The 47,053-nt window shown below is 62.3% G+C and carries 53 protein-coding genes and 2 pseudogenes; 12 read left to right on the top strand and 43 right to left on the bottom strand.

Annotated features, from left to right (window positions below):
• Positions 1-121 precede the first annotated feature (121 nt).
• The 4 genes and pseudogenes from X743_RS140635 to X743_RS1000000171480 form a co-directional block, all read right to left on the bottom strand.
• Entirely contained in the window at positions 122-592 is a 471-nt protein-coding gene (locus tag X743_RS140635; RefSeq protein WP_023768842.1) for a MaoC family dehydratase, read from the bottom strand.
• On the bottom strand, positions 589-1,062 hold the full coding sequence (locus X743_RS140640) for a MaoC family dehydratase (RefSeq protein WP_023768841.1): 474 nt from the start codon (positions 1,060-1,062) through the stop codon (positions 589-591). Before X743_RS140640 ends, X743_RS140635 begins: the two co-directional genes overlap by 4 nt.
• A 126-nt stretch (positions 1,063-1,188) precedes the next feature.
• The gene (corA, locus tag X743_RS140645; protein ID WP_013893477.1) at positions 1,189-2,163 is read right to left on the bottom strand and encodes a magnesium/cobalt transporter CorA; all 975 of its coding nucleotides are present in this window, start codon (positions 2,161-2,163) and stop codon (positions 1,189-1,191) included.
• Positions 2,164-2,368: 205 nt separating this feature from the next.
• A pseudogene (locus X743_RS1000000171480) lies at positions 2,369-2,512 on the bottom strand (DUF933 domain-containing protein); the annotation flags it as partial.
• Between the two features lie 173 nt (positions 2,513-2,685).
• On the opposite strand from X743_RS1000000171480, the gene X743_RS1000000171475 reads away from it, so the two are divergent.
• Positions 2,686-3,603: a three-Cys-motif partner protein TcmP gene (locus X743_RS1000000171475; protein WP_245264334.1), complete on the top strand. Its 918-nt coding sequence runs from the start codon at positions 2,686-2,688 to the stop codon at positions 3,601-3,603.
• On the opposite strand, the gene X743_RS140655 is transcribed toward X743_RS1000000171475, so the two are convergent.
• The 8 genes from X743_RS140655 to X743_RS140685 form a co-directional block, all read right to left on the bottom strand.
• Complete coding sequence (locus X743_RS140655) at positions 3,558-4,310, bottom strand: DUF5131 family protein (protein ID WP_013893480.1); 753 nt, start codon at positions 4,308-4,310, stop codon at positions 3,558-3,560. The genes X743_RS1000000171475 and X743_RS140655 overlap by 46 nt on opposite strands.
• A gap of 210 nt (positions 4,311-4,520) precedes the next feature.
• The gene (ychF, locus tag X743_RS140660; RefSeq protein WP_023768837.1) at positions 4,521-5,636 is read right to left on the bottom strand and encodes a redox-regulated ATPase YchF; all 1,116 of its coding nucleotides are present in this window, start codon (positions 5,634-5,636) and stop codon (positions 4,521-4,523) included.
• Positions 5,637-5,793: 157 nt separating this feature from the next.
• Entirely contained in the window at positions 5,794-6,090 is a 297-nt protein-coding gene (locus X743_RS140665) for a protease inhibitor I42 family protein (RefSeq protein ID WP_023768836.1), read from the bottom strand.
• Between the two features lie 131 nt (positions 6,091-6,221).
• A complete protein-coding gene (locus tag X743_RS1000000171465) occupies positions 6,222-8,003 on the bottom strand; it encodes a C1 family peptidase (protein ID WP_198028510.1) in 1,782 nt (593 codons plus the stop codon).
• A 421-nt stretch (positions 8,004-8,424) separates the two neighbouring features.
• Complete coding sequence (gene pth, locus X743_RS140670; RefSeq protein WP_023768834.1) at positions 8,425-9,183, bottom strand: aminoacyl-tRNA hydrolase; 759 nt, start codon at positions 9,181-9,183, stop codon at positions 8,425-8,427.
• A 23-nt stretch (positions 9,184-9,206) separates the two neighbouring features.
• Positions 9,207-9,845, bottom strand: coding sequence for a 50S ribosomal protein L25/general stress protein Ctc (locus X743_RS140675; protein ID WP_023768833.1), 639 nt, complete (start codon positions 9,843-9,845; stop codon positions 9,207-9,209).
• Between the two features lie 354 nt (positions 9,846-10,199).
• A complete protein-coding gene (locus tag X743_RS140680) occupies positions 10,200-11,177 on the bottom strand; it encodes a hypothetical protein (RefSeq protein WP_245264333.1) in 978 nt (325 codons plus the stop codon).
• Between the two features lie 477 nt (positions 11,178-11,654).
• A complete protein-coding gene (locus X743_RS140685; RefSeq protein ID WP_031258641.1) occupies positions 11,655-12,080 on the bottom strand; it encodes a MarR family transcriptional regulator in 426 nt (141 codons plus the stop codon).
• Positions 12,081-12,228: 148 nt separating this feature from the next.
• On the opposite strand from X743_RS140685, the gene X743_RS140690 reads away from it, so the two are divergent.
• Entirely contained in the window at positions 12,229-13,086 is an 858-nt protein-coding gene (locus X743_RS140690) for an alpha/beta hydrolase (RefSeq protein ID WP_023768830.1), read from the top strand.
• Between the two features lie 70 nt (positions 13,087-13,156).
• On the opposite strand, the gene X743_RS140695 is transcribed toward X743_RS140690, so the two are convergent.
• The gene (locus tag X743_RS140695; RefSeq protein ID WP_031250357.1) at positions 13,157-14,392 is read right to left on the bottom strand and encodes an MFS transporter; all 1,236 of its coding nucleotides are present in this window, start codon (positions 14,390-14,392) and stop codon (positions 13,157-13,159) included.
• Between the two features lie 150 nt (positions 14,393-14,542).
• On the opposite strand from X743_RS140695, the gene X743_RS140700 reads away from it, so the two are divergent.
• The gene (locus X743_RS140700; protein ID WP_023768827.1) at positions 14,543-15,427 is read left to right on the top strand and encodes a helix-turn-helix transcriptional regulator; all 885 of its coding nucleotides are present in this window, start codon (positions 14,543-14,545) and stop codon (positions 15,425-15,427) included.
• A gap of 62 nt (positions 15,428-15,489) precedes the next feature.
• Here X743_RS140700 and X743_RS140705 read toward each other — a convergent pair whose 3' ends face one another.
• From X743_RS140705 to X743_RS140735, 7 genes and pseudogenes are all read right to left on the bottom strand, one after another.
• The gene (locus X743_RS140705) at positions 15,490-16,425 is read right to left on the bottom strand and encodes a ribose-phosphate pyrophosphokinase (RefSeq protein ID WP_023768826.1); all 936 of its coding nucleotides are present in this window, start codon (positions 16,423-16,425) and stop codon (positions 15,490-15,492) included.
• Between the two features lie 156 nt (positions 16,426-16,581).
• Positions 16,582-17,214 carry a hypothetical protein gene (locus X743_RS140710; protein WP_023768825.1) on the bottom strand — a complete coding sequence of 211 codons (633 nt, stop codon included), beginning with the start codon at positions 17,212-17,214 and terminating at the stop codon, positions 16,582-16,584.
• Between the two features lie 43 nt (positions 17,215-17,257).
• A complete protein-coding gene (locus X743_RS140715) occupies positions 17,258-18,409 on the bottom strand; it encodes a Xaa-Pro peptidase family protein (protein WP_023768824.1) in 1,152 nt (383 codons plus the stop codon).
• Positions 18,409-19,203 carry a peptidoglycan editing factor PgeF gene (gene pgeF / locus X743_RS140720; RefSeq protein WP_023768823.1) on the bottom strand — a complete coding sequence of 265 codons (795 nt, stop codon included), beginning with the start codon at positions 19,201-19,203 and terminating at the stop codon, positions 18,409-18,411. The genes X743_RS140715 and pgeF overlap by 1 nt, the downstream gene beginning before the upstream one ends.
• A gap of 103 nt (positions 19,204-19,306) precedes the next feature.
• Positions 19,307-20,395: a class I SAM-dependent methyltransferase gene (locus X743_RS140725; protein WP_031258640.1), complete on the bottom strand. Its 1,089-nt coding sequence runs from the start codon at positions 20,393-20,395 to the stop codon at positions 19,307-19,309.
• A gap of 131 nt (positions 20,396-20,526) precedes the next feature.
• Positions 20,527-20,712 (bottom strand): annotated as a pseudogene (locus X743_RS140730) (prolipoprotein diacylglyceryl transferase family protein); the annotation flags it as partial.
• 136 nt (positions 20,713-20,848) lie between these two features.
• A complete protein-coding gene (locus X743_RS140735) occupies positions 20,849-21,088 on the bottom strand; it encodes a BrnA antitoxin family protein (RefSeq protein WP_031258639.1) in 240 nt (79 codons plus the stop codon).
• Positions 21,089-21,304: 216 nt separating this feature from the next.
• On the opposite strand from X743_RS140735, the gene X743_RS0137330 reads away from it, so the two are divergent.
• The 3 genes from X743_RS0137330 to X743_RS140745 all read left to right on the top strand — a co-directional run bounded on the left by X743_RS0137330 (position 21,305) and on the right by X743_RS140745 (position 22,837).
• Positions 21,305-21,607 (top strand): accessory factor UbiK family protein, encoded by a 303-nt coding sequence (locus X743_RS0137330; protein ID WP_013893498.1) that lies wholly within the window; start codon positions 21,305-21,307, stop codon positions 21,605-21,607.
• A 344-nt stretch (positions 21,608-21,951) separates the two neighbouring features.
• The gene (locus X743_RS140740) at positions 21,952-22,452 is read left to right on the top strand and encodes a YbjN domain-containing protein (RefSeq protein ID WP_013893499.1); all 501 of its coding nucleotides are present in this window, start codon (positions 21,952-21,954) and stop codon (positions 22,450-22,452) included.
• 25 nt (positions 22,453-22,477) lie between these two features.
• The gene (locus tag X743_RS140745) at positions 22,478-22,837 is read left to right on the top strand and encodes a tRNA-binding protein (protein WP_023768818.1); all 360 of its coding nucleotides are present in this window, start codon (positions 22,478-22,480) and stop codon (positions 22,835-22,837) included.
• Here X743_RS140745 and X743_RS01000000169575 read toward each other — a convergent pair.
• From X743_RS01000000169575 to X743_RS140770, 6 genes are all read right to left on the bottom strand, one after another.
• Positions 22,834-23,232, bottom strand: coding sequence for a GFA family protein (locus X743_RS01000000169575; RefSeq protein ID WP_031258638.1), 399 nt, complete (start codon positions 23,230-23,232; stop codon positions 22,834-22,836). The two genes, X743_RS140745 and X743_RS01000000169575, sit on opposite strands and share 4 nt — an antisense overlap.
• A gap of 144 nt (positions 23,233-23,376) precedes the next feature.
• Positions 23,377-24,297 carry a hypothetical protein gene (locus X743_RS140750; protein ID WP_023768815.1) on the bottom strand — a complete coding sequence of 307 codons (921 nt, stop codon included), beginning with the start codon at positions 24,295-24,297 and terminating at the stop codon, positions 23,377-23,379.
• Between the two features lie 123 nt (positions 24,298-24,420).
• Positions 24,421-25,443, bottom strand: a complete 1,023-nt coding sequence (locus tag X743_RS140755; protein WP_023768814.1) for a glycosyltransferase family 1 protein — start codon at positions 25,441-25,443, stop codon at positions 24,421-24,423.
• A gap of 278 nt (positions 25,444-25,721) precedes the next feature.
• Positions 25,722-27,137, bottom strand: a complete 1,416-nt coding sequence (locus X743_RS140760) for an ATP-binding protein (protein ID WP_023768813.1) — start codon at positions 27,135-27,137, stop codon at positions 25,722-25,724.
• 46 nt (positions 27,138-27,183) lie between these two features.
• The gene (locus X743_RS140765) at positions 27,184-27,903 is read right to left on the bottom strand and encodes a response regulator transcription factor (RefSeq protein WP_023768812.1); all 720 of its coding nucleotides are present in this window, start codon (positions 27,901-27,903) and stop codon (positions 27,184-27,186) included.
• Positions 27,890-28,420, bottom strand: a complete 531-nt coding sequence (locus X743_RS140770) for a MarR family transcriptional regulator (RefSeq protein ID WP_031258637.1) — start codon at positions 28,418-28,420, stop codon at positions 27,890-27,892. Before X743_RS140770 ends, X743_RS140765 begins: the two co-directional genes overlap by 14 nt.
• A gap of 261 nt (positions 28,421-28,681) precedes the next feature.
• On the opposite strand from X743_RS140770, the gene X743_RS140775 reads away from it, so the two are divergent.
• The 3 genes from X743_RS140775 to X743_RS140785 all read left to right on the top strand — a co-directional run bounded on the left by X743_RS140775 (position 28,682) and on the right by X743_RS140785 (position 30,853).
• A complete protein-coding gene (locus X743_RS140775; protein WP_023768810.1) occupies positions 28,682-29,575 on the top strand; it encodes a branched-chain amino acid aminotransferase in 894 nt (297 codons plus the stop codon).
• Between the two features lie 145 nt (positions 29,576-29,720).
• A complete protein-coding gene (locus X743_RS140780) occupies positions 29,721-30,035 on the top strand; it encodes a hypothetical protein (protein WP_013893507.1) in 315 nt (104 codons plus the stop codon).
• Positions 30,036-30,214: 179 nt separating this feature from the next.
• On the top strand, positions 30,215-30,853 hold the full coding sequence (locus tag X743_RS140785) for an MBL fold metallo-hydrolase (RefSeq protein ID WP_023768809.1): 639 nt from the start codon (positions 30,215-30,217) through the stop codon (positions 30,851-30,853).
• Positions 30,854-31,041: 188 nt separating this feature from the next.
• Here X743_RS140785 and X743_RS140790 read toward each other — a convergent pair whose 3' ends face one another.
• The 3 genes from X743_RS140790 to X743_RS140800 form a co-directional block, all read right to left on the bottom strand.
• Positions 31,042-31,467, bottom strand: a complete 426-nt coding sequence (locus tag X743_RS140790; protein ID WP_031250362.1) for a BA14K family protein — start codon at positions 31,465-31,467, stop codon at positions 31,042-31,044.
• A 188-nt stretch (positions 31,468-31,655) separates the two neighbouring features.
• A complete protein-coding gene (locus tag X743_RS140795) occupies positions 31,656-31,868 on the bottom strand; it encodes a cold-shock protein (protein WP_008877668.1) in 213 nt (70 codons plus the stop codon).
• A 300-nt stretch (positions 31,869-32,168) separates the two neighbouring features.
• A complete protein-coding gene (locus X743_RS140800; RefSeq protein WP_006202520.1) occupies positions 32,169-32,381 on the bottom strand; it encodes a cold-shock protein in 213 nt (70 codons plus the stop codon).
• A 499-nt stretch (positions 32,382-32,880) separates the two neighbouring features.
• On the opposite strand from X743_RS140800, the gene X743_RS140805 reads away from it, so the two are divergent.
• Positions 32,881-33,339, top strand: coding sequence for a Kazal-type serine protease inhibitor (locus X743_RS140805; RefSeq protein ID WP_031258636.1), 459 nt, complete (start codon positions 32,881-32,883; stop codon positions 33,337-33,339).
• A 68-nt stretch (positions 33,340-33,407) separates the two neighbouring features.
• Here X743_RS140805 and X743_RS140810 read toward each other — a convergent pair whose 3' ends face one another.
• The 6 genes from X743_RS140810 to X743_RS140830 form a co-directional block, all read right to left on the bottom strand.
• Positions 33,408-34,973 (bottom strand): EAL domain-containing protein, encoded by a 1,566-nt coding sequence (locus X743_RS140810; protein WP_023768806.1) that lies wholly within the window; start codon positions 34,971-34,973, stop codon positions 33,408-33,410.
• Positions 34,974-35,108: 135 nt separating this feature from the next.
• A complete protein-coding gene (locus X743_RS140815; protein ID WP_023768805.1) occupies positions 35,109-35,327 on the bottom strand; it encodes a hypothetical protein in 219 nt (72 codons plus the stop codon).
• 92 nt (positions 35,328-35,419) lie between these two features.
• Positions 35,420-35,557: a hypothetical protein gene (locus X743_RS1000000173030; RefSeq protein ID WP_023768804.1), complete on the bottom strand. Its 138-nt coding sequence runs from the start codon at positions 35,555-35,557 to the stop codon at positions 35,420-35,422.
• A 44-nt stretch (positions 35,558-35,601) separates the two neighbouring features.
• Positions 35,602-35,868: a hypothetical protein gene (locus X743_RS140820; RefSeq protein ID WP_013893514.1), complete on the bottom strand. Its 267-nt coding sequence runs from the start codon at positions 35,866-35,868 to the stop codon at positions 35,602-35,604.
• Positions 35,865-36,134 (bottom strand): hypothetical protein, encoded by a 270-nt coding sequence (locus X743_RS140825; protein ID WP_023768803.1) that lies wholly within the window; start codon positions 36,132-36,134, stop codon positions 35,865-35,867. The genes X743_RS140820 and X743_RS140825 overlap by 4 nt, the downstream gene beginning before the upstream one ends.
• 183 nt (positions 36,135-36,317) lie before the next feature.
• The gene (locus tag X743_RS140830) at positions 36,318-36,524 is read right to left on the bottom strand and encodes a cold-shock protein (protein WP_013893516.1); all 207 of its coding nucleotides are present in this window, start codon (positions 36,522-36,524) and stop codon (positions 36,318-36,320) included.
• A gap of 328 nt (positions 36,525-36,852) precedes the next feature.
• Between X743_RS140830 and X743_RS140835 the strand changes: the two genes are divergently transcribed.
• Together X743_RS140835 and X743_RS140840 are read left to right on the top strand one after the other, a co-directional pair.
• On the top strand, positions 36,853-37,068 hold the full coding sequence (locus X743_RS140835) for a hypothetical protein (RefSeq protein WP_023768802.1): 216 nt from the start codon (positions 36,853-36,855) through the stop codon (positions 37,066-37,068).
• Between the two features lie 184 nt (positions 37,069-37,252).
• Complete coding sequence (locus X743_RS140840) at positions 37,253-38,890, top strand: sulfotransferase (RefSeq protein WP_023768801.1); 1,638 nt, start codon at positions 37,253-37,255, stop codon at positions 38,888-38,890.
• Positions 38,891-38,925: 35 nt separating this feature from the next.
• Here the strand turns inward: X743_RS140840 and X743_RS140845 are convergent, their stop codons facing one another.
• The 8 genes from X743_RS140845 to uvrB all read right to left on the bottom strand — a co-directional run.
• Positions 38,926-39,279 carry a DUF1428 domain-containing protein gene (locus X743_RS140845; RefSeq protein WP_023768800.1) on the bottom strand — a complete coding sequence of 118 codons (354 nt, stop codon included), beginning with the start codon at positions 39,277-39,279 and terminating at the stop codon, positions 38,926-38,928.
• 196 nt (positions 39,280-39,475) lie between these two features.
• On the bottom strand, positions 39,476-39,898 hold the full coding sequence (locus tag X743_RS140850; protein ID WP_023768799.1) for a glyoxalase/bleomycin resistance/extradiol dioxygenase family protein: 423 nt from the start codon (positions 39,896-39,898) through the stop codon (positions 39,476-39,478).
• Positions 39,899-40,058: 160 nt separating this feature from the next.
• Positions 40,059-40,241 (bottom strand): hypothetical protein, encoded by a 183-nt coding sequence (locus tag X743_RS140855; protein WP_032923502.1) that lies wholly within the window; start codon positions 40,239-40,241, stop codon positions 40,059-40,061.
• 133 nt (positions 40,242-40,374) lie between these two features.
• Positions 40,375-40,674 (bottom strand): HigA family addiction module antitoxin, encoded by a 300-nt coding sequence (locus X743_RS140860; RefSeq protein ID WP_023768797.1) that lies wholly within the window; start codon positions 40,672-40,674, stop codon positions 40,375-40,377.
• 14 nt (positions 40,675-40,688) lie between these two features.
• Positions 40,689-40,970, bottom strand: coding sequence for a type II toxin-antitoxin system RelE/ParE family toxin (locus X743_RS140865; RefSeq protein WP_023768796.1), 282 nt, complete (start codon positions 40,968-40,970; stop codon positions 40,689-40,691).
• A gap of 117 nt (positions 40,971-41,087) precedes the next feature.
• Positions 41,088-42,614, bottom strand: coding sequence for an ABC-F family ATP-binding cassette domain-containing protein (locus tag X743_RS140870; RefSeq protein ID WP_031258635.1), 1,527 nt, complete (start codon positions 42,612-42,614; stop codon positions 41,088-41,090).
• A gap of 373 nt (positions 42,615-42,987) precedes the next feature.
• Positions 42,988-43,893 (bottom strand): DMT family transporter, encoded by a 906-nt coding sequence (locus X743_RS140875; RefSeq protein WP_023768794.1) that lies wholly within the window; start codon positions 43,891-43,893, stop codon positions 42,988-42,990.
• 309 nt (positions 43,894-44,202) lie between these two features.
• Positions 44,203-47,053: excinuclease ABC subunit UvrB (uvrB, locus tag X743_RS140880; RefSeq protein ID WP_023768793.1), on the bottom strand; the 2,851-nt coding region annotated here is incomplete at its 5' end.

The raw sequence follows: 47,053 nt of genomic DNA, 5'->3' as shown, positions 1-47,053 counted from the left end.
ACGGCCTCAGACGCTTCAACGCCATCGTAGACGGCTTCGTTCTCGCCTCACAAAAATGAGCCCGAAGCAAATGTGTGCCCACGCTAGCCCGCAAGGGGAGAAGGAAGAGCGCCCAGCGCCGCTACTCCACCTTCACCAGCACGGCGCTCTCGAACTCCAGCACCTTGTCGCCGGCCGAGGCGAAGGCCTCGCAACGCAGCGTCAGCAGGCGCCAGCCGGGGCGCGAGGCGATCGGGCGGTGGGAAAGGGCGGTGCGCGTGAAGGTGACGGTCTCGCCGGCGTAGACCGGCTTCAGCCATTTCAGGTTCTTGAAGCCGGGCGAGGGGCCGAATTCGGGGACCAAGCCGAGGCCGCTCCAGGCAGCGCCCCCGGTGTCCATGCCGGCTTCGAGATTGAGTTTCATCCAGGTGGCGGCCGTATGCCAGCCGGACGCGCAGAGGCCGCCGAGCACGCTCTTCCTGGCGGCTTCCTCGTCGATATGGAAGATCTGCGGGTCGTATTTGCGGGCGAAGGCCTTGATCGCCTCGGGCTCGAATGTGTGCGAGCCCAGCGTCACGGTGGCACCGATGCGGAAGAATTCGTCCAGGGTCATGCCAGGCTCCCCGCGGCCTCACGCGTGAGGAACATGACCGAATTCTCAAGCTCGAAAACGTTTTCGCCGCGCTGGTTGAACAGTTCGCTGCGCATGGTGACGAAGCCCAGTTGCGGCTTCGATTTCGACAGGCGCTTGGCGACAACCACGAGGCTGCCGGTGAGCTGGTCGCCGGCCAGGACCGGCTTCTTCCATTTGACCTGGTCCACGCCGGGCGCGCCCTGGCAGGTGGAGTCCAGCAGGAAGGCATCGCACAGCATGCGCATGAACATGGCGCAGGTGTGCCAGCCCGAGGCCGCCAGCCCNCCGCCAAGGATGCTGGCCTTGCCGGCCTCCTCGTCGAGATGCATCGGCTGGGCGTCGAACTCCCGCGCGAATTCGATGATCTCGGCGGCACTTACCAGCTTGGTGCCGAGGTCGAGCGAGGTGCCCTCGACGAAGTCCTCATAGGCCCAGGTTTTTGCAGTCATGGTCTGAAATCCGGCTCAGGAATCCGCGATCCGCAGGGATCGGGCATCCCGGATGCAGGCAGGGCGCGGTTTGGTCAAGTTATTTCTGGTGCGCCAGCAACAGGCAGTCCGCCCGTGGCGACCCGATCAAAGCCAGCCACGGCGGCGGAAATACCAGAAGGGCAGGATCGCCGACAGGATCATCAGGCCGATGGCGAAGGGATAGCCAAGCTGCCATTTCAGCTCGGGAATGACGTCGAAATTCATGCCGTAGATGGAGGCGACCAGCGTTGGCGGCAGGAAGATGACAGCGGCGACCGAGAAGATCTTGATGATGGCGTTCTGCTCGATCGAGATCATGCCGAGCGTGGCGTCGAGCAGGAAGGAGATCTTCTGCGACAGGAAGGTGGCGTGGTCGGCAAGCGACAGCACGTCGCGCGACAAGGTCTTGATGCGGGCGCGGATATCCTTGCTCATCCTGGTCTGGGTGGCGACATGGGCGAGGAAACCGGCGAGGCGCTGCAGCGAGATCAGGCTGTCGCGCACGGAAGAGGCGATGTCCTCCTTGCGGCCGATGGCTTTCAGCAGCTCCTGGAAGTCGCGGTTGCGCTTCGACGCCTTGGTCGAGGTCGCCTGGAAGATGTCACGCGAGATCACTTCCACGTCGCGGCCGGCGCGCTCGAGAATGTCGGCAAGGCGATCGACGATCGCTTCCAGCAGGCCGATCAGGATGGTGTCGCCGCTGGTGCACCCGGTCGCCGCCTTCTCGGCGCGCAGCGGAAAGGTCTTGAACGCCTTCGGTTCGTGGTAGCGCACCGTGATCAGCCTGTTGCCCGCAAGCGCGAACGTGACCGGTGACATCAGGGGATCGTCGACCTCGGTCTGGGCGGGCAGGGTGGCGGTCATGAAGTAGGCGCCGTCCTCGATGTAGAGGCGGCTGGAAATCTCGATCTCCTCCATCTCCTCGCGGGTCGGGATGGCGATGCCGAGCCAGCTTTCGATGGTGGCCTCTTCCTCCTTGGTCGGATTGACGAGATCGGCCCAGACCACCTTGTCGCCATTGGCCTGGAGGTCGTCGGTGAGGCGCAGGCGATCATTGTCGACGACGAAGGCCTTGATCATCGCCAGATCTCCCCTGCTGGATCAAAGGGCGGTTGGATTGATGTCGGATTGCACGGCTCTTCGTCGCATGCGCCGAGCGTGTGCCCGCCGCTTAGACCCGTGCCATGACAAAATCAAGACAAGTGGCCATTGGACGGGATGGCACCAGAGCTCGGAGATACGCCGATAGTGCATCGCCGCAGGATCGCGACGATGCTTTGGATGCCTACCGTGCGAGCAACGTGTTGAACTTGAACAGCATGATGTCGCCGTCCTGGACGACATATTCCTTGCCTTCANCTTCATCGCGTGCCTTGCCGGCTTCCTTGGCCGCCACTTCGCCGCCCAGCGTGACGAAGTCGTTATAGGCCCTTATGGATGGTTCATGCGCGGGTTTCAGCTTGTTGCATTTGCTTTAGATACTTTGTTGAAGAGATAAGGGGTACTTTTCGGGACTACATTGTTCGTTCCTCGAACGCCAAATTGGCTAGACACTTGCCCATTTTCGAGGTTGGATAGTGCGCTTGGGCGGGGATATTAAATTTGGCAAAACATGTCTTTGGGGGACCTGACACGTCGAGAAAATTGAAATGTCTGCAAGAGTATTTGCAGGCGTTTTCGATTGCGCTTCGAAATCAGGATTTTGCTTGCATCTACATCGACGCATTTGCTGGTTCTGGCACTCGCACCGAAGTGCGCCCCGGTTTGCCGCTATTCGGGCCGGATTTTGCTGAGCCAGAGGAAATCACGACACCAGGGTCGGCCCGAATCGCGATCGAAATCGATCCACCAATGCACTCGATTGTTCTCATTGAACAAGACACGTCCCGGTTCTCAGAACTTCAAACTCTGGTTGAGGAGTATCCAGATCGCAAAATCATCGTGCGCAATGGGGACGCCAATAAACTCGTGCAGCGTCTATGCACGAATACCCCTTGGCGAGGTTCCGAAATTGTCGGCCGTGGAATACGTGGGGTTATTTTTCTAGATCCGTACGGCATGGAGGTGTCTTGGGAGACGGTGGAGGCAATTGCCAAGACCGAGGCACTGGATTGTTGGTACTTCTTTCCGCTGTCCGGCCTCTACAGGAATGCTCCGCACGATCCGGCAAAGCTCGATCTTGGCAAGCAAGCAAGTCTAGATAGGGTTCTAGGCGCCAGCGACTGGCGGTCTCGTTGGTATAATCATGAAATTGCGCGTGAAGACATTTTCGAAACGCAAGGGCTGGCGGCGCGCCGAGCTGATGTAAACGCGATTGAAGCCTATGTGAAAGAACGCCTTGAAACCGCCTTCAAAGGTGCCGTGCTTGATCCGGTTCGGCTTCACCACAGGAACGGTGCGCCGCTTGCATCGCTTTTCTTTGCGGTTTCGAATACTAGCTCGGCAGCCGTGAAGCTGGCGACCAAGATGGCATCTCACATTCTCAATTCTGGTAGGTCATCCCACAAGCGCTCACGATAGGTTCGACCTGTTGCCTTCTTGTTCTTCCCGCCCCACTGTTTGAAAAAGAATGCGGCATCGGCATCGGTGCATTGGTCGAAGATTTCGTCGATCCACTTCGGGTCCATTGGACGTGCGTTGGGGCCGCTTTCTCCACCGACTATGGCCCAGTGAATGCCTGCTAGGCTTGCGCCCGCCACTGAGCCTATCAGCGGTTCATAGGAGACAAACCTTATGGCCGCTGGAACAGCTCGAAGCTCATCCAATCTGTGAAGCACCCGGCTATCCTCAACGCTTGTTCCAAGCCATACGTTCGACAGAACTTCAAATGCTTTCGTTGATAGAATTTCTGCCATCCTATCTGGCCGCTTGGTGAGGATTTGATAAGTGTGGCGCGGGGTGGCGCCCATAACGCGCCAAACGTCGCGGATGAAGTCCACCGGTACATCCGCGTGGAAAAGATCGGACATCGAGTTGACGAAAACACGGCGCGGTTTCTTCCAAGACGCAGGAATGTCGAGAGAGCCGCTATCGAGCCTTATTTTGCCTGTCCACTTTGCCCTTCCACCGCTTTCCCGTGTCAATCCCACGTACTTCTCGACTCCCATCGCTTCGAGGCGGGCAGCCATCCGCATGGCGTAGCAGTTGGTGCATCCTGCCGTAAGGATCGTGCATCCGGCAACAGGGTTCCACGTCGCGTCAGTCCATTCGATTGATGTCTCGGCCATTTTCCGCTCTTCTCTTCGTCTGCTTTAAAACTGCCCGAAGATCGTAAATACCCCGATAAGTCTATTGTAGGAATTTCTTCATATCAAGAATGTTGTCAGACAGCAGTTCGAGACGCTCTTTCCCGAAGCATCACGTGTTGAACTTGAACAGCATGATGTCGCCGTCCTGGACGACATATTCCTTGCCTTCATCGCGTGCCTTGCCGGNGCCTACCGTGCGAGCAACGTGTTGAACTTGAACAGCATGATGTCGCCGTCCTGGACGACATATTCCTTGCCTTCATCGCGTGCCTTGCCGGCTTCCTTGGCCGCCACTTCGCCGCCCAGCGTGACGAAGTCGTTATAGGCGATGGTCTGGGCGCGGATGAAGCCGCGTTCGAAATCGGTGTGGATGACGCCGGCGGCCTGCGGGGCCTTGTCGCCCTTGTGGATGGTCCAGGCGCGCGTCTCCTTCGGCCCGACGGTGAAATAGGTGATGAGGTGCAACAGCTCGTAGCCGGCGCGGATGACCTTGTTCAGGCCGGGCTCGTCGAGGCCGAGCGAGGACAGGAACTCCATCTCCTCTTCATCCGAAAGCTGGGCGACTTCGGCCTCGATCGCGGCCGAGATCACCACGGTGCCGGCGCCCTGGGCGGTCGCCATCTTTTCCACGGCCCTGGTGTGTTCGTTGCCGGTGGCGGCATCGGCCTCGGCGACGTTGCAGACATAGAGCACGGGATGCGAGGTCAACAGGTTCAGTCCCTGCAGGATGCGCAGGTCCTCGGCCGAAATGCCCTTGAGCAGGATGCGGGTCGGCTTGCCGGCCTGCAGCAGTTCGAGCGCTGCCTCCATCATCGGCAGCACGGTCGTCGCTTCCTTGTCCTTGGTCGAAGCGCGCTTGCGGAATTGCACGATGCGGCGCTCGAGGCTGTCGAGGTCGGCGAGCATCAGCTCGGTCTCGACCGTCTCGGCATCGGCGACGGGGTCGATGCGGCCCTCGACATGGGTGATGTCGTCATCCTCGAAGCAGCGCAGCACGTGCACGATGGCGTCGACCTCACGGATGTTGGCGAGGAACTGGTTGCCCAGCCCTTCGCCCTTCGAGGCGCCGCGCACCAGGCCAGCGATGTCGACGAAGGAGATGCGAGTCGGGATGATCTCCTTCGACTTGCCGATCGCGGCGATCTTGCCCAGGCGCGGGTCGGGCACCGCCACCTCGCCGGTGTTCGGTTCGATGGTGCAGAAGGGATAATTGGCGGCCTGCGCCGCCGCCGTTCTGGTCAACGCGTTGAAGAGCGTGGACTTGCCGACGTTGGGCAAGCCAACGATGCCGCATTTGAAACCCATTTTGTCCAGTCCTATCGGGAATTCGAAATTTGATGAGGGCTATGGGCGATAGGGGGGAGGAACGTCAAGCCCCGCGGTCGCACGGGCAGGGCCGCGAAAGGCCGCATCGCAGGGCGATCGGCCGTTTTTGAGCAGTTCGAGCCGCGCCTTTAGGACGCTACTTCACGTCGATGGTGACCGGCTGAACGGCGCGGACAGTGTCTTCCCACGGCCGCTTCAGTTCAAAGCGAAGCTGGATCTGTCCAGGCTTGCCGCAGGAAACCGTGAAACGCTGCAAGGTTGTGCCGCCTATTCCTGTGTTATCGGGCTTGCTGTCAATCTGGGTGATGGTGCAGCCCGCCGGCGCCGGCGGAACCGACCAGACGACGCCCGCGCCAGGCGTCGCCGGCAATTCCACGACAATCTGCTCGCCGATTGCGGGTTGGAAATTCATGGTCGCTCGTTCGTTCGCCATCGCTTCTTCCTTTGTGGCGACGGGCGGCGCGCCGATGCGCGCCGCCTTCCGATCCCATCACCGTCGCCTCAGTTCCAGCCGTTGCTGGGAGCCGTCTGCCAACGATNCCTTCCGATCCCATCACCGTCGCCTCAGTTCCAGCCGTTGCTGGGAGCCGTCTGCCAACGATGATATAGGGCGAGATCCGTGCCGCGCACGAAGACTTCCATACGGCCGTCCTTGTTGTTGACGATCGCCGTGTCGCCGACGATGCCGCCACCCAGCGACGCCCAGCCGCTCCAGCCATTGCTCGGCGCGGTCTGCCAGATGTGCCAGCAGGCCCCGTCAGTGCCACGGGCGAAGATTTCCATGCGCCCGTCGGCATTGTGGCCGAGCGCCGGCGCGCTGGTGATGATGCCGCCCAGCGATGCCCAGCCGCTCCAGCCATTATTGGGCGCGGTCTGCCAGATATGCCAGAGCGCATTGTCGGTGCCGCGCCCGAACACTTCGAGGCGGCCGTCCTTGTTCTGGCCAACGGCAAGGTCGCTGGTCAAAATGCCACCCAGCGAGGCCCATGAACTCCAGCCATTGTTGGGGGCTGTCTGCCAGAGATGCACCACTGCCCCGTTGTTGGCACGAGCGAAGACCTCGATGCGGCCGTCCTTGTTGTTGGAAGCTACCGGATTGCCCGATATCTGAACGCCGAGCGAAGCCCAGCCGCTCCAGCCCCGTTGCGGGCCGCCCTGCCAGATGTGCCAGAGGCCGCCGTCATTGCCCCTGGCGAAGACTTCTACCCGTCCGTCGACATTGCGCACCGCACTGGGGTCGCTGGTGATGCCGCCGCCGAGCGAAGCCCAGCCGCTCCAGCCGCTGCTGGGCGCGGTCTGCCAGATGTGCCACAGAGCGCCATCGGCTCCCCTGGCGAACGCCTCAAGCCGGCCGTCGCCATTGCCGATGACGGCCGGGGTGCTGGTGATGATGCCGCCCAGCGATGCCCAGCCGCCCCAGCCATTGTTGGGCGCGGTCTGCCAGATGTGCCAGAGCGCGTTGTCGGTGCCGCGCGCGAAAACCTCGATGCGGCCATCCTTGTTGTTGCCGGCGACGGCTTCGGTGGTGAGCTTGCCGCCCAACGGCTGCCAGCCGGACGATGGCAGGATGATGCCGGTTGCACCGTACATCGGATACAGCTGGCCGTCATACTTGAAGTCGTCATAGCTGATCTTGCCAAAGCCGCCGATGCCCCAGGTCGTGTCCCACGAGTTCTTGACGATCCAGCACTGCTCCGCCTCGGAATAGCCGATGACGAGAACGCAGTGGCCGCCGGCGACATCGCCGGTGACGTGGTGGTAGATGCCGCCGGAATAATTGAAGAAATCATTGTAGACGGTGAAGCAGCCGGCGACCGGACCGACGCTGCTGAGATGGTTCTTGATTGCGTTCGCATCCACCAGCTTGTGCACGGCCGTCAGCTTGCTGATGCGCGCCGGACGGTTCGGCGCGGCGTGGCAGGCCGGGGGGCCGCTCCAGATATCGTTGTTGGGAAATGCCGACGGGTAGGGGAAGCCGGCTTCGTCGCAGACGCCGCGTCCCTTGATCTGGTCGAGGCACTGGTCGGGCCACCAGCCGCCGCAATTGGCGCCGTGCGATGAGCAGAAATGCGAGTCGGCTTCCGACAGGTCGAACCAGCGGCCGGTCTCGATATGCGACATCGCCTCGATAAGGCCGACCGAGCCAAACGAGACGCAGGAGCCACATCCGCCCTGGTTCTTGACCGGGGTAATATGATTGCCGTTCTTGTTGCGCCAGTCGACGGCGGGCGCAAAACCCGGCGCCGCGGCAAGCGACGGCGGCTGGTTGCGTGCCGCCGCGAGCAGGGCGATGGCTTCATCGCTGGGAATGGCGCCCAGCATCTGGAGGCGTTTTTTGGGGTCCATGAGCGAGATCGGGGTTTCGGCCGCCCGCCATCTGGCATTGTTGGTTGCCAGGGCGCTGCTCAGCGCAGAGAACGTCAAAGGAGTTCGGGCCATAAACAGTTCCCTCGTGTCGGTGAAAACGTGCGACTGCCCGGCAAAGCCGAAAGGCATGCGACAACCACACTTTGCATCCATGACCTCCGGCAGGGTCATGGTCTGTGAGGGATTTCACTATTGGATATGCTGACGGCGCATCGGCGGCCCAAGCCGCATCGGTCGGCAAGCTTGAGGCCGTGCTCGTTGCTTCCGCGGGGCAAATCCAGACAAATTCCGGCAGCTCTATGCAGGCGATCGCGTGGTCAGGGATGCATCAGCCGTGGCGGTCTGAAATTGTCAGCCGGCGTTCGTTCGCTCCGGGAATAATCGCCCGGCGGCAGCCGTCTCAGCCGTCGTTTTTGCCGAACAGCTTTTTCAGCATGGCGGCCATCGGGCCACTTTCCGGCAGCTTGGCCGGCGCCTGCTGCGGGCGCGCCTGGCGGATGTGGCTCTGGGCCTTAGGGCCCTGCACCTTGGGGGCCTTGGACGGCGGGCGGTCATCGTCGCCGGTCGGCACGAGCTTGTCGCGCAAGGCGAGCGTCACCCGGTTCATGAAGGAATTGTCGTCGCCCTTGGCCAGCAAGCCGGCATCGTCGGCTATGGTGTCGAGCAGAACGTCCAGCCATTCGCGGTCGGCCTTGGCGAAGTCGCCGAGGACATGGCCATGCACCATCTCCTTGACGCCGGGATGGCCGACGCCGATGCGAACACGGCGGAAGTTCTTGCCGACATGCTGGTCGAGCGAGCGGATGCCATTGTGGCCGCCGGAGCCGCCACCGACCTTGACCCGAACCTTGCCCGCTGCAAGGTCGATCTCGTCGTAGAAGACGGTGAGTGCCTCGGGGCCAAGCTTGTAGAAGCGCAGCAATTCGCCGACCGACTGGCCGGACAGGTTCATGAAGGTCTGCGGTTTGATCAGGATGATCTTTTCGCCGCCGAGTGTGCCCTCGGCGATCAGGCCCTGGAATTTCTTCGCCCAAGGCGAGAAGGAATGGCGGCGGGCGATTGCGTCCGCCGCCATGAACCCGACATTGTGCCGGTTGTCAGCGTATTTCGCGCCCGGATTGCCGAGGCCTGCAAAGACAAGCGCTGTCTTCTCTGGCATCGTCAGCTCCAGGCGTGAAAGAGTTACTTCTCTTCGGCGGCCGGAGCCGCTTCCGGTGCAACCTCGACCGTCTCTTCCGTCTCCGGCTTCATCGCCGACGAACCGGCAATGGTTGCGACGGTGAAGTCGCGGTCGGAGATCACCGGCTTGACGCCGGCCGGCAGCTTGACCGCCGAGATGTGGATCGAATCTCCGATGTTGGTGCCGGTGAGATCGATGGTGATGAACTCCGGGATCGCATTGGCCGGGCAGTGGAACTCGACTTCGTGACGCACGATGTTGAGCACGCCGCCGCGCTTGATGCCGGGCGACTTGTCCTCATTGATGAAGTGGACAGGCACGTCGACATTGACCTCGGTGTCCTTGCCGATGCGCAGGAAGTCGACATGGACAGGGAAATCCTTGACCGGGTCGAGCTGAAAGTCCTTCGGCAGGACCTGGATCTTCTTGCCGTCGACATCGATCGTGGCGATCGTGGTCAGGAACCCGCCGCCATGGATCTTGTAGTAGATGTCCTTGTAGGTGAGAGCGATCGCCAGGGGAGGCTGCTTGTCACCATAGATTACTGCAGGCACTTTACCGTTGCGGCGAACTGCACGGGCGGACCCCTTACCGACCTGTTCGCGCGCTTCGGCCTTGAGCTCGTAAGTATCGTGGCTCATGGCTTTTCCTTTCGCGTGTTATGGAGCGTTTGCGGCGGGCAATGTGCCCAAGCCGTAAACGTCGAAAGCCGCCAGTCCTGGATGTCCGAATGCCGGCAGCCGCTCACGCGGACCTTTGTTCGGGATCACAAGGGGAAGGCAGCCTTCCGCCGCGTTGCCTCCAAGGGTGTCTACGCGGGTGGCGGCTCTATAGCGGAAGGCGGGCAGGCGTGCAAGCCATGGCGGGGCAGTCGCCAGCCCGCCTGGTTCTGATCGCGGATCAACGCCTCACGCAGCGCTTGGATCTGCCGGATTAGCGCGCCAAGCTCAACCAGCGCCGTGCCCGAGCGCGCGGGCAACAGCCGATGGTAGGCACTACTGCCGCGACATGAGCTTAAGCCACTGGCGGCGGAGCTTCTGGGTCAAAGTGCGTTTGGGTCGTGCTCGGGAGGTGATCTGCACGCGCCAGTCCGGAATATTCCAGTCCGGAACATAATTGCCGGGTTCCGTGCTTGCTGCCCGAACCTTCAGCGCCAGCCATGTCATGTCGACAGGCGCGCATCCATTGGCCAGCAACCGGTTGGTGAGCATATGCTCATTGAGAATGGCCCGGGCCTTGCTCTCGAAAAACGGCAGCGTTTCAGGCGTAAGATCGAACCTGGAATGCCAGACTGTCCATTTGCTGGCTCCGTCGCCGGTGAGCCAACGCAGCAAAAACCGCTGACATCCTTGCGAGATCGGCGCGTCATCACGGAAGGGCTGCTGGGGGTTCCCGCTGAAAATCGGCGTGTTCCTGCCGACGCTTACCAAAGATCCCAGGCTGCTGAGTTGCCGTGGGCGCATCAAGATGAACGAACTGCGGAGCCAGGCCTGCGAAGCGATTCCGAAAATCGAAATGGCCTCGTCGTGAAAATCAATGCGGCCCAGCGCCCCTTGTAAGCCAAGCAGCGACCGTAACGAGCCGCCATCGATCAACTTGAGATGGTCAGGCAACTTGAGATGGTCAGGTGTGGATACTGCGAAGGCCGAAGTGGCCAAGTGAACCAGATCGTAGTCATGAAGTTTGGCGCCGATATGATTGATGCCACAGTCCCACGCGGAGAACTCCCAATCGACGTTCGACGCGCCGATCAGTTCGACCTCGCGGTCGAGATCGGAGCCATGACCGACCGGCAACGAGTTGTCGATCACGAGCATGCGATGCGCAACGTCCGGCAACTGGTGGGCGAACATAGCTCGCAAGTCCTGCCATGCGGTCGGATACTTCTGGGTCCCGTGACGCACCAGAAGGGTCAAAACACGAAGCGGGGGAGCGTGCATGTCGAATCCAGGCGCACCGTTTTCCAGCGTCAACGCCTTCTTCCCGTCAAGTGCGAACGGATCTTTTCAACGTCTTCTCGAGGCGGGGCGAACGCAAGCAAGTTTTGAGAATTTCTCCGCTTTTATAGGTTATGACGAATCCACTTATTTTGGGTTGCTGGTACCCATTTACCTCGACTTTTCTGCAGCATTGCTCGTGCAATACCCTATAGTAGAATAGAAAGCCTATAGGTCATTCGACACGAATCGACTGCTCCAGTTCGTTTCGTGCAAGCCTGAACACAAGAGGGCGAACCAAGGAGGCTTTTCGATTCCATTTGATTGCAAGTCCGTGCAACGAGCGCTGTGATTGGCCGGGCCGCACTTACTAAGTCAATCGAAGTTGCCATGACGCAAACTCAATCGCTTTCGCGCAGCATGCTCTCCATGGAGAAGGTTGTGCGATCGATCGATGTTAATCCCTGGCACGCCGTGCGCAGTTCAAGGTGCGGCGAGGCAGCTGGTGCCGTCCTATTTGCTGATCAACGCGTCACGCAGTGCCTGGATCTGCCGGTTCAGGGCGTCCAGCTCAGCCAGCGTCATGCCCGAGCGCTCGACCAGGGTCTCGTTCAGGCAGTTGCACTGGACGAGCAGCGAGCGTCCGGCTGATGTCAGGTCGACCTGGACCTGGCGCTCGTCGGTCCGGCTGCGCTGGCGGGTGACCAGCCCCGCCTGCTCCATGCGCTTCACCAACGGTGTGATGGTGCTCGATTCCAGAGCGAGCCGGTCGGCGATGGAGCCGACCGACATGCCGTCGGCCTCTCCAAGCGCGTTGAGCACCAGATATTGCGGATAGGTGATCCCCATCTCGTCCAGCATCGGCTTGTAGGTGCGATTGATCGCCATCGAGGTGGCATAGAGCGTGAAGCAGAGCTGATTGTCCAACGGGAGAGGCACGACGCATTCCTTTGCCGATTAATCACGAGATGCATACCACGAAAAATGATATCGTGATACATATTTTTATGGACAAGGCCTTCGAGTTGCGTTAGCGGTATTGATGTCGCGACATTGTTTATCGCAATATAATCAAAGGAGATTTGAGATGGCTTCGCAGACAAAGTCTGGCTCGGGCAGCGGCACGTTCACCACCAAGGATGGCACGCAGATCTACTACAAGGACTGGGGAACCGGTCAGCCCATCGTCTTCCATCACGGCTGGCCGTTGAGCAGCGATGATTGGGACGCCCAGATGCTGTTCTTCCTGGCGCAGGGCTACCGCGTCATCGCCCATGACCGGCGTGGTCACGGCCGTTCGACGCAGACCGATGTCGGCAACGAGATGGACACTTACGCCGCCGACGTCGCGGCACTTGTCGCGCATCTCGACCTCAAGGACGCCATTCATGTCGGCCATTCGACCGGGGGCGGCGAAGTGGCGCGTTATGTGGCGCAGTACGGTGCCGGCGGGCGCGTCGCCAAGGCGGTGCTGATCGGCGCGGTGCCGCCGATCATGCTCAAGACATCAGCCAATCCCGGCGGCCTGCCGATCGAGGTGTTCGACGGTTTCCGCGCCGCCCAGGCCGCCAACCGCGCCCAGTTCTTCCGCGATGTTCCGGCCGGCCCGTTCTACGGCTTCAACCGTCCGGGTGCAGAGGTGTCGCAGGGCATCATCGACAATTGGTGGCGCCAGGGCATGATGGGCGGCACCAAGGCGCATTATGATTGCATCAAGGCCTTTTCGGAAACCGACTTCACCGAGGATCTGAAGGCAATCGACGTGCCGGTGCTGGTCATGCATGGCGACGACGACCAGATCGTGCCGATCGCCGACTCGGCGCTGCTGTCGATCAAGCTGCTCAGGAAGGGCGAGCTCAAGGTCTACAAGGGTTTTCCGCATGGCATGGCGACAACCCACGCGGACGTCATCAACGCCGACCTGCTGGCCTTCTTCAAGGCATAAGGCCGTTCGGAACGAAAAAAGCACCCGCCGTCTGGTGGGTGCTTTTCCTTGTGTGGGTTTCCGGTCTGATCTAGGCGGCCGCCTGTGCCTTCCTGGCTTCCTTCATGTTGGGCAGGAACACGGTCAGCAATCCAAGAAACGGCAGATACGAGCAGATCTGGAAGACGAAATCGATGCCCTTCATGTCGGCGACGACGCCGAGCACGGCAGCCGCGATGCCGCCCATGCCGAAGGCGAAGCCGAAGAAGATGCCGGCGATCATGCCGACGCGGCCGGGCACAAGTTCCTGGGCGAAGACGACGATGTTGGAGAAGGCCGAGGACAGGATCAGCCCGATCAGCACCGTCAGAACCATCGTCCATTCCAAATTGGCGTAAGGGAGCGCCAGCGTGAACGGCAGCACGCCGACGATCGAGAACCAGATCATCGCCTTCTGCCCATAGCGGTCGCCGAACGGGCCGCCGAGCAGGATGCCGAGCGCCGAGGCGCCGAGGAACAGGAACAGCATGACCTGCGACATCTGCACCGAAACGCCGAACTTATGGATGGAATAGAAGGTGTAGTAGCTGGCGAGGCTGGCGATGTAGGCGTTCTTGCTCAGCACCAGTAGCGTCAGCACGATCAACGCGTTCATCACCTTGCGGCGCGGGAAGGGCGAGACGAAGCTTGCCGCCTTGCGATTGCCTTGCGCGGCGCGCAGGCGGCTGTACCAGCCGCCGACCTGCCACAGGATGACGATGCCGATCAGCGAGCCGACGGCGAACCAGGAGATGCTGGTCTGGCCGAAGGGCACGACGATGAAGGCGGCCAGCAAGGGGCCCATCGACTGGCCGAAATTGCCGCCGACCTGGAACAGCGATTGCGCCAGGCCGAACCGGCCGCCGGAAGCGAAGCGGGCGATGCGCGAGGATTCCGGGTGGAAGATGGCCGAACCGATGCCGATCAGCGAGGCGCCGATCAGGAGCAGGTAGTAATGCCCGGCATAGGCCAGCACGACCAGGCCGATCAGCGACGAGGCCATGCCGTAGGGCAGAGAATAGGGCATCGGCCGCTTGTCGGTGACCATGCCGATGATCGGCTGCAGCAGGGATGCCGTCACCTGGAAGGTGAAGGTCAACAGGCCGATCTGCCAGAAATCGAGGCCGTAGTTCTCTTTCAGAAGCGGATAGATGGCCGATAGCAGCGACTGCATGATGTCGTTGATGCAGTGGCACAGGCTCACCGCCAGGATGACGGTGAAGGCCGTCGCCTGGGCTGAAGCGGCGGTCGCGGGGGAAGCGACGCTGGTGGCTGTCGTATCGGTCAAGATAGGCTCCGTGGTCTTTTTGGCGGGCACGCCCGCGGGCAATCTGGCGGACGCTCTGCGGCCACCCTAGGGACGGTTGCCTTATAAGCTGCTTGCCGCGCGACTTCTTTCGTGGTTTGGTCCAATAGTTTCGCGAGTGGGCCAGAGAAGATGTCGCATGGCAGGGAAATCTTTCGCGCCGGCAATACCGACCTCGGCAAATTGCACGAAAGCCGCTGGCAGTGGCTGGAGCAGGTGGCCGGGCCGGCGGTGGCGTTGCCGACCGAATATCCCGACGGTTACCATGTGCCCCAGCACCGCCACAGCCGCAGCCAGTTGCTCCATGCGCTGGTCGGCGTCGTGCTGGTGACGACGCGGCACGGGCGCTGGATGGTGCCGCCCGACCATGCGATGTGGATTCCGGCCGGCACCGAGCATTCCGTCGAAATGCTGGGCGATGTCTCGATGCGCTCGGTCTATGTCATGCCGGGCGCGATAGCCGGACTGCCGGAAGGGTTGCGTGTCGTCGGCGTCACCGATTTGATGCACAGCCTGATCGTGGAATCGGAAAAACTGCCGCAGGGCGGCGAGCTGGAAGGGCGCGGCGGGCTGATCATGAACCTGCTGCTGCACGAAATCCCGACCTTGCCGGAGCGGCCGCTCGGGCTGCCGTTCCCATCCGATCCGAGGCTGGCGGCGCTCTGCCGGCGCTTCGTCGCCGCGCCCTCGCCGCACGCGACGATCGACGAGTGGGCCGATGCCGCAGGCATGAGCCGCCGCTCCTTCACCCGCGCCTTCCAGCGCCAGACCGGCTTGTCGCTGTCGACGTGGCGCCAGCAGGCCTGCCTGTTCGCCGCGCTGCCGAGGCTCGCCGATGGCGAGCCGATCACCAGGGTGGCGCTCGACCTGGGCTATGACAGCGTGCCGGCCTTCATCACCATGTTCAAGCGGATGCTCGGCACCTCGCCGCGCGGCTATATGCGCGGCGCACGCGAAAGCGTGGAGGTCGCTCGTCGCCTTGGGGGTCCGGTTCGGCTGGAAAGCCCGGCGCCGTAGCGGCAACCGTCTAGACGTAATTCCGGGACGGAAAACCGTTTCACGCTTTTCCTGGAATTACTCTAATCGAACAGACTCGACACCGATTCCTCGGTCGCGGTGCGCGAGATGGCTTCGCCCATCAGGTCGGCGATCGAGATGACGCGGATGTTGGGCGCGTCGAGCACGGCCTGCGTCGGCTGGATGGAATCGGTGATTACCAGTTCCTGCAGCTTCGAGCCGCTGATGCGGGCAACCGCTCCGCCCGACAGCACGCCATGGGTGATGTAGGCGGTGACGCTGGTGGCGCCGTTGGCCAGCAGCGCGTCGGCGGCATTGCACAGCGTGCCGCCGGAATCGACGATGTCGTCGATCAGCAGGCAGTCCTTGCCGGCGACCGCGCCGATGATGTTCATGACTTCCGATTCGCCCGGGCGCTCACGGCGCTTGTCGACGATGGCGAGCTGGGCGTCGAAGCGCTTGGCCAGCGCGCGGGCCCGCACCACGCCGCCAATGTCGGGCGACACCACCACGACATTGCCGAGCTGTTTGTATTTCGCCTTCACATCGCGGGCCATCACCGGCACCGAAAACAGGTTGTCGGTCGGAATGTCGAAGAAGCCCTGAATCTGGCCGGCATGCAGGTCGAGGGTCAAGACGCGGTCGACACCGGCGCGGGTGATCATGTTGGCGACCAGCTTGGCCGAGATCGGCGTGCGGCCCGACGCCCGGCGGTCCTGCCTGGCGTAGCCGAAATAGGGGATGACCGCCGTGATGCGTTTTGCCGACGAACGCATGAAGGCATCGATCATGATGAGCAGTTCCATCAGGTGATCGTTGGTCGGGAACGAGGTCGACTGCAGGATGAAGACATCCTCGCCACGCACGTTTTCCTGGATTTCGACGAAGATTTCCTGGTCGGCGAAGCGCCTGACCGTGGCCTTGCCCAGCGGGATGTTGAGATAGCGGGCGACCGCTTCGGCCAGCACCCTGTTGGAATTGCCCGCGAAGAGTTTCATGCACCGTTCCTGGTGGAGGATGGAGAACCCGGACAGACTCTCCTGCACCTTTTAACCGGGCTTTTAGCGGCCCGCGCCGGTATTGCAAGCGCCGAGATGGGGAATCCGCCGGCTAACCCTAGGAAAACGTCACGCTCATCACTGGCGGGCAACACCTCAGCTGGCCTTGCCGCCGAGAAACGCCGTGAACTGGTCGATCGTCTGGTCGGCGATCGCCTGCATGGTGGCCGGCGCCACCGCTTTCCAGGCGTCGGCGCTGCCGCCGGAATTGACCGAAGGCGCTTTCATCTGGCCATTGATGCGGTGCAGCCGGTTGCCGGCCGGGTCGTAGACATCCCAGACATAGATGACGGTGGTGTCCTTGCCTTCGGAGATCGCCGAGAAATAGCCCTTGAGCACATGGGTTGCGGTCTGATCCTGGCTGCCGGCCAGCGTGATGCCACGCTGCTTGGCCCGCGTCTGCAGTTCGGCCGTCAGCGGCGTGGCGGCTTCCACCGAAGCGCCGACGATCGGCGCGATCTGCAGGCGGGTCTTCGACAGGATGGCGGCGCTTTGAGCCGACGTGAGCGGCGCGGCAGCGGTTGCGCCGGCCGTGGTGGTCGCAGAAGCGCCGGCGGTGGTGGTGGCCGTCGATGACGGCGGGGGAACAGTGGCCGCGCCTTGCGCTCCCGGCGCCGAGGCCGCCGGCGGGGTGATTGCGGAAGGTTCGAGAACGTCCTTTGCGTTGGTGCAGGCGGCAAGAGCCAATGCCACAAGCAATGACACGGTCGTCACATGCGATCGTCTCATTTGCCTTCTAACTCCTTGGCGAAGAACGCCTCCCATTATGGATTCACTGTACGATCAAGTCGAGATCATGGCGGGACAGCGGCTTCGGCTGGGATTCGGTGGTCAGATAGGTGCGGCCAAGCGTCATTGCCGTCTCCGCCTCGGAATCCATGATGATCATGTGGGCGAACAGCGTCATGTTCGGCGCGATCGGCTCGGGGTTGCCCTGGTAGAACATCGGCATGTCCATCCAGGACGGGGTGAAGCGGGCACCGACCGAGTAGCCGCAGGCGTTCAGCCGATGCTTGGTCAGGCCATGCGCTTCCATGGTGCGGGCGTGGGCATCGAACACGTCACCGAAACTGTTGCCCGGTGTCATTGCCTTTTCGACGGCAAGAAGGGCAGCGCGGGCCGCGTCGAACAGTTCCTGATGGCGCTTCGAGACCTTGCCGGTCAGCACCGTGCGCATCATCGGCGCATGGTAATGATGAAAGACGCCGGCCCATTCCAGCGTCAGCTGGTCGTTCTTTGTGAGCTTGCGGCGACCGGCCTTGTAGCGGCAAAGCAGTGCGTCGATACCGGAGCCGATGATGAACTCGTTGGCCGGATAGTCGCCGCCGCCGGCAAAGATCGCGCCTTGCATGGCAGCCAGGATCAGGGCTTCGTCGCCACCCTGCTTGATCAGCGGCAAGGCCGCGTCCAGCGCGTCGTCGGAGAGGTTGGCGGCCTTCTCGGCCTTGGCGACCTCGGCCGGGCTCTTGAACAGGCGCAGCCGGCCGACGATGCCGGATGCATCGGCGATCTGGCCGAAGGTCTGCAATTGCTCGTCGAGCCGCCGGCCATTGAAGGCGGTCAGGCCGTGGGTGTCGTATTCGACGCCGATGCGGGCGCCGAGCAGGTCGAGATCGTTGAGCAGATTGCGCAGGTCGACCGCCGGATTGGCGCCGTCGCGGTCGGTCCACAGCACGATGTTGTCGATGATGGAGGTCTGGCGTGCCTGGCGCAGGTCGGCCGAGCGGGTCAAAAGCACCATCGAGCCGTCGGCCTTCACCACCAGGCACTGGAAGAAACAGAAGCCAAACGTGTCGTAGCCGGTGAGCCAGTACATGCTTTCCTGCGCGAACAGGAGCATGGCGTCGAGCTTCTTTTCGGCCATCTCGATCATCAGCCGGTCGCGCCGCGCGTCAAATTCCGATCGTTCAAAATGCAGCGCCATTATTCCTTCTCCAAAACGATGGCCGAAACCTGCCGGCCGTAATCGGGCTCCTTGCGGTGCGTGGTGCGCCGGTAGGAGTAGAACAGATCTTCCTCGGCATAGGTGCAGCGGCCGAGGCCCTCAGCCTTTACGCCGGCCCTGGCCAGCCGGTCGACCGTATAGCGGTTGAGATCGAACATGGCCTGGCCGGCATGTGCCGAAGGCGCGAAATAGCCGGTGTTTTCCGCATCGGCCTCGACGAAGCGAGCGACGAATTCCGGTCCGACCTCGTAGTTTTCGGGGCCGATCGAGGGGCCGAGCACGGCTATGATGTTTTCGCGCCGGGCGCCGAGGCCTTCCATGGCGGTGATGGTATTTTCGAGCACGCCCGTGAAAGCGCCTTTCCAGCCGGCATGCGCCGCGCCGATGACGCGCGCTTCCATATCGGCGAAGAGTACCGGGCCGCAATCGGCGGTCGAGGCGCCGATGGCGATACCCGGCCGGTCGGTGACGATGGCGTCGGCCTTGGGCCGTTCGCCGGCAAAGGGTTCCCTGGCGACAATGACGTCGGGCGAATGGACCTGCCAGGCGGTCAACAGATGGTTCGGCGGCACACCCATCCAGGCGGCGACACGGCGGCGGTTCTCGGCCACCAGCGCCTGGTCGTCATCCGACCCGGTGCCGATGTTGAGGCCCTGGTAGATGCCGGTCGAGACGCCGCCTATGCGGGTGAAATAGCCATGGCGGATGCCCTGTGCCTGCGCCTTGTCCAGCAGCGGCGACCGAACGGGATCCGGTTTGGTCTGATTCAGCATGCGGGCGTTGTTGTCCGTGTGGGCGGTTTCGTCAAGAAAAAGCAGCCGGCGGTTCCACCGCTCTTTTGCCGGACGCGAGATTGGGAGGGGTAACGGTGAAAAGTCAATCCGCCGTGGCAAAGGGGCGAACGGCCACGCCACGCGGGACGATGGCAAGCACCTTGAACAGATCGCCCATCGCCTTCGGGCCGGCGAGGCGTTCGACGTCGTCGGCAATCTTGTCGCGCGCCGCCTGGCCGGCATCGGCGCCAAGCCGGCCGGCGCGCTCGAGAATGCCCATGCCGAGCAGGAAATCGCCCTGCCTCGACAGATAGGCGTCGAGGCCATGTGCGCGCACGATTGCGGCAAGGGCGGCGAAATCGACGTGGGAGGTGAGGTCGGCTTCGCCGGGATTGGCCAGCACGTCTTCGTGATTGTGCTTGCGCAGGGCCTGCAGCGTGTCGCCGATACCCGGCCGCAGATGGCCGTAGTCAGGGAACAGCCCGACGCCGCCATGACTGGATATGCGCTCGGCGATGGCTGCCATCAGGGCAGAGCGGGCCGGCGCCACTTCGACGATCGCACCTTGCGGTGCGTCGCCGGCGTCGGCGGGGAGCAGCGTCGGGTCGACCGAGCCGGCGCCGGCGAAGAAGCAAAGTTCGTCCTTGTCGTCGAGACCGACCATGCGCTCGCGCCAGCTGGCGCCGGCCCGGACGAACTGGCGGATGGGCACGGCGTCGAACAATTCGTTGCCGACGATCAGCAGAGGCTGCCGCGGCAGCGTGTCGATGGTTTCGTGCCAGCCAACCGCGAAGGGCGTCGCGCCAAGCGTCTGTTTCTGGATCTCGGCCAGGCGCGGGCTGGTCTCGATCATGGCGAAGGCTGCGCCGTTGGCCAGGTCAGGTTCGAGCCGTGACAAGGTGCGCAGCATGTCCTTCATCAGTGTGCCACGGCCAGGACCGATCTCGGCGACGGTGACCGGTATCGGCCGGCCGATCGCAGCCCAGGCCTGGTAGAGCCAGACGGCGACGAGTTCGCCGAACATCTGGCTGATCTCCGGCGCGGTGATGAAGTCGCCGGCGGCGCCGAAGGGCTCGCGCGTCGTGTAGTAGCCGTCCGAGGGGTCGAACAGGCATAGTGCCATGTATTCGTTGACGGGGATCGGACCCGTCGCCTCGATCAGGTCGACGATGCGGGTCTTCAGCCGCGTCATGTCGCCTGCGGCTCTGCTTGCGTCACCGGCTTGGCGGTTGCCATCGCCCAGNCGGGTCTTCAGCCGCGTCATGTCGCCTGCGGCTCTGCTTGCGTCACCGGCTTGGCGGTTGCCATCGCCCAGATGCCGGCCAGGAGGCCGTCGGGCCACAGCTTCGGGTTGGCGGCGAGCCGTTTGGCATACCACCAGGGGAACAGGATGCCGACGATGTAGCCGACGCCGTACCAGTGCACCGCCAGCGGCCCGATCTGGATGAGGATCGGGTCTATGTTTGGAAACGGCAGCGAGGCCAGCGGCAGCAGGAAATATTCGTTCAACGGGGGCTCTCGGTTGCGAACGCGTTTGGGCGCGGACCATGCGGCAGGGTTTTGGCAGGGTCAAGGCAAGGTGGTCGGCGTCAAAGGTCGGATCGGATCACCCTTGCAGGCCCATCGCGCCGTGCAGGCGGTGCGCTCAATCCCGAGGCTTGTCGGCCACCAACTGCCGCAACGCGTCGTTGATCCTGTCCTGCCAGCCGGGGCCATCTTCCTGGAAATGATCGAGTACGGCCCGGTCGATCCGGATCGAAACCAGCTCGCGGACATTCGGCGCGGCCGAAGCTTCGCGAATTGGCGGTGCCGGCTTCTTCACCGGTTTGAAGGCAGCTTCGGCGGCTGCCATCGGATTTGTCGGTCGGCGCGGGGGCGTTGCCATTGGTTGACCCTGACTGAGATGTGCTTGACGCGGTAGGAGATGAGAACACAATAGGCGATCTGGAGCCCTCAAGTACAGCTTTTGCGCCGCCTGAGAGCTTCTTACAAGCATGGCACTGCCATGCGCCATAGCAACGCAGAGGCCGCACCAGCCCTCAACCTTCTTGCATTCGGCGCGCCGCGCCACTACGTCAATTTCAGCAACCGAGGATTTGCCATGTCGACCGGACCGAACCGCATTCTCGATGAATTCGCCAAGTTGATGACCGATGCCGCGGGTGCCGCGCAAGGCGTTCGGCGCGAGGTCGAGACCGCCTTCAAGGGGCAGGCCGAGCGTATCCTCAACACGATGGACGTGGTGCAGCGCGAGGAATTCGAGGCCGCGCGCGAGATGGCCGCCAAGGCCCGGGACGAGAATGCCCGGCTTGCCGCCCGTATTGAATCGCTCGAAGCCAGGCTCGCCGAACTGGCCGGTGATGCCGCACCGGCGGCGGCGGCAAAGCCTCGCGCAAAAAAATAATCGTTAAACTTTTCCACATAGTGCGAGTCTGAAAAGCGCTTTGCCGTGAATCGCTTAACGGCATTGCATGAATCTTTGCGACAGCGCCTTTCCACATGCGAATGCCGCAGTGCGAAAAATTGGGCTGTTCACGCGACTCCCGATCAATAGACTGAATTTGTTGCATGATTCGGAGCAGGGTCATGCGGCCGGGCGGTGGGGTCCGGTCTGGGGTCTTTGCGTCGAGAAGCAGTCTTTGGCGCGAAGAAAGTCCTGGCCGTCCGAGTTCTAGATCAGATTGTTCGTTGTGTGTGCCCTCCCGCGGAGCGTGTGGCGGCGCTCCTCAGAACGACAGGAAGCATTCCATGGAACTTCTCGAACTCGAATTCTCCCGCGAAATCCATCCGGTGGATGTTATCGAGCAGGTGGCCCACAACAACGACTGGTCCTTCGAACGGGCAGGCGACGACGAGATTTCGATCTCGGTCGCTGGCAGCTGGACCGACTATCACGTGTCCTTCTCCTGGATGGAGGATTTCGAGGCGCTGCATCTGGCCTGCGCCTTCGACATCAAGGTGCCGGAGACCCGCGCGCTGGAAGTGATGCGGCTGTTGTCGCTGATCAACGAGCAGATGCTGTTCGGCCATTTCGATCTCTGGGAGCAGGAAGGCGCGATCATGTTCCGCCAGTCGCTGCTCTTGGCCGGCGGGGTCGAACCGTCGAGCCAGCAGGTCGAGGTGCTCTTGTCCTCGGCGCTGGAAGCTTGCGAATGCTACTTCCAGGCGTTCCAGTTCGTCGTCTGGTCGGGAACCTCGGCCAAGGACGCGCTGGCCGGCGTGCTGTTCGAGACCTATGGCAACGCCTGAACCCCTGTAGGCAGACAAGACCGAGATGAGTTCGAGCAGCGAGCGCAAGCCGCAGATCAGTTTTGCCGATTTCGATCGTGTCGACATCCGCGCCGGCACGATCGTCGAGGCCGAACCGTTTCCGGAAGCGCGCAAGCCGGCGTTCAAGCTGAAGATCGATTTCGGATCCGACATCGGCATCAAGAAGTCGTCGGCGCAGATCACCAAATACTATACGCCGGAAACGCTTGTCGGCCGGCAGGTGTTCGCGGTGGTCAATTTCCCGCCGCGCCAGATCGGACCGTTCATGTCGGAAGTGCTGACGCTGGGTTTTCCCGACGAGGAGGGCGCCGTAGTGCTCGGCGCCATCGAGCGCAAGGTGCCGGACGGCGGGCGGCTGTTTTAGTCTTTCGTATAGTCAGGCCCAAAACGGGTCGGCAGGTTGTCGGCGAGCTTCAACCAAGGGAGCTTCTCCTCAAAAGCCACATGCAGCGTAGGTGCAAATTTTTCTGGCTCCTCCATCGCTGCCGTAAAAAAATGCATGACATCAGACATGTTCTTTGAGCGGAAGGACAACGGCGAGCCACAGTGATCACAAAATGTTCTTTCCACACCGGGAGAAGAGTTGAATACCTTCGGTAGCTTACCCAGCCATCGCCATTGGCCGTTCAAGACGCCAATATAGGTGGTCATCGGCGCAGAACATTGCCGCCGACAACTTTCACAATGACAGACCACGCAGGCCCGTGCCGGGCCATCGACTTCGAAAGCAATAGCGCCACATAAGCAATGACCACGCATGCAAGTTCTCCTTGGCTCAACAAGGACAGCTTCATGCCTGGGCGTGAGGAAGGCGCCACGAAATGCGCCGAGCTGGTGCCCAATTCCGACATTCGGCGCTAGCGATTGTCCTCGCGTTCGCGAGGCGTTGCCTCTGCTCTGGGATTAGCGAGCAGGCTGGGGCCGGAACGCGCCGAGAATGGTTCCGACCGTTGCGGCTGAGAGCACGAGATGCAGGAGGTCGAACGGCCATGCCAGGCCGAAATGCATCAGCATGAGGTTCAAGAAGGAGGGCGCCGCGGCATCCGCAGGAATCAGGACCAAGGCTGCGGCCAGGATCAGCCCATATTTGAGTATGGCGACTGTCGCGAGAACGATGAACATAATGGCGACGAAACGCAGATGATTGCCATCGAGTGCACGCCAGCATCCGATTGGATCAAACGATCCCGTCCAGAGAAAATCGCCGACGAACAGATATGTCCAGGCTAGCACGATACCGCCAACGAAGACGTTGAAGACTCCTATCGCCGACGCCCAAGGCGCGACATCCTCGGGGCTGAGCGGTAGGTCACGTGTGGCCATCAGGCCGGCAACGAGCAGTCCGTGCTCACTGGCGACGGCAAAGCCGCAAAGGAGCTGGACGACAGCGAGCAGCAACGCAGCCACAAGAATCCGCTGACCGAACTCAAGGCGCATGCCCGGGATCGCAAAGTGTTTGACGCTCTCAATGCCGCGCCGAACAACGACACGGCCGGGCTCGGGCGCGTTCGCCATGCGATCCAGAACGAACGCAAAGACCATTCCCGAGAACGGCGCGGCAACAATGGCGGAAAGCCAAGTCCTGGGGTCAAAGCCTCGCGATAGAAGCCAGGTGGGCGCCTGTCTCGGATCGGCAAAGAGAACAAAAGCAAGCACAATCAGACAGAGCGTCGTCAGGAAGCAGGGAAACCAGGCGGCCACGAAAAGTGGCCAGGCGTTCGCACGGCAATAGCCGAACACTCTCGCGACGGTCTTGCCGATGCGCAACAGGCGGCGCTTCGGCGTTACGGCAGGCAACTCGTCCAGCGTTGAAATCGGCGCCAATCCCCCACACGCGCACAATAATGCACCGCACGGAACGGTTGCACAAGCTCTCGCAAGAAGCGCGCTCGCGGAGATCGAAGCCCGCCGCGCACGATCGCGATGCATCGCAGCGCGCCAGCTCCATCAGGCCGCCAGCTTGCGCGTCCTGCCCAGCGCTTCCTCGACCGCATCGAGGAACATTTCGGCGCAAGCCTTCCAGCTGTAGCGCATGGCGCGTTCGCGAGCCTGAGAGCGGTCGACGTTGAGGGCGGCAAGCGCTGCCTCGCGCAAATCGTTCGAGACCGCGCCGCCAAAGCCGTCGCCGACGATGTCGATCGGCCCGGTCACCGGATAGGCGGCCACCGGCGTGCCGCTGGCCAGCGCCTCGATGATGACGTTGCCGAAGGTGTCGGTGCGGCTGGGGAAGACGAAGACGTCGGCAGAGGCATAGATCTCGGCCAGTTCGTCATTGGGGCGGTGGCCAAGGAAATGCGCCTGCGGGTACCTTGCCCTAAGCTTGGCGAGTTCCGGTCCCTCGCCGACGATCACCTTGCTGCCTGGCAGGTCGAGGTCGAGAAAGGCGGAAAGGTTCTTTTCGATGGCGACGCGGCCGACGCAGAGGAAGACGGGGCCGGGAAAGCCGAGGTCCTTGCGCTTGTCCGGGCGGAAATGGTCGGTATCGACGCCGCGCGTCCACGGCCGCAGCTTGTTGAAGCCGCGCGCCGAGAGATCGTCGGCGAGCGACTGGGTGGCGACCAGCGTGCCCTGGCCGGAATTGTGGAAATCACGAAGCCAGCGATAGGCCCAGCTTTCCGGCACCGGCAGCCGGGCGCTGAGATATTCAGGAAAGCGCGTGTGGTAGCTGGTGGTGAACGGGCGGCCGGCATTGCGGCAATAGCGCCGCGCCATGATGCCGAGCGGCCCTTCGGTGACGATATGGATGTGGTCGGCCTTGTAGGCATCGATCAGCCGCGCGACGTGGCCGGGCGTGGTCAACGCCAGCCTGATGTCGGGATAGGTCGGCAAGGGCAGCGTGCGGAAGATGTTGGGTGTCAGGAAATCGACCGCGACGTCGAAGGACTTCAGGGTTTCGGTGAGCCGCTCCAGCGTGTGGACGACGCCGTTGATTTGCGGGCGCCAGGCGTCGGTGACCATCAAGATGCGCATGGCGGCCCTTTGCTGGAAAGGTCGGCGGTTGCGTTGAGACGATGCCGGAACGGCGACCAGCCCGCCGCCCGCGCTTGGCTCCAGCGCACCTTGGCGGGTACGGGATCGAAGTGAGGCGGCAAGGACGAATCAAGTGTAGTCGCGCGTTTCATGCGTGCTCTTGATCATGATTTCATGACGGGCGGATGAAGCAGCCTTCCGGTTGGGCATGATCTCTGGACAAACGATTTCCGTTTGTCCGAGAAAAGCCGGTTCTACTTTCCGGGATCGTGCCGCGGTCAGGCCGGAACCTTGATCACGGCCCGCAATCCGCCGAGCGGACTGTCGTCGAGGGTGATGTCGCCGCCATGGCTGCGGGCAATGTCGCGGGCGATCGACAGGCCCAGCCCGGTGCCGCTGGCATCGAGGTTGCGGGCCTCGTCAAGCCGTACGAAGGGCTTGAACACGTCCTCGCGCCTGTCGATCGGAATGCCGGGACCGTTATCGTCGACGGTGACGACGAGGGAGCCACGTCCGTGGTCGGCGGTGACCTCCACCGTCTTGGCATAGCGGAAGGCATTGCCGATGACGTTGGACAACAGCCGGGCGAAGGCATTCGGCCGCACATGCACGGTCGGATCGCCGGAAAGCGTCGTCGACAGTTTGCATTTGCGCAGGGCCGCTTCTTCGCCGAGTTTCTGGAAATAAGCTTCGAGGTCGAAGCGTCCCGGATCTTCCGAGGCTTCGCCGCGGGCAAAGGAGAGATAGCCTTCCAGCATCGACTGCATGTCGTCGATGTCCTGGTTGAGGGCCGCCTTGGTGTCGGCCTTGCCGCCGGCCAGCGCCAGCTGCAGCTTGAAGCGGGTGAGGATGGTTCTCAGGTCATGACTGACGCCGGTGAGCATGGCGGTTCGCTGTTCGATCTGGCGCTCGATGCGCTCGCGCATCTGGATGAAGGCAAAGCCGGCACGCCGCACCTCCTCGGCGCCGCGCGGACGGAAATCGCGCGGCATCGGCCGGCCCTTGCCGAAGCTCTCGGCGGCTTCGGCAAGCGTCAGGATTGGCCGGATCTGGTTGCGCAGGAAGGGGATGGCGATCATCAGCAGCACCAGCGAGGTACCGACCATCCAGATCAGGAAGATGTGGGTGTTCGAGGCATAGGCCTGGCTGCGGCGCACGAAGACGCGCAGCACCTTGCCCTCGAGTTGGACGCGCACCTCGACGATGTTGGAATTGCCGACAGTGTCGATCCAGAACGGGCGGTTGATCTGGCGGGTAATCTCGGACGAGAGGACGTCGTCGAGGATCGAGAAAAATGGTTTCGGACCGGGCGGCGGCAGGGGATCGGGCGGCAAGAGGTCGACCTTCAACTGCATGCGGTCCTGCGCGATGCGGATGATGTTGGCGTAGTCGGCATCGTGCGGATAGGTCTCGATCAGATCGATGATGGCTGCGATGTCGCGCACGGTTGCCTGCGACAGGCGCTGCGTCACGGTCGCCCAATGACGCTCCATGAAGACGAAGGCGACGACCGATTGCAGAAGGATCATCGGCGCAATGACGATGATCAGCGAGCGCGCATAGAGGCGCTTGGGCATGTAAAAAGAAACGAGGCGCCAGAACCGGTTCCAGATGCGCGGCACCGTCTTGAGCGTTCGCGTGGCGCGTGCGCTCAAGGCGTCATTTTCCGGCTGTTCCAGTTCCGTGGTCGCCATTGGCTCTTTTCATCCGCCGGCCGCAATTCAGGCCGCCGCCGGTACTCTATTCCACGCTGAGCCGATACCCAATACCGCGCACGGTCTGCAGCCAGACCGGGTTGGACGGATCACGCTCGATCTTGCGGCGCAGCCGGTTGATCTGGACGTCGATGGTGCGCTCACCGACCTCCGAATCGTCGCCGACCAGTTCGTGGCGCGGAATGGTCTCGCCGGCGCGCGCGGCGAAGATCGCCAGGATCTCCTGCTCGCGGTCGGTCAGCTTCAGCGCCTCGCCGCCGCGCTTCAGTTCGCGTCGGGCGATCTGGAAGGTGTAGGGGCCGAAGACCAGCTGTTCGACCTTGGGCGTCGTCGACGGGCCGCCGCGGCGCAGGATGTTGTTGATGCGCAGGATCAGCTCGCGCGGATCGAAGGGTTTTGGCAGATAGTCGTCGGCGCCGGCCTCCAGTCCGGAGATGCGGCTGTCTGTCTCCGACAGCGCCGTCAGCATCAGGATCGGCACGTTCTTTTCGGCGCGCAACGATTTGGTGAGATCGACGCCGCTTTCGCCCGGCATCATCACGTCCAGCACGAGCAGGTCGAAATCGAGGCCGGCGAGCTTGCGCCGGGCTTCGTCGGCATTGCCGGCAACGGTAACGCGAAAGCCGTTCTCGGTCAGATATTGCTTGAGAAGATTGCGGATGCGGGTGTCGTCGTCGACCACAAGCAGATGCGGCGCGTCGTCGTCCGGTGCGGCCGCCTGATCGACCCTCTCAGTGCTCTCCATGGCTTTTCCCTGACATTTTTGCGGACCCAACGTCGATCTGAGCTCTCAGTTCCGGATTGACCATCGCTTCGAGGAAGCGTTCCACCAAGGTCCGTTCGGTGGCTCCGGAATCTTCCAATGCAGCACGGATGCGGCGCGACTGTGGCCGCGCCAGGGCCAGAGCCAGCGCACGGCCCTTGGCCGTCGGATAGAGTTCGCGCTGGCGGCGGTCGCGCGGACCTTGCAATTGCACGACGTGGTCGGTGTCGATCAGTTGCTTGAGCACGCGCGCCAGGCTCTGCTTGGTGATCTTGAGCACATCGAGCAGTTCGGCGACCGTCAGGCCCGGCCTGCGGTTGACGAAATGCAGCACCCGGTGGTGGGCACGGCCGAAGCCGTAATCGGCCAGGATCTGATCGGGATCGGAGGTGAAGTCGCGATAGGCGAAGAAGAACAGCTCGATGATGGCGAAGTCGATGCCGTCCTCGTCGGTGATCGCGGTCCTGATCGGTTTCCCTGCGTGGCTTCGATCCGTCATCATTTCTCCATGGGAAAGGGATATTATGTCAGTACTATTGACCTAATTTCCCTGCAATGGTAATTTTTGACAAGCTTTTGGGCGGATTGCGAACGAAAAGGCAAGGCAAGCCGGTTTTTCCGGAACTTCCTGAGTTTGCCAGAGCGTGAATATCCGCTTACGCTTCGAGACACCGGCCGGCGTCTCCAATCACATGGCACGGCCAAAAAGAACACGCAACGACACTAAAGATATGCGGGCCGCGGCCCGCGGGAGGTTACCATGGCATCCGTTCCCTTCGACCAACTGGACGGCTTCATCTGGATGAACGGCGAGTTCGTCCAGTGGGGCGACGCCAAGATCCACGTGCTGACGCACGGCCTGCACTATGCCAGCGCCGTCTTCGAGGGCGAGCGCGCCTATGGCGGCGAGATCTTCAAGCTCAACGAGCATACCGAGCGCCTGCATGAATCGGCGCGCCTGCTCGGCTTCAAGATTCCCTATTCGGTCGCCGAGCTCAACGACGCCTCGACCACGCTGTTGAAGAAGCAGGGTTTCCAGGACGCCTATGTCAGGCCGATCGCCTGGCGCGGCAGCGAGCAGATGGGCGTTTCGGCCCAGAACAACCGCATCAACTGCGCCATCGCCATCTGGCAGTGGCCGAGCTATTTCGATCCGGCGCAGAAGCTGAAGGGTATCCGTCTCGACATCGCGGAATGGCGCCGGCCCGACCCGCGCACCGCGCCGTCCAAGTCGAAGGCCGCCGGCCTCTACATGATCTGCACCATGTCCAAGCACGCCGCCGAGGCCAAGGGTTATGCCGACGCCATGATGCTCGACTGGCGCGGGCAAGTCGCGGAAGCAACCGGCGCCAACATCTTCTTCGTCAAGGACGGCAAGATCCATACACCCAAGCCCGACTGCTTCCTCGATGGCATCACTCGCCGCACGGTCATTGGCCTAGCCAAGGATCGCGGCCTTGAGGTCATCGAACGTGCAATCATGCCGGAAGAGCTCGAGGGCTTCGAGCAATGTTTCCTGACCGGGACGGCAGCGGAAGTAACGCCGGTTTCGGAGATCGGGCCTTACCGATTCGAGGTTGGTGAAATCGCAAAGAATCTCATGAACGACTATTCTGTCGCGGTTCAGCCGAAGCACGCGATCGCTGCAGAATAACGAAAGTCACAGCTTTTTTCGCAAGCAGGGGCGGTTTTCGGATCGCCCCTTTTATTTCAGCGTTTCTGCATTTGACTTTCGTCCAATTCGGCGTCTCATGATGCTGTCGGCCCGGGAGGCTGGCAGCTATGGAGGGACTAACCATATGGACATGAACACGCTTCTTCCGATCATTATACAGGTGATTACAGGCATCATCGGTGGTCAGGCGGTCGGTGCGGCGCTCAAGACGGCAGCGATGGGTCAGCTTCCCAAAATCCTGGGCGGCGCCATTGGCGGCGTCGGCGGCGCGGCCATCCTCGGCAGCCTGCTCGGCGGCACGGTCGATCCGGCAGCGGCAGCGGCGGCAACGAGCGGTCTCGGCAGCGCGCTCAACCTGCAGAACATCGTCGGCGGCGCCGGTGGCGGCGCGATCCTGACCGGCATTCTCGGCGCGGTCATGGGCGCCATGAAGAAATAAGCCTGTCACCTCGGGCTGGCCAAGTGGGCGGCTTCGGCCGCCCATTTCTGTTTTGAAGCGCCATTTCTGTCGTTGAAGCGCAATTCCTGTCGTTGAAGTGAGTGGCTGTTCGTCCCCTCGAGGGTGGACGCCCTTCGCCGCTGCCTCTACATGACGGCCGAGATAGCGAAAGGACGATCATGGGTCAGCTCAATGCCGGCATCGTGCCGGTCACACCGTTCCAGCAGAACTGCACCATCCTGTTCGATATGGACGACAAGCACGGTGTGGTCGTCGATCCGGGCGGCGACATCGACAAGGTGCTGGCGGTGCTGAAGGACAATGCGATCACGGCCGGGGCGATCTGGATCACCCACGGCCACATCGACCATGCCGGCGGCGCGATGGACTTGAAGGAGGCGCTCGGTATCGAAATCATCGGTCCGCATGCGGCCGACAAGCCGTTGCTCGACAATCTGGCGAACCAGGGCAGGCGTTACGGCATCGACGGTTCGCGCGATTGCGTTCCCGACCGGTTCCTCACCGAGGGCGAAACCGTATCGTTCGGCGGCCATGTGTTCGAAGTGCTGCACTGCCCGGGTCATGCGCCTGGCCATGTCGTCTACTACAACCGCGCGGCCAAGTTCGCCCATGTCGGCGACGTGCTGTTCCACGGCTCGGTCGGCCGCACCGACCTGCCGGGCGGCGACCACGCGACGCTGATCGCGTCGATCAAGGACAAGCTGCTGCCGCTCGGCGACGATATCGGCTTCATCTGCGGCCATGGTCCCGGCGGCCGCTTTGGCGAGGAGCGCAGGACCAATCCGTTCCTGACTTGAAATCCGTCGGACTGGATCAGAGCCGCTTCAGAAGGTTTCGAAGCGGTCAGCACAACAAAAAAGCGCCAGCCTTGCAGCCAGCGCTTTTTTGTGGGGCAGGGAAGCCCTAAAGCGCTTTCGCGCTTTGAAATTCTATCTTGTGCAAGTCGTTATCCCAAAACCGCTGCGCACTTTTGGGCGACATGCACTCAGTTGGCGGTGCAGAAATGCTGTTCGCCATCATTGCCGGTGAAAGTGCCGGTACGCGAGTTGAAGCTGCGGTAGCGGTCCGAGCAGTACTCGTACCAGTCACGCGTCCACGGTTCGGCATAACGGTCGGCATAGACCACCCGCGGCTCCGCGTAGTAGCGGCGGACCGGGGCCGGGCGCACCACGACGTCACGATCGTAGTAACCGTCATCGTAGTAGCGGTCAGCGTCGGGTGGCGGCCGGTCGTTGGCCAACGCGCCACCGATCAGGGCACCGGCGGCGAGGCCGAGGACGCCGGCGGCAACGGCATCGCCATTGCCGTGGCGGTGATGGCGCCAGTCACGCGCGTTGGCGGCGGGCAAGGTCGCGAGCGTGGTGGCGACCACGGCGGCGGACAGCACGGCTGTCTTGAAAATTCGGTTCATCTTGGTCTCCTTCGTACCGGGCCGTGCAGTTTTGCAGGGGATGCGGTCCGGCTTTACCAAAGACTAATATGCGACCGTGGCTGAACGGAGGCTGAACGGATTTCGACGGGTCGATCCAAAAGCGCCAAAAAACACGCTCGCAATTGAGCAGAACCGGCCCGCCGAGCCGACCTGTATCCGAAGCCGGCTCAGCCGACCGACAGGTTGACGGCCTTGGGGCCCTTGCCGCGCTTGTCCGGCTCGGTGTCGAATGTCACTTTCTGCCCATCTTCGAGACCGGGAAGACCCGACGCCTGCACGGCCGAAATATGGACGAAGACATCCTTCGCGCCATCGTCCGGCGTGATGAAGCCGAAGCCCTTGGCATGGTTGAAGAATTTGACGGTGCCGGTCTGCGGCATGGGAAGCTCCTTTGATCCCATAAACTCCAGTCTCGGGCCGGCAAATGCCCGAGAGGAAATTTGTCCTTTATTTTAGCGTCATCGGCAAGAGAAAGTTTTACAGGCACTTAAAGCGTTGTGATGCATGTCGTTGACCCAAAACCGGATCCGGTTTTGGGCAACGTGCATTCAAGCTGCGTCGCCGACATGAAAAAGGCGCGACGAAAAATCATCGCGCCTTCCAAAAACTGTTTGCATGCCCAGGGCCAAGCCCTGGTGCCTCGTTCGCACATCCACAGGGACGTGCGACGCGTCGACGGTTCAGGCCGCGCGCAGGTTGACGGCCTTCGGGCCCTTGCCCATGCGATCCGGCTCGACGTCGAAAGTGACCTTCTGGCCGTCGACCAGCGTGCGCAGGCCCGAGGCCTCGATCGCGGAAATATGGACGAACACGTCCTTGGCGCCGCCGTCGGGCGTGATGAAACCGAAGCCTTTGGTCGCGTTGAAGAATTTAACGGTGCCGGTCTGGGCCATTGGGGAAACTCCTTCACCCGTTCAGTCTTTGGTGGTCCTGCCCGCCACTGGCGTCGAGGGCAGTTCCCGGTGGTTGCTTTCGGCAGTCATGCATTGGCGCATGGTCAAACCCCCCGCCGAAAAACGGGGCCGTCAGAGATTCACAGTATCGGGGAAAGGTCGTCCAAAACGTTCCGCTCTCCGGGTCGCAAATGCCCGAACACGGAATTTATCGCACGGAAACGTGAAGGTTGCAAGATAGCGTCGCGGGCCGCCACATTGGGCGCATCCCGACGCAAGAATCGACCGATCTGAACGTCGATCGGCCGCAGATAGGCCTCGTTGCCGGGCGGGTCATCGGCCCACGGCCATGGTCAAGCATAGGCCAGCGACACCGGAGGCGCGGACCGGTCACCGCCACGCCCGTCGCGGTTTGCCGTGCGGGCTGCAAACGGGGGTTGCATTTGGAGGGCGAATTGCGAGGATCATCATCAGGGATGGGATCGAGGGAGAGATCAGCATGAAATTTCTGGCGTCATTTTTCTCCAGACTAGGGTTTGGCTCCAGGCAAGGGTTGGCCGTCCTGTTCCTGTCGGCGCTTCTGGCCGCCTGCACCGTCGTCGTCGATGACGGGCCGGGGCCGCGTCCGCGACCACCGCGGCCCGAGCCGCAATTCTGCACCAAGCAATACGAGCCGGTCTGTGCCCGGCGCGGTGGTGACCGCCAGACCTTCGCCAATGCCTGCCTTGCCGACCGCGCCGGCTACCGCATCGTGCGTGACGGTCCCTGCCGCGATGACGGCGGTGGTGGCGGTGGTGGCGGTGGTGGCGGTGGCGGTGGCGGTGGCGAAGAGCAGACATTCTGCACCCGCGAATACGCTCCCGTCTGCGCCCGCCGGCATGGCGAGATGCGCAGCTTCCCCAATGCCTGCGAAGCCCGCGCCGCGGACTATCGTGTGGTTGGTGACGGGCCGTGCTGAAAACACAGGCCGTGCTGAAAGCCTAGGCTTGCGCCTTCTCCCATGGATCGGGAGAGGGCGCAGGCTGCTCAGCGGCCGCCACGCGGCCGTATCTCTGCCCGCCGGCAATAGGCAATGAATTCGGCCGCGGGCATGGGCTTCGCAAACAGCCAGCCTTGGCCATATTCGACGCCGCGTTCGACGAGGTAGTCGGCCTGCGCCTGGGTTTCGACGCCTTCGGCGACGATCGTCAGCTTCAGCGTCTTGGCCATGTCGATGATGTGCGGCGTCACCGAACTGGTGGCGGAATTCGTGCTGATCGTGTCGATGAACGCCTTGTCGATCTTGAGCGCATCGAGCGGCAGGCCTTCGAGATGGGAGAGGCTCGAGTAGCCGGTGCCGAAGTCGTCGATCGCCACCGCATGGCCAAGTTCGCGAGCACGCGCAAGCGCGGATCGAGCCGCCTCGATATCCACGAAGCCGCGCTCGGTCGCCTCGAGCCAGATTTGCTGCGGCTGGATCCCGGTGTGCTGCAGCGCCTTGGCGATAATTGGCAGAACCCGCTCCGTGCCGACATCCGCCGCGCTGAGATTGATGGCGATGTGAATGGAGCGGTCGGCAACCAGAAGGTTGTTCAGGTCGAACACGACGAGCGCGATCACCTGGTCGGTAATGGCGGTGATCAGGCCGCTCTCCTCGGCAAGCGGAATGAAAAGATCGGGCCGGGCCAGGGAGCCGTCCGGGCGCTTCCAGCGCACCAGCGCTTCGGCGCCGACGCACCTGCCGGTCTTGAGGTCGACGATCGGCTGATAGTGCACGATGAACTCGCGCTTGCGCACGGCGATCTGCAACTCTCCCAGGGGTGAAAGCCGTCTTCGGGAAAACCAGACGACCATGCCGATGATGAAGGCGGCAATGAAGGCGCCGAGCGGGAGGAGCAAAAGCTGCTGCCGGCGCACGCTGTCCAGAATCTGGCTTTCCGGTTCGGTGGCGACGGCGATCCAGCCGGTGCCGCGCGCGGTGGCAAACAAAAGGCCGTCGTCGATGCCTTCCTCAGGACCGGCGATGATCTTTTCAACCCGCGCCGGATCGGGGCCGTTCAGCGTGCCGAGCAGGATGCCGGTTTTCGTCGTCAAAGCGAGCTGGACACCGGGATCAACGACGACGTCGGCAAAGCGCACCGGATCGACCAGGGCGTTGTGGTGCTTGAACTGCAGCGCCATCAGCGTATGGCCCACGCTCATCACCGGCTGCATGCGGGCGCTTACGGCGATGCCGTCACTGGTGATGAAATCCGGCCTGGAACGCGCGACGCGGCCCTCGGTCGGTCCCCACGACGAGCATTTGAGCAGGCCATTTTCAAAATAGCCCATTTCCTCGATGGTGCGCGTGTTGATGGTAAGTTGCCGCATGCGGGCTATGTGCTCCGCCGAACAGGGGATGCCGCTGAACCGGTCTATCTGCCGCAAGGCATCGTTCGCCTCATCGAGCGACATGTCGGCCCTGGCGATGGCGCGGCTGGCGAACTGGTGCAGCCGTTCGTATTCGTTCTGGACGGCCTGGGTCCATGAAAGGTGAAACATCGCGGCGATGGGCACGATGGCGCCGAGCAAGGCCAGCACCACCGCCGTCACGATGATGCGAGACCTGTCCATGTGCCTCCTGCCTTGGCCGACGATCGCGCCGCGGCCCACAATGCCTCGGCCCCGGTTGGCGGCCGCGTTCAGGCGGATCTTATGGCCTCGTCCTTACGTCAACTTTAATAGGGTCATGCAGCAAATGCTTCTCGTCTAGGCCGGATAGGTTCCATCGGCCGGCCCGGCATAAAGTTCGCTGCCGTTTTCATCGGAAATGCGCAGGCGATCGGGAATTTGCGGCATGGCCAGGCTGTGGAACAGCGCGGTCGCACCTTGCAGCGCGGCACGCAAGGTCGGCGCTTCCAGCGACACTCTGTCGAGCGTCGCTTCCTCGGCGTCACGCGACCGGTAGAACTCGATGACGAAGTTCAAGCAAGCCTCCGTGGCAAGCGTTGCATGGGCCTGTTGGGGCCGCCGCCTTAAGCAGAAGGCGGAGAGGGGCACACGAGGCGCCCCCTAGTTCGTCAGCCCTTGGACTTCGGCTTCAGGCCGTTCTCCGCCTGCTTGACCGACGAGCCGAACGGGGAGGCGGCCTTGGCTACCACCTTGTCCTTCTTCGGCTTGCGCGTCTCGCGATTGCTTCGCTGCTGACCCTTGGCCATCTTGGCTGCTCCTCATGCGTGTTGGTTTGGCGTTTGGCGCGGTCTCAGACAATCGGATTGCTGGCAACAATCGGATTGTCGGCCGGTTCGAGATTGTCTTCCGTGGTAACCCGCTCATGGGTCTCGTGTTCGCTGCGGATGCGGTATTGCGGGGAACCGTCCTTCACCGGCAACCTGCTCTTGATTTCGAACAGGTCCGCGGTCTTGAGGAGAAGGCCGCCACGGCCTTTCATGCGCACGGTCTGGCCAACGGCAAAGAGGTGCGAGGGGGTGTCGTTGCGCGGTCGCGCATTCGGCTGGAAACGGATCATGCTGCATTCTCCCGGTCGCGCTTCAGCGCTGTTTCGAGGTCCAGGTAATCGATGGCGACGAGCTGGCTGGTGGGCGGGTTCTTCACCACCCTTGCCGGCAGATGGATGAAGGTGGCGACGCGGCGCCAGGCAAGCCGCGACATGCCTTCGACCAGCTCTTCGTCGTGATCGATGTCGTAATCGCCAGCCGGCAATTGGCCCTCCAGCCCGCCGAGTATGAACGGTGCGGTGAAATGGGCGATGGAATGGGTGGTGCGGTCCGGCATTGTCCTGGCCTTGATAGTTTTGCGCCTTGATATTTACGCCTTGGGGTGCATGCGAAACGGCGATCCTGAAGGCAAAAAAGCGGGGACGAGCCCCGCTTTCCTATTTCCGGCTATCGCTGGAAATAAGCCGCTTTCGAGAGCTGCCAGTACATCCGTGGTCAGCGTTCATCGAATTCGGCCGGATCAGATCAGTTGCAAATTGGCGGCCGATTCGCGGCCCTTGGCGTCACGCTCCAACTCGAATTGCAGCTTCTGGCCTTCGGCGAGACCCGGGAAACCGGCGCGCTCCAATGCGCTGACATGGACGAAAACGTCTTTGCCGCCGTCGGCTGGCTGAATGAAGCCAAAGCCCTTCTGGCCATTGTAGAATTTCACGGTTCCGGTGTTCATGGATGTCTTTCGCGGATTGAGAAATCGTCGCACGGCCAATGTGCCGCGCGCCCGGTATCGATGATTTGGTATGAGATTGGCGGGTCGAGAACCTCTGACGCCGCGAGATGCCAATTCTGGCCCAAACGATGCCTGTTATACATAGATCGGCTGGGCGGCGTCTTCAAGATGATTCATGAAATCCGCCCGCCTTCGGTAAAAAATAGATCGCTATAAATACCAATATAATTCTGCTATGGTTGCAAAATATTTCAAAAAATTCTGACGGTGCACGGGGATATTTCCCGGGCTCAGGTATTTTTATTTACTACGGAACGAGGACAAATCCATGATTTACACAAGAAGCTCAAGGGGAAAGACCGCGGCGGTCAATCCGATCATCAAGCCGACCACCATACATGCCATTGCTGTCGGCCCCACCGGCCAGCCGATGATCGTCAAGTCGGCACGGCTGAGCGATGAGGCGGCACGGCGAACGATCGCCGACACCGATGGCACCGTGAGGCGGGCCAGGCAGGTTGCCGAGACCAATCGTCTGATCTGATCGCCCTCACGACGGATAGGGCTGGGAACCACGCAAAGCCTTGAACCCGCCGCGCCAATGGCTTAGATCGCGGCAGGCGGACAAACACGGCAGGTTTCCCATTAACAGAGATCAGAGAAGAGCGGCGGGTGCGGGAGCGAGGTCTGGCGCTGGCGGACAGCCGCCGCTGGGGCTCGACCAGTATGTGCAGCAGGCGCTGCAACTCCATCAGGCCGGGCGCCGTCAGGAAGCCGAGGCGATCTACCGGCAGGTGCTGGCGCGTCAGCCCAAGCACGCGGCCGCGGCGCATTTCCTGGGATTGCTGCTGCACCAGACCGGGCGCAGCGACGAAGGGCTGGATCTCATCGAACAATCGGTGCAGTTGCAGCCGACGAATCCCGACTTCCTCAACAATTTCGGCACGGTGATGCGCGATCTAGGCCGTCCTGCCGCGGCCATCGATTTCTTACGTGGCGCGGTGGATCTGCGGCCGGACCAGCTCGCCGCGCGCGACAATCTCGGTTCGTCGCTGAAGCAGGTCGGCCAGTTCGAGGAGGCCGAAGATATCTATCGTGGCACGGTCGCACGCAACCCATTTCATGTTCGCGCCCGCATCGGGCTTGCCGAAACGCTCCAGGAGGCCGGGCGGCTGGACGAGGCGCTGGCGGTTTTCCAGGAGGCACTGACCATCCGCCCCAAGGATGCCGATCTGTTGCACGGGCTCGGCGTCGGGTTGATGGAAAAGGGCAAGCTCGACGAAGCTGCGGATCTGTTCCGGCAGGCGTTGGCGGTCAATCCCGGCATGGCCACGGCCTGGCTGATGCTGGCGCAGGTCAAGCGACAGCAGGAGCGCGATGCCGAATTGGCCGGCATGGAAGCCCAGCATGCCAAGGCGCCGCAGGACAGTCTGGCACGCATGCAGCTGTCCTTCGGGCTCGGCAAGGCCAACGACGATCTGAAGGACTACAACAGGGCCTTCGACTATTTCACCGAAGGCAATGCCATTCGCCGCAAGGGGATCAACTATGATCCCGTCAGGACGCGCGCGGAATTCGAGGCGATGAAGTCGGTGTTCGATGCCGGCTTCTTCGAACGGCACAAGCAGAGCCCGATCACCGATGACGCGCCGATCTTCATCGTCGGCATGCCGCGTTCGGGTACGACGCTGGTCGAGCAGATCATCGCCAGTCATCCGCAGGTCCATGGCGCGGGCGAGCTCAGCATCCTGAAGAAGGCGGTCGGCAAGCAGTTCCCGGCGACGATGCCGGGCGGCTTCCCCTGGGGCGTATCGGATACGGACGATTCGGATTTCGCCGAGGCAGGCCGGGCCTATCTCGACATGCTGCACGCCCGCTTCCCGCATATGCGCCATGTCACCGACAAGATGCCGGGCAACTTCCTGCTCGTCGGCTTCATCCACATGATGATGCCAAAGGCCAGGATCATCCATTGCGCCCGCGATGCGGCGGCGACCTGCCTGTCGATCTACAAGGTGCATTTCCGCGGCGACAGCCATCGCTACGGCTATGATCTCGGCGAACTCGCCGACTTCCATAATCTCTACACCGACATCATGGCGCATTGGCACAGTGTGCTGCCGGGTGTCGTGCACGACGTGCGCTACGAGGATTTCGTCGCCGACCAGGAAGGGCAGAGCCGGGCGCTCATCGACTATCTCGGCCTGCCGTGGGACGATGCCGTGCTGTCTTTCCACCAGACAGACCGGCCTGTGCGCACCGCATCGGCCGCGCAGGTGCGCCAGCCGATGTATCAGGGCTCGGTCGACCTGTGGAAGCGTTATGGAGACAGGCTGAAGCCGCTGCTGGATAAGCTCGGCGGGTAACAGATTGGCATCAGGCGCTCAGTTGCGCCAGCTGCTCAAAGCTCCATGAACGGCTGGAAGCCGCCGAAGATCATGCGCTTGCCGTCGAACGGCATGGTCGACCAGTCGGACTGCAGGCGCGGATCGGCCATCACCTTGGCCATGACCGCATCGCGGCTCTGCCTGGATTCGTAAACGGCCCAGGAGAAGATGACGACCTCGTCGTCCTTGGCCTGAACGGCACGCGGAAACGAGGTGACCTCGCCATAGGGCACGTCGTCGCCGACACATTCGACATAGGCCAACGCGCCGTGTTCCATCCATATGGGGCCTGCGAGGTTGGCCAGCTTCTTGTAGTCGTCAAGTTTGGCCTTAGGCACGGCAAGCACGAAGCCATCGACATAGGACATGGTGGAACTCCTCATTGGTGGGGTTCTTCCTTCTTCCCTTGTGGGAGAAGGTGGATCGGCGCGCAGCGCCGAGACGGATGAGGGGTGTTCCAGCTTGGCGCCAAGTTACCCCTCACCCGAATTGCCAACCGAATTGCGAAAGGCAATTCGGGGCAATCCGACCTCTCCCACAAGGGAGAGGTGAAAAGCTTCCGCCTTATTTCACCGGCGCATTCATGGCCCAGGCGACGCCGAACGGATCGTTGAGCTGACCCCAGCGGTCGCCCCAGAACATCACTTGCAGTGGCGTGACCACCTCGCAGCCGGCATCGACGGCGCGCTGCCACCAGGTATCGATATCGCGATCGCCGAGATGGAGCTGCAGCGTGTAGCCCTGCGCCTTCTGATGCGGATGGCCGTGTTCGGGATAGGCGTCGCAAAGCATCAGCGTCGAGCCGTTGATGTGGAGATGGATGTGCATGGTGCGGCCCTGCTCGTCGGCCGGATAGGCAAAGACCTGCTCGGCGCCAAAGGCCGTTTTGTAGAATTCGGCAGCCTTGAAGGCGCCGTCCACCTGCAGATAGGGGGTCAATCCGCCGAGCACTTCTGCCCTGGGCTGAACGGGGGTCTGGTCGGTCATCTCTTGCTCCTCTTTGCGCTTGGCTTGGCTTTGCCAATCCCAGGACGCACGGGACGACGGCGATCCTACATGGCAGTGGAATTTTTTTCGTAGACGGGGCCCGGACAGGCCGGGCAACCGGAGGGTTTGAACGACAGGCACATGGGCCGGTTCGTCGCGGTCATATGATCTTGGCCGAGAAGGTCGTCGCGCGACGGCTGTCTTGCGCATCCAGGATTTCCGGAAAGCCGATATCCTTGCGCAGTTCGGCCGGCAGCGAGAGCAGGATGCGTTCGCTGCGGTGGCGGGCACGCGCCGCCGCATATTGGGTTGCGATGCGACCGATGGATGAAAGGACGGACATGATGCATTCTCCCTGGTTTGACGCCGGCATCATCGTGTCGGCATCCCAAGGACGAGGCAGGTTCAGACGATCCGACAGAGCTCTTGAAACTTTTTCGAGCAGCTTGAGACCGGCTGTTCTGGCGCTATTTACCTTAAGCAGCGGTCTCCAAACGTTCGATCGTTTCGAGATCGGCTTTCTTGGCCTCTCCCTCCACGGCAAGATCGTAACTCGCCTGCATGTTCATCCAGAACTGCGGCGTGGTTCCGAAAAACTTCGCAAGGCGCAGGGCGGTGTCGGGCGTTACCGGTGTCGTCTCTCCGGCCAGGCGCTCGATGCGTGTGCGTGGCACATGCAGCTTCTTGGCCAGCGTATACGGCTTCAGGCCAAGCGGGACGAGGTATTCCTCGCGAAGGATTTCTCCGGGATGGATAGGCGGGTTGATGTTCAGCATTTGACACCTGTCCTTCAATGGTAGTCGGTTATCTCGACGTCCTCGGCTTGTCCGTCCACCCAGCGAAAGCAGATGCGAAACTGATCGTTGATGCGGATCGAGTGCTGACCGGCACGGTTGCCTTTCAGGGACTCAAGCCGGTTGCCTGGGGGCGTCTTCAGGTCCGACAACTCGGTCGCGTTGTCGATCATGAACAGTTTCCGTTGGGCTGATCGGACAAGGTCCGATGGGAAGCCCTTTGGGGACTTGCCGTTCGAAACGGCCTCACTGGTCTTGTCCTTGAACGAGCGTATCATTTGTCGAATCCAATGGACGTACCATCACACGATACGTTTCGGGAGTCAACGGTACGTCTCATGGAATGATACGAACCTCCGACCTGCCGACGGCAGGCCGGAGTTCCGCTTCTCCGCTCAACCGGTGACTTCAGCCACCTCCCGGAAGAAATCCTCCGGGTCGTCCACCTCGGTCAGCTTCCGCTTCTCGATCAGCCAGAAGCGGTTGCCGATGGCGCGGATGAAGGAGCGGTCGTGCGAGGCGAGCACGCAGCTTGCCTGGTGCTTGAGCAATTCCTCCTCCAGCGCTTCCTGGCCGTCGATGTCGAGATGGTTGGTCGGCTCGTCAAGCAAATAGAAGTTGGGATTGGCGAGCCTGAGCGCCAGCATCATCAGCCGAGCCTTCTGGCCGCCGGATAACACGCCGATCTTCTTCTCCTGCATCTCAATGACCACGCCGGCACCGGCAAGCAGCGAGCGGGCGCGTTGCTCGCCGACATCATGGCGGCGAGAGACCATGGCCAGCGGCGTGTCGTCGCCGCTGATGCCCGACAGCGCCTGGTCGCTGTAGCCGAGCACCGTCGACGGCGTCACCTTCACATTCTGAACGGTGTCCGGCTCGAGGATGGCGTTGCGGATCAAGGTGACGAAGCGCGACTTGCCGACGCCATTGCGGCCGAGCAGCACGATGCGGTCTCCCTGGCAGATGTGGCGCTTGCCGGTTTTGAACAGCAGTGTGCCGTCGGGCGTTTCAATCGCCGCATCGTCGAGCGTGATCAGCACTTTGGCGTGGGTGCCGCGATTGGCCAGCCTTATTGCCCCGGCCGACTTCTCGCGATGCGCCGGATTCGCCGCCTCTTCCAGTCTTTCCGCCCGCTGGTTGAGCTGCTTGGTCTTGACCGTCAAAAGATCGCTGCCCGAATTGATGCCGATGTTATTGAGCTTGGCGGCCTGGCGGCGCAGTTGCTGCGCCACCTTCATGTCGCGCTGGAACTTGCGCTCGGTCGAGGCGTCGACCTCGTCGAGCGCCTGCCGGGCGCGGGAGTAGGGCAGCGCAAACACCGGCGACTGTTCCGGGCGCAGGAACAGGGTGCGGTTGGTGGTGGCGTCGAGGAAGGCGCGGTCATGGCTGGCGATGACGACAGGCACCTCGCGCGGCAGCGCGTTCATCCAGCTTTCCAACTGGCTGATGCGGGCGAGGTCGAGGTGATTGGTCGGCTCGTCGAGCAAAAGCACGTCCGGATCGGTGACCCAGACGCGGGCGATCAGCGCCAGCCTCTGCCAGCCGCCGCTCAGCGCGCGCATTTCTCGCTCGCGCATTGCCTCCGGCACATCAAGCGAATCCAGCACCACATCGACGCGCCACATCTCACTGTCGGCCTGCTCGGGCGGCAGGGCGTCGGCCACCACCTGATGGAAGGTGCGGTCGAGCAAGGCAGGGGCAACGGACTGTTCGACATGGCCGACGCGCAGGCCGCGCGTGCGGGTGATGTCGCCCGACGTCGGCTCCATCTCGCCGGTCAGGCATTTGAGCAAGGTCGACTTGCCGCGACCGTTGGCGGCGACGATGCCGAGCCGGTCGCCGGTGCCGATGGTGAGGTCGAGATTGGAAAACAGCGGCGCACTCATGGTGACGCCGAGGGATTTGAGGCTGATCAGGGCCATTGTGATTTCGCTTTTTTGGTGGCGCATGATCCTTTCCGAAACCATCCGGCTGTCGGGGTCATGCGCTCTTGCCGGAGACAACTCCGGATGCACTTTGACGGTGCGCTTGCTGGCCATCAGAACAGGCATTGCAGCACCACGAAGGGCAGACCAAAAAATCGAAGCGGGAAAAACCCGGACCGTCCCTGGTCAGCCCTGCAAGCAAGCTCGCAGGGCAGAAATCGGGCCACGCTGACGATGGTGACGATGAAACGTGAACACGTGAGCCCTCCTTTCAGACGTTCGAGTACAGAGCCCGAGGCTCTGTTCTCTTGTTAAAGCATGATCTTGCCCGAAAACCAGATTCCACTTTTCGGGATCATGCTAGAGGCGGTTACACCAAAGGTTGGGCCGATGGCAAGACGGCCGCTTCCGTCCGGCGCGGGAACGGGTCCAGCACCAGTATGCAGCCGCCGATGATCGCCGTCGCGCCGAAGCCCTGGACGACGGTCAGCTGCTCGCCGAGCAGAAGCGTTCCGGCCAGCACCGCTATCGTCGTAACCGCGAATTCGACGCTGATCGTCCTGGTGGCGCCGATGCTGGCAACCAGCCGGAAATAGACGATGTAGGTCAGCGCGCTCATCACGCAGGCGAGAAGGGCGAGGTAGAGAAAGTCGACGGGGCGTGGCATGGCCGGAACGGGTACTGCCAACAGCAGCGGCAACGTCATCAGGCCGCCGAACAGGAAAGCGGCGCCGGTGAGTTCGAAAGAGCCGGCCGCGCGCAGATGGCGGTTGGCATAGTTGCTGCCGAAGGCGGCGGAGAAGGAGCTGAACAATGAGGCGGCGCAGCCGAACGCGAAGGGTGCCGTGATCGGGACGGCGGGAAAGCCGACCAGCACGGTGATGCCGGCGGCGCCGAGCAGCAGGCCGGCCAGTCCGCGAACAGTGATGCGTTCAAGCTCCCACAATTGGCCGAGGATCATCGAGAACAGCGGGATCGCGGCAACGAGGATCGCCGCCATCGCGGTGCCGATGCGCGGGGTGGCGTAGGACAGGCCGATCAGTTGCGCTGCGACCGTCGTCGCGCCGACCACGGCGAAGTGCCGCCAGCCGGCGCTGAAATCGAGCCGCCGCCGCGTCGCCGCCGCGAGCAGGAAAAGCGTGATGCCGGCGATCAGCGCGCGCAAGGTGACCGCACCGACCCAGCCGAAGGCATGCACCACCTTGAGCAGGACGAGGAAGGACAGGCCCCAGGTGATAGCCAGGAAGACGTAGGCGGCGATATCCCTGGGTTTCATGGGTGGGCCGGCGGAATGTTGCGTGGAGAAGCGGAATTGCAGCCGTGCGTATCGTTTCCGCCGCTCGGCGGCAAGGAATGGCTCATGGTCCAGAGGTGGTTGCGGCTGGGCGAAGCGGGATGGTAGGAGCGGAGCGCTTTGCCTTCCCACAGGGGGAGAAGCGCAACCATTAGCTCAGGCGACGTGGTTTACGGGTGGATTTTTGCTCCAGGGAATACCAACGTTTCACTCCGCTGGAACACCCCTCAACCGTCTCGGCGCCATCGCGCCGATCCACCTTCTCCCACAGGGGGAGAAGGAAAGAGGCCGCTACCGTCCCGGCCGACCTGTCTTGCCCGGCCGGCGCTTCTCTCGGCGGGCGTCGCCGGGATCCTCATACGAACCGATGCCGGCGCGCTGGCGAATGATTGGTTTGTCGTCGCGATCCTTCGCGCCCCCCTCGGCCCTGCCGGGCATCTCCCCCGCTTGGGGGGAGATTGGCTGCGGCTTGGCGGGCAGCTTTCCTTCGACCGGCTTTTCCGTGCGCCGCACCGTCATCTCATCAAGCGAGTTCTTCTTGAACAGCGGCTTGGTGGCTTCGCCTGGGATGCCGAAGTCGGAGCCGTGCGCCTCGGACGCCGATTGTTTCTTGAACAGCGAGCGCGATACGGCACCTGCTGGCGTCGGCATGTCGGTGCCGGGGCCCATGTCGTCGATCGAGGGTTTGGCAAACAGCGGCTTCTTCACCGGGACAGCGCCGTCGGCGCCCATCTCGTCGAGATCAGGCTTGCGGAAGAGGTTGGGCCGGGCAGCCTTGGCCGCCTCTTCGGCGGCACGCGCTTCCTCGAACTTGCGGAAACGCTCCTGTTCGTCCGCCGTACGATGTTTGGCCACGCCCTTGTTGTGCTTGCCCTTTTCGCGGCCCGAGGCAGGGCTTTGGCCTTCCACCTCGCGCGCCAGCGGATCGTCGGAAATCGACAGTTCCATCTCGCGCAGCCGCTTGATTTCGTCGCGGATGCGGGCTGCCTTCTCGAAATCGAGGTTGGCGGCGGCGTCGCGCATCTGCTTGTCCATGGCGTCGAGATGGGCCTTGAGGTTGTTGCCCATCATGGCGCCGGCGCTGTCGGTGAACTGCGAGATGTCGGCGCGGACGTGGTCCTTCTCGTAGACCGAATCCAGAATGTCGGAGATGCGCGACTTGACCGATTCGGGCGTGATGCCGTTGGCCGCGTTCCATTCCATCTGCTTTTCGCGGCGGCGGTTGGTTTCGGCCATCGCCCTTTCCATCGAGCCGGTGACCTGGTCGGCGTAGAGAATGACCTTGCCGTCGACATTGCGGGCAGCGCGGCCGATGGTCTGGATGAGAGAGGTTTCCGAACGCAGGAACCCTTCCTTGTCGGCATCGAGGATGGCGACGAAGCCGCATTCGGGAATATCGAGGCCCTCGCGCAGAAGGTTGATACCGACCAGCACGTCGAAGGCGCCGAGGCGCAAATCGCGCAGGATCTCGATGCGTTCCAGCGTATCGATGTCGGAGTGCATGTAGCGCACGCGGACGCCCTGCTCATGCAGGTATTCGGTCAGGTCCTCGGCCATGCGCTTGGTCAGCACGGTGACCAGCGTGCGGTAGCCGGCCTTGGTGGTTTCGCGGATCTCGCCGACGACATCGTCGACCTGGCTTTTGGCCGGGCGCACTTCGACCGGCGGGTCGATGAGGCCGGTCGGGCGGATAACCTGCTCGGCGAAGACGCCGCCGGCCTGCTCCATCTCCCAGCCGCCCGGCGTTGCCGAGACCGCGACGGACAGCGGGCGCATGGCGTCCCATTCCTCGAAACGCAGCGGCCGGTTGTCCATGCAGGACGGCAGGCGGAAGCCGTATTCGGCCAGCGTCGCCTTGCGCCTGAAGTCGCCCCGATACATGCCGCCGATCTGCGGAACGGTGACATGGCTTTCGTCGATGAAGACCAGCGCATTGTCGGGAATGTATTCGAACAAGGTCGGCGGCGGATCTCCGGGCTGGCGGCCGGTGAGATAGCGCGAATAGTTCTCGATGCCGGCGCAGGAGCCGGTGGCTTCCAGCATTTCGAGGTCGAAGCGGCAGCGCTGTTCCAGCCGCTGCGCTTCCAGCAGGCGGCCGGCGCGTTCCAGTTCCACAAGACGCTGCTTGAGTTCTTCCTTGATCGACTTGATCGCCTGGTTCAGCGTCGGGCGTGGCGTCACATAGTGCGAATTGGCGTAGATCTTGACGCTTTTCAGCTCGCCGGTCTTCTGGCCGGTCAACGGGTCGAACTCGGTGATCTGCTCGATTTCGTCGCCGAACATCGAGATGCGCCAGGCGCGGTCTTCCAGGTGGGCCGGGAAGATCTCGATCGTGTCGCCGCGCACGCGGAACGAGCCGCGGACGAAGTTGATGTCCTGGCGCTTGTATTGCTGCGCGACCAGGTCGGCGAGCAGCGCGCGCTGGTCGAGCCGGTCGCCGATCTGCATCTGGAAGGTCATTGCCGTATAAGTCTCGACCGAGCCGATACCGTAGATGCAGGACACCGAGGCGACGATGATGACGTCATCGCGCTCGAGCAGCGAGCGCGTCGCCGAATGGCGCATGCGGTCGATCTGCTCGTTGATCGAGGATTCCTTCTCGATGAAGGTGTCGGTGCGCGGAACGTAGGCTTCCGGCTGGTAATAGTCGTAGTAGGAGACGAAATACTCCACCGCGTTGTCGGGGAAGAATTTCTTGAACTCGGAATAGAGCTGCGCGGCAAGCGTCTTGTTCGGCGCCAGGATCAAAGCGGGGCGCTGCGTCTCCTCGATCACCTTGGCCATGGTGAAGGTCTTGCCGGAGCCGGTGACGCCGAGCAGCACCTGGGTGCGGTCGTTGTTGTCGACGCCTTCGACAAGGTCCTTGATGGCGGTCGGCTGGTCGCCGGCCGGCTCGAAGTCGGACACCATCTTGATGGCGATGCCGCCTTCGGATTTTTCCGGCCGGGCAGGGCGGTGGGGTGTCCACAGCACGCCGTCCTTGTGCAGCGGATTGCCGGATTCGATCAGTGCGGAGAGGGCGGCCACCGTCGCGGTGACGCCGCTCGAGGTCATCGTCTCGGCCTCTTCCAGCGAGACGTCGAGGCCGGCGACCGGGTTGAGGCCGGCGGCGGTGCGCTCGCGCGCGGTGGCCGCGCCGCCC

The organism is Mesorhizobium sp. LNHC232B00 (assembly GCF_000502435.1).
Lineage (GTDB): Bacteria > Pseudomonadota > Alphaproteobacteria > Rhizobiales > Rhizobiaceae > Mesorhizobium > Mesorhizobium opportunistum.
The sequence above is the reverse complement of the archived record's forward strand: the minus strand, read 5'-3'. Positions and strand labels throughout refer to the sequence as shown.

Bases quoted from the DNA above. Each gene is read 5' to 3' on its own strand.
- X743_RS140635 (WP_023768842.1), bottom strand. From the start codon at position 592: ATGACCCTGGACGAATTCTTCCGCATCGGTGCCACCGTGACGCTGGGC.
- corA (WP_013893477.1), bottom strand. From the start codon at position 2,163: ATGATCAAGGCCTTCGTCGTCGACAATGATCGCCTGCGCCTCACCGAC.
- X743_RS140655 (WP_013893480.1), bottom strand. From the start codon at position 4,310: ATGGCCGAGACATCAATCGAATGGACTGACGCGACGTGGAACCCTGTT.
- ychF (WP_023768837.1), bottom strand. From the start codon at position 5,636: ATGGGTTTCAAATGCGGCATCGTTGGCTTGCCCAACGTCGGCAAGTCC.
- X743_RS140665 (WP_023768836.1), bottom strand. From the start codon at position 6,090: ATGGCGAACGAACGAGCGACCATGAATTTCCAACCCGCAATCGGCGAG.
- X743_RS1000000171465 (WP_198028510.1), bottom strand. From the start codon at position 8,003: ATGGACCCCAAAAAACGCCTCCAGATGCTGGGCGCCATTCCCAGCGAT.
- pth (WP_023768834.1), bottom strand. From the start codon at position 9,183: ATGCCAGAGAAGACAGCGCTTGTCTTTGCAGGCCTCGGCAATCCGGGC.
- X743_RS140675 (WP_023768833.1), bottom strand. From the start codon at position 9,845: ATGAGCCACGATACTTACGAGCTCAAGGCCGAAGCGCGCGAACAGGTC.
- X743_RS140690 (WP_023768830.1), top strand. From the start codon at position 12,229: ATGGCTTCGCAGACAAAGTCTGGCTCGGGCAGCGGCACGTTCACCACC.
- X743_RS140700 (WP_023768827.1), top strand. From the start codon at position 14,543: ATGTCGCATGGCAGGGAAATCTTTCGCGCCGGCAATACCGACCTCGGC.
- X743_RS140705 (WP_023768826.1), bottom strand. From the start codon at position 16,425: ATGAAACTCTTCGCGGGCAATTCCAACAGGGTGCTGGCCGAAGCGGTC.
- X743_RS140710 (WP_023768825.1), bottom strand. From the start codon at position 17,214: ATGAGACGATCGCATGTGACGACCGTGTCATTGCTTGTGGCATTGGCT.
- X743_RS140715 (WP_023768824.1), bottom strand. From the start codon at position 18,409: ATGGCGCTGCATTTTGAACGATCGGAATTTGACGCGCGGCGCGACCGG.
- pgeF (WP_023768823.1), bottom strand. From the start codon at position 19,203: ATGCTGAATCAGACCAAACCGGATCCCGTTCGGTCGCCGCTGCTGGAC.
- X743_RS140725 (WP_031258640.1), bottom strand. From the start codon at position 20,395: ATGACGCGGCTGAAGACCCGCATCGTCGACCTGATCGAGGCGACGGGT.
- X743_RS140735 (WP_031258639.1), bottom strand. From the start codon at position 21,088: ATGGCAACGCCCCCGCGCCGACCGACAAATCCGATGGCAGCCGCCGAA.
- X743_RS0137330 (WP_013893498.1), top strand. From the start codon at position 21,305: ATGTCGACCGGACCGAACCGCATTCTCGATGAATTCGCCAAGTTGATG.
- X743_RS140740 (WP_013893499.1), top strand. From the start codon at position 21,952: ATGGAACTTCTCGAACTCGAATTCTCCCGCGAAATCCATCCGGTGGAT.
- X743_RS140745 (WP_023768818.1), top strand. From the start codon at position 22,478: ATGAGTTCGAGCAGCGAGCGCAAGCCGCAGATCAGTTTTGCCGATTTC.
- X743_RS01000000169575 (WP_031258638.1), bottom strand. From the start codon at position 23,232: ATGCGTGGTCATTGCTTATGTGGCGCTATTGCTTTCGAAGTCGATGGC.
- X743_RS140755 (WP_023768814.1), bottom strand. From the start codon at position 25,443: ATGCGCATCTTGATGGTCACCGACGCCTGGCGCCCGCAAATCAACGGC.
- X743_RS140760 (WP_023768813.1), bottom strand. From the start codon at position 27,137: ATGGCGACCACGGAACTGGAACAGCCGGAAAATGACGCCTTGAGCGCA.
- X743_RS140765 (WP_023768812.1), bottom strand. From the start codon at position 27,903: ATGGAGAGCACTGAGAGGGTCGATCAGGCGGCCGCACCGGACGACGAC.
- X743_RS140770 (WP_031258637.1), bottom strand. From the start codon at position 28,420: ATGACGGATCGAAGCCACGCAGGGAAACCGATCAGGACCGCGATCACC.
- X743_RS140775 (WP_023768810.1), top strand. From the start codon at position 28,682: ATGGCATCCGTTCCCTTCGACCAACTGGACGGCTTCATCTGGATGAAC.
- X743_RS140780 (WP_013893507.1), top strand. From the start codon at position 29,721: ATGGACATGAACACGCTTCTTCCGATCATTATACAGGTGATTACAGGC.
- X743_RS140785 (WP_023768809.1), top strand. From the start codon at position 30,215: ATGGGTCAGCTCAATGCCGGCATCGTGCCGGTCACACCGTTCCAGCAG.
- X743_RS140790 (WP_031250362.1), bottom strand. From the start codon at position 31,467: ATGAACCGAATTTTCAAGACAGCCGTGCTGTCCGCCGCCGTGGTCGCC.
- X743_RS140795 (WP_008877668.1), bottom strand. From the start codon at position 31,868: ATGCCGCAGACCGGCACCGTCAAATTCTTCAACCATGCCAAGGGCTTC.
- X743_RS140800 (WP_006202520.1), bottom strand. From the start codon at position 32,381: ATGGCCCAGACCGGCACCGTTAAATTCTTCAACGCGACCAAAGGCTTC.
- X743_RS140805 (WP_031258636.1), top strand. From the start codon at position 32,881: ATGAAATTTCTGGCGTCATTTTTCTCCAGACTAGGGTTTGGCTCCAGG.
- X743_RS140810 (WP_023768806.1), bottom strand. From the start codon at position 34,973: ATGGACAGGTCTCGCATCATCGTGACGGCGGTGGTGCTGGCCTTGCTC.
- X743_RS1000000173030 (WP_023768804.1), bottom strand. From the start codon at position 35,557: ATGGCCAAGGGTCAGCAGCGAAGCAATCGCGAGACGCGCAAGCCGAAG.
- X743_RS140820 (WP_013893514.1), bottom strand. From the start codon at position 35,868: ATGATCCGTTTCCAGCCGAATGCGCGACCGCGCAACGACACCCCCTCG.
- X743_RS140825 (WP_023768803.1), bottom strand. From the start codon at position 36,134: ATGCCGGACCGCACCACCCATTCCATCGCCCATTTCACCGCACCGTTC.
- X743_RS140830 (WP_013893516.1), bottom strand. From the start codon at position 36,524: ATGAACACCGGAACCGTGAAATTCTACAATGGCCAGAAGGGCTTTGGC.
- X743_RS140835 (WP_023768802.1), top strand. From the start codon at position 36,853: ATGATTTACACAAGAAGCTCAAGGGGAAAGACCGCGGCGGTCAATCCG.
- X743_RS140845 (WP_023768800.1), bottom strand. From the start codon at position 39,279: ATGTCCTATGTCGATGGCTTCGTGCTTGCCGTGCCTAAGGCCAAACTT.
- X743_RS140850 (WP_023768799.1), bottom strand. From the start codon at position 39,898: ATGACCGACCAGACCCCCGTTCAGCCCAGGGCAGAAGTGCTCGGCGGA.
- X743_RS140855 (WP_032923502.1), bottom strand. From the start codon at position 40,241: ATGTCCGTCCTTTCATCCATCGGTCGCATCGCAACCCAATATGCGGCG.
- X743_RS140860 (WP_023768797.1), bottom strand. From the start codon at position 40,674: ATGCTGAACATCAACCCGCCTATCCATCCCGGAGAAATCCTTCGCGAG.
- X743_RS140865 (WP_023768796.1), bottom strand. From the start codon at position 40,970: ATGATACGCTCGTTCAAGGACAAGACCAGTGAGGCCGTTTCGAACGGC.
- X743_RS140870 (WP_031258635.1), bottom strand. From the start codon at position 42,614: ATGGCCCTGATCAGCCTCAAATCCCTCGGCGTCACCATGAGTGCGCCG.
- X743_RS140875 (WP_023768794.1), bottom strand. From the start codon at position 43,893: ATGAAACCCAGGGATATCGCCGCCTACGTCTTCCTGGCTATCACCTGG.